This is a genomic window from Kineococcus sp. AC630 (genome assembly GCF_979255925.1).
Genome location: NZ_CEEDMJ010000019.1, coordinates 1 through 57,341, shown reverse-complemented (window position 1 = coordinate 57,341; position 57,341 = coordinate 1). Strand labels below are relative to the sequence as shown.

The following is a 57,341-nucleotide window of genomic DNA, read 5'->3' as shown; positions in this document are numbered from 1 at the left end:
TGCCGCTCGTCCCCAGGAGCAGGACGTCGGCGCGCACCTGGCGCAGGCTCTCCTCCGTGAGGTAGCCCACCAGGGAGCGGTGGGCCGGGCGCACCGCGCCGCCGAGCAGCACGAGGTCGACGGTGGGGTCGTCGACGAGTTCGGTGAAGACGGCCAGGTTCCGGGTGATGACGGTGAGGGGACGGCCGTGCAGGTAGCGGGCCACCCGGCCCACCGTCGTCCCGATGTCGAGCAGGACGGACTGGCCGTCCCCGATGCGCGCGGCCGCGGCGCGGGCTATGGACTCCTTGTGGTCGGCCTGCCGGTCGACGAGGTCGGCGTAGACGTCGTCGCGCAGGTCGACGGGTCGTGCCCCGCCGTGGACGCGCTTCAGCAGGCCGGCGTCGTCGAGCTTCACCAGGTCCCGGCGGATGGTGGCCTCCGACAGGCCGAGGCGGTCCACCAGTTCCGACACCGTGGCCGGTCCCTGGTTGCGGACGACCTCGACGATCGCTTCGCGTCGCTCCTTCGCTTGCACGTTCGACAGAATACCTTGCGCGTTCGCGCATGTGGCAAGTACCGTTCGCGCAATCTCGTCGATGAGAGTCGCGGCAGTTGCGCGATCGCTCACGATGATCAGACGTCGAGAAGGGTCTCGCCATGCTGCTTTCCCGTCGCAACCTCCTCCTCGGTTCGGGGCTGGCGGCCCTGGGGGCCGGGGCCCTCTCCGCCTGCTCCACCAGTGCCGGCAGCTCCGGCGGTGGAGGCTCCTCGAGCGGCCTCGGCCTCTGGTACTGGAACGGTGGCCTGAGCGACAAGGTCGTCGAGGCGGCCAAGACGCAGTTCCCCAAGGACGACATCAAGCCCAACAAGGTCGGCGGCGACTTCAAGCAGAAGCTGCAGACCACCCTCACGGGTGGTTCCTTCATCCCGCAGGTCACGGGCGTCAAGGGCGAGGACATGCCCTACTTCCGCTCCGTGGCGGACAAGTTCACCGACCTCAACCAGTTCGGCGTCAAGGACATCGCGTCGACGCAGCTGGCCTGGAAGTGGTCCGAGGCGCAGACCCAGGACGGCAAGCAGCTCGGGTTCCCGATCGACATCGGCCCCACCGCCATGTTCTACCGCAGCGACATCCTGGCCCAGGCCGGCCTGCCGACGGACCCCGCAGCGGTCGCCGCGGCCACCTCGACGTGGGACGACTTCTACGCCTTCGGCCAGGAGCTGCACGGCAAGGTCCCGGCCAGCTTCCCGGTCCCGCAGCTGGCGAACGTCTTCCAGATCGTCGTCGGTCAGCTCTCCCAGCGCTTCGTCAGCGAGGACAACACCTTCACGGGCGACAGCGACGAGATGAAGCAGGCCTGGGACACCACGGTCAAGGCGCAGACGCTGGGCCTCAACGCCAACGTCGCGCAGAGCCTGGAGGCCTCGACCGCCTCGGGTGTCGTGGCCATGGACCTCGGCGCCGCCTGGCACGCCCTGGACATCAAGCTCGCCGCCCCCGACACCAGCGGCAAGTGGATGGTGCGAACAACCCCGTCAAGCCCACCAACTTCGGTGGCTCGTTCCTCACGATCCCGTCGGCGACCAAGGACAAGCAGGCCGCCTTCGACGTCATCAAGTGGATCCTCAGCTCCGACAACCAGGGTCAGGCCTTCACCGACGCGAGCATCTTCCCCGCCGACCCGGCCGCCTGGGAGCTGGCCGCGCTCACCGGCGGCGACGAGTTCTTCAGCGGGCAGAAGACCATCGACATCTTCGGCCCGGCGGGCAAGGAGGTCCCCTCCCAGTACGTGTCGGCGTCCGACTCGGCCATCCAGGCCGCCTACCTGAACGAGCTGACCAACGTCGAGGCCAACGGCAAGGACCCCGCCCAGGCCTGGACCGACGCCGTCTCCTCGGCCAAGGACATCGCCCAGCGGCAGGGCGTGAAGTGAGTTCCACCAGCCTCGACCGAGGGTTCCGGCGCAGCCGCTCCCGACCTCCGGGTCAGACGCCGGCGAAGACCGGTGCCCGGCGGAACCCGTGGCGCTTCTGGCCGCAGTACGTCGCGGTGAGCCCGTTCTTCCTGATCTTCGCGGCGTTCGGGCTCTTCCCGCTGGGGTTCTCGGCGTGGCTGGCGTTCCACCGCTGGGACGGGGTCAACCCGGTCACGTTCGCCGGTCTGGACCAGTTCCGGTTCCTGCTCGAGGACGCGACGTTCCGCAAGGCCGTCGTCAACACCATCATCATCTGGATCATGGCCACCGTGCCCATGCTCGTGATGAGCCTGGCCCTCGCGGCCATGCTCAACGCGGTGAAGCGGTTCCGGACCTTCTACCAGGTCGTCCTGTTCCTGCCCTCCGTCACCTCGATCGTCGCCATCGCCATCTTCTTCAAGGCGATCTTCAACAACCAGGTCGGTGTCGTGAACCAGGTGCTCGAGGGCATCGGGCTCCCGGGGGTCGAGTGGCTCAACGGCTACTGGACGATCAAGATCGTGCTGGCGACCCTCATGACCTGGCAGTGGGTCGGGTACAACGCGATCATCTACTTCGCCGGTCTGCAGGCGATCTCCACCGAGGTCTACGAGGCCGCGAAGATCGACGGTGCCGGGGCGTTGCGCACCTTCTGGTCCATCACCGTCCCGCTGCTGCGCCCGATCATCCTGTTCACGGTCGTCGTCTCGACGATCGGGGGGATGCAGACGTTCGCCGAACCGCAGGTCATGTTCGGGTCCAACGCCTCCATCAACCCCAACAGCGGCGGACCGGGCCAGGCCGGTCTGACCATGGTCCTGTACTTCTACCAACAGGCCTTCAACAACAACAACTACGGCTACGGCGCCGCCATCGCCTACGGGGTGTTCGCCGTCATCGCCGTGTTCGCCGTGCTCAACTGGCGCCTGACCGCCCGTTCGGAGAAGTGATCGAGATGGTTGCGCAGAACACGCTCACGGCCCGTGGCCGGGACACCGGCGGCGCCCCCGCCCGCAGGAACAAGGGCGTCAGGAACTCGGCGAAGTGGGCTCACCTCCCACTGGTGCTCGCCACCCTGCTCCTCCTGTTCCCGTTCTACTGGACCGTGGTCATGGCCACGAACACCAACGCCGACTACTACCTCACCCCGCCCAAGGTGGTCCCCGGCACGCACCTGCTGGAGAACATCGGCTCCGTGCTGACGAGCATCAACTTCTTCGGGTCGATGGCCAACACCGCCATCGTCGCCGTGTCAGTCACGGCGCTCGTGCTGTTCCTGGACTCGATGGCGGCGTTCGCCTTCGCCAAGTACGACTTCCCGGCCAAGAAGTTCCTCTTCGGCCTGATGCTGGCGTTCTTCATGGTGCCCGCCCAGCTCTCGACGGTGCCGCAGTACATCACCATGACCCACATCGGCTGGGTCGGGACCCTGCAGGCGCTCATCGTCCCCGCGGCCGCCAACGCCTTCGGGATCTTCTGGATGCGGCAGTACATCTCCACGGCCATCCCGGACGAGATCCTGGACGCCGCCGTCGTCGACGGGTGCGGGTTCTTCCGCCAGTACGTCCTCATCGTCCTGCCGGTCATCCGGCCCGGCCTGGCGTTCCTCGGCATCTACACCTTCGTCGCGGCGTGGAACGACTACGTGTGGCCGCTGATCGTCCTCATCAACCCGGACATGCTGACGTTGCAGGTGGCGCTGTCGCAGCTGAACGCCACCCGGAACACCGACTACGCCGTGGTCATGGCCGGGGCCCTGCTCGCGATCGTGCCGCTCATCGTCGTGTTCCTCGCCTTCTCCCGGCAGTTCGTCGCCGACTCCGTCAAGGGCGCGGTGCGCTGATGGCAGGAACCGTCCTGCGGGCCGCCCGGCCCGAGGACCGGGACGAGGCCGAGGCGCTGGCGGGCGCGGCGTTCTCCGCCGACCCACCCCGACCCGGGTCCGAGGTGGCGGGAACGTCGGAGGTGCTCCGTCGCGTCGCCGAGGACCCGGCCGACGGCCGGTTGCTCGCCACCTCGACGGCCCGGCTCTGCGGGCAGTGGTGGGGAGGGCGCCGGGTTCCCGCCATCGCCCTGGGCGGGGTCGCGGTGGACCTCACCGCACGGGGCCGAGGTGTCGGTCGCGCCCTGCTGACCGACACCTTCGACGCGGCCCGGGCCGCGGGGGCGTCGCTGGTGGCACTCATCCCCTCCACCCACGGGTTCTACCGGAAGGCCGGCTGCGGGATCGCCGGTCGCCGGTCGGTCTACGCCATCGACACCCACGAACTGCGCACCCTGCCCCGTCCGGCCGACGCACCGGCCTACCGCCGGGCGACGTCCGACGACGTTCCCGCCGTCGCCGCGCTCGTGGCGGCGCACGCGGCCCGGACCAACGGTGTGCTCGAGCACGACGCGTCCACCGGGTCCGCCGTGCAGTACGTCGCCGTCCGCGACGGCGTGGTGGTCGGCTGGTGCGCGCTGGGGCGGCGAGCCTCCGAACGCGGGAACTACACCGTCACCGTGCTCGACCTGGTGGGCGCGGACCCCGCCACGGAACTCGCCCTCTGGCGCGACCTGGTCGCCGACGAACCCAGCGCCCGCCAGGTCCACGCCCTGCTCCCGCCGGGCAGCCTGCTGGAGCACCACCTGCCCCGCCAGACCGAACCCGTCGAGGACGCGACCTGGATGCTGGGTCTGCTCGACGTCCCCGCCGCGCTGGCCGGTCGCGGCTACCCGCGCGGGGTGCGGACCCGGCTGACGCTGGACGTCGGTTCCGACGTCTGGACCCTCGACGTCGCCGACGGTTCCGCCCGGGTGGCGGCGGGCGCGCAGCCGGGCCCCCGGATCCGGTTCGACCTCGCCGACCTCGCCTCCGTCTACGCCGGCCACCTCGACCCGCTGAGTGCCCACCACGCGGGTCTCCTCGAGGGGGACGAGGCCGCCGCGGAGTCGCTGCGCACGCTGTTCGCCGGTCCGCCGGCCGTCCTCGCCCGACCCTTCTGAACCGCTGGAGAGACCCGTGACACTGCGCTGGGGAGTCCTCGGACTCGGCACCATCGCCCGGGCGGTCCACCTGCCGCTCATCGCCCGCCTGCCCGGGCACGAACTCGTCGCGCTCGCCGACCTCGACCCGGACCGCAGCGCGGAACTCGCCGTCCGGTACGGGGCCCGCGCGCTCGACGCCGCCGGGTTGTTCGCGGCCGACGACGTCGACGCGGTCCTCGTCGCCACCCCCGGGCGGCACGCCGCGCACGCGGTGACGGCGCTGCGCGCCGGGAAGCACGTGCTCGCCGAGAAACCCTTCGCCCTCTCCACCGACGAGGCCGAGGCGGCCGCGGACCTCGCGGCGTCCACGGGCCTGACGTTGCAGGTCGGGTACATGAAGGTGCACGACCGCGCCGTGACGACGGCGGTGGAGGCCCTGCCGGAGATCGGGGACGTGCGCCTCGTCCAGATCAGCGTGCGCCACCCCGTCGACGGCCCCCAGGTCGACCACCTCCGACTCAGCGCACCCGGCCCGCTGCCCGCGGGTGCCGCGGAACTCATCGCGGCCGACGACGCCGCCGAGAACCGCGCGCTGGACGTCTCCGTCGGGGCGGACGCCTCGCCCGCCGTGCGTCGGTTGTTCCGCTCGGTGCTGTGCGGTTCCGTGGTCCACGAGTTCTCGCTGCTGCGCTCCCTGGGTTTCGGTCTGCCGACGTTCGACCACGCCGACCTGCTGGCCTGGGAGGGCGGTGCCCCGCCCACGGTGTTCGCGACCGGCAGGTTGGAGAGCGGTGCCCGGTTCGTCCTGGACTGGGCGTGGACCCCCGACCGCCCGGACTACCGCGAGACCGTCCGCATCACCGGTTCCGCCGGCGACGTCGAGATCGGGGTGGCGCCGCCGTACCGCCTCGACGCGACCTCCATCGTCACCGTGGTCTCCCCGCACGGTGAACGTCGCCCGGTGCTGCCGGCCGACGGGGCGTTCCAGCGCCAGCTCGAGTCCTTCGCCGACGCTGTCGGGGGCGGAACCCCGCACCCCCACGCGGGGGTCGAGGGCGCGCTCGCCGACCTGCGGTCGATGCAGCAGCTCCTGGCGGTCCTCCCGTGACCCCGTGGATCGCCAGTGCCCCGGTGAGCTTCGGGGTCTGGGGGCCGCACGTCGGCCCGGCCGACGGGGACGGGAACGACCTGCTGGCCGCCATGGCCGCGGCCGGGTACCGGGGGAGCGAACTCGGCCCGACGGGCTACCTCGGCGACCCCGACCGGACCGCCGACCTCTTCGCCGCGCACGGACTCGTCCCGGCCGGCGTCTACGTCGGCCTGGAACTCGCCGCGGGACGGTGGAACGAGGAGGCGCGGGCGGGTTTCCACCTCGCCTGCGCCACCCTGCGGGCGACGGTGGACCGGAGTTCCGTCCCCGGTGCGCCCCCGGCGCCGATCGTCCTCGCCGACGACGGCGCCCCCGGCCTCGACGCGCCGCGGAACCCCGCCGACCGGTCCTCCGGACTGGACGACACCGCCTGGGCGGCAGCGGTCCGGGTGCTCACCGAGGCCGCCGCGATCTGCGCCGACCACGGCCTGCCGACGACGTTCCACCCGCACCTGGGGACCTTCGTGGAATCGGAGTGGGAGGTCGAGCGCCTGCTCGCGACCACGGACCTCACCGTCGTCCTCGACACCGGTCACGCCCTGCTGGCCGGCACCGACCCGGTGGCGGCGGTGACGGCGTGGGGTTCCCGCGTCGACCACGTCCACCTCAAGGACGTCCGCCTCGAGCCCCTGCGCCGGGCGCGGGCCGCAGGGCCCGTCCCGTTGCGGTCGTGGTGGTCGGAGGCGAACGTGGTGTTCGGTCAGGGCGACGTGGACCTGCCCGGCGTCGTGACGGCCCTGCAGCGCAGGGACTACGCGGGATGGCTCGTGGTGGAACAGGACGTCGCCCCGCACGGCGGGCCGCAGCTCGAGGAGTTCTGCGACGACCAGCAGCACAACCTCGACACCCTGACGGCGATGGTGTCGCAGGACGCTCGCTGACCCGGACGGCGTCCTTCCGGATCGCCTGACGGGCAGCGTCCACCGGGGAGGTCAGCGGCCCCGGAACGGACGGCCGCCCCGTGGAGTCGTCGCGCCACCGCGCACTGCGGCAGGCGGTGGACCGTCTCGCCCTCGGCGGCAGACCTCTCTCCCGCTGAGCGTCACCCGGCGGTGAGGGTGCCGTCGGCGCCGGCCACCACGTCCGCCCGGTAGACGATCGGGCCGCACCCGTTCCCGTTGACGTCGACGCGGTGCAACGTCGCCTCACCAGTGGCGTCGAACACGACGGAACCGACGGTGTCCGCGACCCGGAGGCTGACGTCGACCGTCCCCTCCCTCGTCAGCGTCTCGTCGTCGACGCCGACGAAGCCGCTCCCGACCCCGACCTGCTCCTCGGTGCAGACCTCTCCCACGCAGGCGCGCACCGACGTCGGGTCGGTGAGGGTCAGTCCGCTCAGGTCGAAACCCGCTCCGGAGGAACCACCCATCACGGTGCAGGCGCGCGACTCGGTGGGGGAGCACGCGCCGAGGAGCGCCACCGCCAGGAGCGGGACCGGCGACCACCGGGTCACGGGAGGACCTCGACGACGTCCCCGCCGCACCGCGCGGCGGCCGCCGCCCCCGCCTCACCGAGGACCGCCACCGGGTCGGGTACCGGGTCGGCCCGGGTGCGCACCTCGTCCCCGATCCCGATCCGCGTCCCGTCGGCCAGGACGACCTGCTGGGCGTCCCCGTCCCAGCCGGAACCCTGCGGCCAGACCAGCACCGCCGCGTCCGAGACCAGGCACCCGTCGTGCAGTTCGACGACGTCGCGGCGGGTCGACGCGTCGCGCGGGCCGGGGGGTTCGGCGCCCGCCGGGAGGACGACGAGGACCGGGCCCGGGGCGGCCGCCGTCGCGACCGCGGGGGCTCCACCGGAGTTCTCCCACGGCCAGTCCACGTCGAGGACCGTGGCGGGGACGGCGAGCCCGCCCACGACGACGAGCGTGGCGGCGGCCTGCAGCACCCGACGGCGGAACCGCCGGTGGCGGCCGCGGGTCCGGATCCGCGTCAGGTCGATCCCGCTCGGGGGGCTGGGGTGGTCCTCCAGCGCTGCGCGCAGGCCGGCGGTGAGGGGGTCGGTGAGGGGGTCGGTCATCGTCGGGCTCCGTCCGGGGGTGGGACGAGGTGCTGGGCGAGGAAGCGCCGGGCGTGGTGGGCCTGGCTCTTCACCGTGCCCTCGCTGCAGGTGAGCAGGTGCGCGACCTCGCTGACGGGGAGGTCCTCCAGGAAGCGCAGCACGGCGACGGCGCGTTGGCGGACCGGTAGCCGTCGCAACAGGTCCACGGCATCGAGGCGCCCTCCGTCGGGTTCCTCCGCGGTGGCGGTCTCGGGAACCACGTCGACCGGCCACTCCCGCCGGCGGAAGGCCTTGCGGTGCTCCGAGACGAGCCGGTTGACCAGGGTCGTCCGGGCGTAGGCGTACTCGCGTCCGTCGCGGTGGACCCGCGGCCAGGCGGCGTAGATCCGTTCCATGGCGTCCTGCACGACGTCGTCGCTGTGGTGCCAGTCGTGGCACCAGGCGTACGCGAGTCGACGCAGGCGCGGCATGGCGTCGACGGCGAACGCCTCGAACGCGGACTCCTCGGCTTCCTGCACCCGCCACCCCCTCTCCTCACCACCACCTACGCAGCAGCCCCTCCCGGGGGTTGCACCCGTGAGGTGACCGTCAGCGGTTCAGGTGGTCACCCTCGGAGGACAGGTCGTCGTCCGCGTCGACGCGCCAGACCTCCAGCCCCGGGGCGGACGCCAGGGCGTCGACGAGGTCCGCCGGGCCGCCGACCAGGGTGGAGTCCAGGTCGATCTCGGTGGCCAGGAACCAGCTGCGGTCCAGCGGCCACAGCAGGTTCGGCGACTGCGGCAGGAACCTCGGGGGTGACCTGCTCCCCGAGGTTCGCCGCGGCCCGCGGAAGAGCAGGTGCTCCCGCATCGGCAGGCTCAGTCGCGGTGCGGCGTGGGCCTCCTCCAGCACCGCGGGCCACGGGAGGCGGGGGACCGGCGGGATGGTGGAGGAGGCTCCGGTGAGCCAGCCGAAACCCTCCCAGAGGGCGTGGTGGCAGTCCTGGGTCCCGGTGAACGGGGCCAGCACCTCCAGGAGCCGGGCCAGCGCGTCCGGGGCGAGGGTCCCGACGAGGACCTGCAGGTCGGGGTCGGCTCCCGCGATCCGTTCCCACTGCACCGAGGCGTAGGGAACCCGCCCGGTGCGTGCGCAGACCCCCGCCCACGTGGTGGGTCCGTCGCGGGGACCGGGGTCGACGGGGTGCAGCACCCGGGCGTAGGCGGCGAACCCGCCCGGGACCAACCGGCGCACGGCGCCGGGGTCCCCGCCCAGCCGCGGGGCGATCCAGTCCGCGACGCGCGGGTCGTGCACCGCGACGAGGTCCTCCATGCTCACGCTGCGGTGATCTCCCGCAGCGCGGCGCAGCTCGCGCGGTAGATCTCCACCAGGTCGGCGTCCTCGCCGTTCTCGCGCCGCGCGGCCCAGTCGTCCAGGGCGGCGCGCAGCCCGGCGCCGAGGGTCTCGGAGATGATCCGGGTCCGCAGGTCCACGGTGGCCGAGCCGGTCGCGTCCGCGATCCGCCGGAAGAAGGCCCGTGACTGCTCGGCGTCCAGGCGCAGCAGGGCACCGCGCAGCCCGGCGTCCTCCATCACCAGGCAGCGCACCCGCAGCATCCGTTCGACGGATCCGGCCTCGGCGACCATCTCGGCGAGGACGGCGGCGATGGCCCGCTCGAAGTCGGCGAGGGAGGACTGCCCGTCGACCCGGGCCTCGAGGCGTTCGGCCAGGGCGTCGTCGAAGGCGCGGTTGGCACCGAGGGCCGCGTCCTCCTTGGTGGGGAAGTAGCGGAAGAAGGTGCGCGGTGAGACCCCCGCGGCGGCGGCGATGTTGTCGACGGTGGTGCCCTCGGAGCCGTTGCGGGCGAAGAGGTCGAGGGCGACGTGCTCGATCTCCGCCTGGGTGGCCAGTCGACGGCGTTCGCGCAGGTCCGGGACGACGGTCCCCAGGTCGGTCACGGGAATGAGGATAACGACTGTCGAGTTGGCAGACACTGCCATTAGGGTTGTGACTGTCACCACCACGAGGAGTCCCCACCCATGTCCACGAACGAGGACGTGACCCTGCCCGGGGTCGCGACCGACGCGTCCGCCCCGCCCATCGAGAAGGACCGGCTCGCGCCGGGCGACGCCACCGTCATCGCCCTGCTGCTGGTCTCCGCCTTCGTCGTGATCCTCAACGAGACGATCATGGGTGTGGCACTGCCGCGGCTCATGGCCGACCTCGACATCACCGCCGCCACCGGTCAGTGGCTCACCACCGGGTTCATGCTGACCATGGCCGTGGTCATCCCGGCCACCGGTTTCATCATGGACCGGTTCCGGTTGCGCCAGGTCTTCATCGCCGCGATGAGCCTGTTCAGCCTCGGCACGGCGATCGCGGCGGTCGCGCCCGGTTTCGAGGTGCTGCTGCTGGGCCGGATCGTCCAGGCCAGCGGGACGGCGGTCATGATGCCGCTGCTCATGACCACGGTGATGACCCTCGTGCCCGCCGCCAGCCGCGGCAAGACGATGGGCATGGTCTCGGTCGTCATCTCCGTCGCCCCGGCCATCGGGCCGACGATCTCCGGCGTCATCCTCTCCGCGCTGTCCTGGCGGTGGATGTTCATCATCGTGCTGCCCATCGCGTTGATCGCCCTCGGGCTCGGTGCCTGGAAGGTCCGCAACGTCACCGCTCCGCGCGACGCCCGCCTCGACGTGCTGTCGCTGGTGCTGTCCGCGATCGGGTTCGGTGGCCTCATCTACGGCCTCGCCAGCATCGGGGAGTCCGCCACCGGCCACGTGCCGGTCGCGCCCTGGATCCCGGTCGTGGTCGGGGTCCTCGCGCTGGCGACGTTCGTCGCGCGGCAGTTCCGCCTGCAGCGCACCTCGAACGCGCTGATGGACCTGCGGGTGTTCGCGAACCGGTCGTTCACCGTCTCCACCGTCGTTCTCGCGACGAGCTTCATGGCCCTGTTCGGCACCCTCATCGTGCTGCCGATCTTCCTGCAGTCCGTCCTGCAGCTGGGATCGCTGGAGACCGGTCTGCTGCTGCTGCCCGGTGGCGCCGTGATGGCCGTCCTCTCGACCGTCGTCGGGCGGTTGTTCGACCGCTTCGGTCCGCGGCCGCTGGTCATCCCGGGGGCGGTCCTGGTCAGCGGGGCCCTGTGGCTGCTCACGACGCTGCACCCGGGGACCCCGGCGGGCATGGTCGTCCTGGTCCACACGGTGCTGAGCGCCGGGCTGGCGTTCATGTTCACGCCGCTGTTCACCTCGGCGCTGGGCTCGCTGCGCGCGGAGCTCTACGGCCACGGCAGCGCGATCGTCGGGACCGTGCAGCAGCTGGCCGGCGCCGCCGGGACCGCGTTGTTCGTCACGGTCCTCTCGACGAGGTCGGCCGCCAGCCTGGCGGACGGTTCCTCGGTGCTGAACGCCACGGCCGACGGGGTGCGGGGGGCGTTCCTCTGGGGCGGGATCATCTCCCTCGTCGCGCTCGTGCTGGCGCTGCTGATCCGGCGCCCGCCGGTCGTCCCCGGCCCCCGCGTGCCGGTGCACTGAGTCCCTACCGCAGTTCCCGTCGCGAACGGCCGACCTCCCCTCGGGAGGTCGGCCGTTCGTCGTCGCGCCCTAGGCTCGTGACGTGCTGATCGCCGACCGGGCCGCCCTGCTCCTGCTGGACCCCGACGGTCGCCGCCGGGTGAGCGCCCGCCCGGCGGCTGCCGTGCTGGCCGGGGCCCTGCTCTCCGACCTCGTCCTCGCCGGTCGCGTCGTGGCCGACCCCGACGTCACGGCGCTGCGGGTCCTCCCCGGCCGGGATCCGGTGCCCCGCCTGGTCGCCGCGCTGGGGGCGGTCACGCTCACCTCGGGCGCGGTCCGCGCCACCCTCCGCAGGCTCGTCGAGCGCCCGCTGTGGGCGGAGTCGGTGGCCGAGCTGGAGAAGGCCGGCGCGCTGGTGACCGAACGTCGTCGTCGGCTCCTGGTCTTCCCGGTGGTGCGCTGGTGGCCCGAGCAGGCGGTCCTCGGACCGCAGCAGGAGTCCGTCGCGGCCGCGTTGACGGCGGCCGGGGTCCGACGCGCAGCCGCCGCCGTCGACCCGTCGACCGTCAGCCTGGTGGCGCTGCTCGCGGGCGTGGGTGGCCTCGGTGCCCTCCCCGGACTGCCGGACGGGGTGGACCCCGGCGAGGCGGCCGCGGTCCTGGCCGCCGCCCGGACGTTGCCGGCTGACGTGCTGCAGGCCCTGGCGGACATCGAGACGGCCGTCCCCGTGCTCCTGCAGTCCGCCGCCGGGGGCGACTCCGGGATGGACGGCGGCGGTGGCTACTCCGGTGACGGTGGCCACCACGGCCACGGCCACCACGGCGGTCACTCCGACGGCGGTCACTCCGGCGGGGGTTCTTCCGACGGTGGTGGGGGAGACGGTGGTGGCGGTGGTGGGGGTGACTGATCCCCTCACGACCCCCGACGGTCGCTACGTCGTCGTCCGGGGCCGGCTGTGGCGCTGCTCCGACCCGTCGCTGGCGCCGGAACGTCGCCAGGAGCTCGTCGAGGAGTTGATGTCGGCGCGCCGGGCGAAGGGGGCGGCGATGCGGTCCGGCGACGACTCCGCCCGGGAGGCGGCGCGCGAGCGCGTGGAGGCGGCGAAGCAGGGACTCGGCGAGCGCGGCCCCGTCTGGTGGGACGACGACGCCCCCGACCTGACACGGCACCTGGCGAAGAACACGGTCTACGCGGAGTGGTTCGCCGAACAGGCCGACTGAGGTCGGGATGTGGCATCGTCGGTACGTGGTGCTGATCGCGCAGCGTGTCCTGCTCGACGACGTGATCGCCGGGTTGCAGCGGACGCGAGCTGTCTTCCACTCGGAAGCGGACGTGCAGCACGCTTTCGCCGTCGAGGTCGGACGCTCGGCGGTCGACCTGCGCGTGCGCCTCGAGGTTCCCTTCCGGGGAACCAGATCGACCTACCTGGACGTCCTCGTGTCGGACCCGGAAACGGGTGAGAGCACCGCCGTCGAGGTGAAGTACTTCACCGCTGGCCTGGACGTCACCGACCCGCTGACGCAGGAGCAGTTCTCGCTCAGATCCCACGCGGCCGACGATCTCCTCCGACTGCACTTCGCACGCGATCTCGCTCGCCTGGAGGGGTGGGCCGGACCGCAGCGCAGCGGCATCGCGCTGCTGCTGAGCAACGCATCCGGACTCTGGTCCGAGCCCCGAGGCGCCTCGCCCACGCGGGACCGGGCCTTCCGCATCCACGAGGGACGAACCCTGGGCGGCTCGCTGGTGTGGGGAGACGGTGACGCTGCGAAGAACGACCTCCAGTTGAACGGTCAGTACGCGATCTCCCGGCGTGACTACAGCGACCTCACGGTGCCACGGGGGGTCTTTCGATGGTTGGCCGTCGACGTGCCGCGAACGACCTCCGAAGACTGAACCGAAGCAGCGAGATCATCTACTGCACGAAGTGAAGCTTCTGCACTTGACGCACTCCTTGCACTGAGTGCAAGATAGAGACGTGACCGCAGCCCAACCCTCCCTCCGCGAACGCCGCCGTACCGAGACGACCACGTCGATCGCGGAAGCCGCGCTCGACCTCGCGATCGCCAACGGCTGGGACGCGGTCACCGTCGACGAGATCGCCGCCCGCGCGGGGATCTCCCGGCGCACCTTCTTCAACTACTTCGCCACCAAGGACGAGGCGCTCTTCAGCAACGCCGTCCCCTGGAGCGAGCAGAACCTCACGACCTTCGCCTCCTCCGAGGGGCCGCTCGTCGACGCGCTGGAGGGCTTGTTCCTCGCCCGCACCAGCGCCGAGAAGCACGACCGGGAACGCAGCCTCCAGGTCATGCGGCTCGTCGAGAGTTCCCCGGAACTCCTGCCGGGCCTCCTCGGCCGGGTCGCAGCCGGGGAGAAGGCGCTCGCCGACGCGATCGTCACCCGGGACGGGGTCGACGAGTTCACGGCCCAGGCCCTCGCCGCGATCGCGGGCACGATGGCCCGGGTCAGTGGCATGGGCTGGCTCGCCGGTCTGCAGCCCGACCCCGTCACCGCCACCCGCGCGGCCTGGTCCGCACTGCGGTCCCTCACGTCCTGATCCCACCCCGCACCCGCAGGAGAAACCCCGTGTCCACCACCGTGCCCTCGAGCGCGCCCCCGGCCGCCGACCGGGCGAAACCCCGCATCGGCTGGATCTTCACCAGCCTCGTGCTCGTCATGCTGCTCGCCTCCCTGGACCAGACCATCGTCGGGACGGCGCTGCCCACGATCGTCGGTGAACTCGACGGTCTCCAGCACATGAGCTGGGCCATCACCGCCTACACGCTCGCCATCACGATCGCGATGCCGATCTACGGCAAGGTCGGCGACCTCGTCGGACGCAAGCGCCTGTTCATCGTGGCGATCGCGCTGTTCCTGCTCGGGTCGGCGCTCGCCGGGTTCTCACAGAGCATGACGGAGTTCATCGCGTTCCGCTTCCTCCAGGGCCTCGGTGGCTCCGGGCTGATGATCATGTCCCAGACGATCATCGCCGACGTCGTCCCCGCCAAGGACCGCGCGAAGTTCATGGCCCCCATCGGCGCGGTGTTCGGGGTCTCCGCCGTCGCCGGCCCGCTGCTGGGCGGGTGGCTCACCGACGCCGCCGACTGGCGCTGGGTGTTCTGGATCAACCTGCCGCTGGGGATCGTCGCGCTCGTCGTCGCGGCCCTCACCATCAAGCTGCCGAAACGGCACAACTCCGCCCCGATCGACTGCGTCGGGATGACGTTGCTGGCGCTCGCCACCACCGGTCTCGTGCTCACGATGAGCTGGGGTGGGACGCAGTACGCGTGGGGCTCGGTCACCATCGTCGCTCTGGCGCTCGCCACCGTCCTCGCAGCGGTCGCGTTCGTGGTCGTCGAGAACAAGGTCTCCGAGCCGGTCATCCCGATGCGGTTCTTCAGGAACCGAACGTTCGTCGTCACCACGCTCCTCGGCCTCGTCGTCGGTGCCGGGATGATGGGCGCCCTGGCCTACCTGCCCACCTACCTGCAGATGGCCTACGGCGTGAACGCCACCGAATCGGGTCTGCTGCTGCTGCCCATGGTCGGCGCGCTGCTGGTGACGAGCATCGGTTCCGGTGCGGTGGTGACGAAGACGGGTCGCTACAAGGTGCTCCCGATCGCCGGGACGTTCATCGCCGCCGTCGCGATGTTCCTCATGTCGACGATGTCCGTCGCCACCCCGCTCTGGCAGGTCTGCGTCTACGTCGGGATCCTCGGCGCGGGACTCGGGTTGTTCATGCAGATCATCGTCCTGGCCGTGCAGAACGCCGTCAGCCCGAAGGAGATCGGCACCGCCACCAGTTCCAACAACCTGTTCCGCGAACTCGGGGTCACCGTCGGCACCGCCGTCCTGGGCACGGTGTTCTCCAGCCGGCTCACCGAGCGTCTCGGTGGCGTGCTGAGCGGTTCCGCGGACAGCGCCTCGAGCCTCACCCCGGCGGTGGTCCGGTCGTTGCCGGCCGAGGTGGCCGACGGGATCGTCACCGCCTACGCCGACTCCCTCGTCCCGATCTTCCTCTGGCTGGTCCCGATGTTCCTCCTCGGCACCGTCATCGCGTTCTTCCTCCCCGAGGTGCCGCTGTCCAGCACCGCCCCGATGAGCGAGGGGGAGGCCGAGGCGGCCGCCGGGGAGCACGCCGAGGTTCCCGCCCAGAGCACCGGCTCGACCCCCTCCGTGCTCAAGGAGTAGCCGCCGCCGGTGGGATCGTTGCCTCCCCGGTGTCGCTGGACGACACCGGGGAGGCAACGATCCCACCGGGAACGCGCGTCAGGACAGGTCGACGGAGACCGTCCGGCCCTCGCGGGCCGACACCTCGCAGGCGTCGGCCAGCACGAGCGCCGCGCGGCCGTCCTCGAACCCGGGGGAACCCGCGACGGTCTCGCCGCGGACCGTGGCGATGAACGCGGCGAGTTCCCGTTCGTAGGCCTCCCGGTAGCGTTCCAGGAAGAACCGGCGGTACGGCTCGCCCGTCGAACTGGAGGCGCCGGTCGAGGAACGCACGATCGTCGGCGTCACGTTCCCGACCTCGAGCAGCCCGTCCGGACCGAACGCCTCGAGGCGCTGGTCGTAGCCGTAGGCGCTGTGCCGGGAGTTCGTGATGACGATCGACTCGCCCCCGGAACCCACGAGGGTCGTCACGGCCGCGTCGAAGTCGTCGTGACCGGCGATCCCGGTGTCGAACTGCCGCAACCCGACCGCGGTCACCGAGACGATGTCCGGCACGAACGAACGCGCCATGTCCAGGTCGTGGATGGCCATGTCGCGGAAGATCCCGCCGGACAGGGGCACGTAGTCGGCGGGCGGCGGTTCCGGGTCGCGGCTGGTGATGGCCAGGTGTTCGAGACGGCCGATCTCACCGGCCTGGACGCGACGGCGCAGTTCCGCGAAGTGCGGGTCGAAACGGCGGTTGAACCCGAGGACCACGGGGGCCTTCGCCCCGCGGGCACGCGAGCGGATCGCGTCGACGCGCGCGAGGTCGAGGTCGATGGGCTTCTCGCACAGGGCGGGCAGCCCCGCGTCGAGGCAGGCCTCGAGCAGGTCGACGTGGGTCGGGGTGGGGGAGGCGATGATCACGGCGTCGACGTCGTCGGCGCGGATCGCCGCCAGCGGGTCCGAGATGGCCCGGCCGCCGAACGCCGCCGCGGTCCGCTCGGCCCCTGCGATGAGGGCGTCGCAGGCGACCTGCAGGACGGCGTCCTCGCTGCGGTGGATGCTCGCGGCGTGGACCTGGCCGATGCGGCCGGTGCCGATCAGCGCGAAGCGCAGGGGCTGGGACATCGGTGTCCTTCCGAGAGGGCGTGAGTCCGTTGGTGGACCGGTCCAATGCTAGGGAAGCCCCGGCGGCGGGTCAACGCGGCGGTCTGTCGGTCGAGGAGGGGAAGGGTCAGAGGAGGCGGCGGGCGGCGGCCCAGCGGGTCAGCTCGTTGCGGTTGGACAGCTGCAGCTTGCGCAGCACCGCGGACACGTGGGTCTCGACGGTCTTCACCGAGATGAAGAGCTCCTTCGCGACCTCCTTGTAGGCGTAGCCGCGGGCGATGAGCCGCATCACCTCACGCTCGCGCGCCGACAACCGGTCGAGCTCGTCGTCGGCCGCGGCGACCTCGCCGGCGCCGGAACCGAACGCGTCGAGGACGAAACCCGCCAGTCGCGGCGAGAACACGGCGTCCCCGTCGGCGACCCGGCGCACCGCCGCGGCGAGTTCCTCGCCGCTGATGGCCTTGGTGACGTAACCCCGTGCGCCGCGGCGGATCACGGCGATGACGTCGTCGGCGGCGTCGGAGACCGACAGGGCCAGGAACCGCACCGGAGGGTCGGCCGTGAGCAGCGCCGCGCACTGCGCGAGCACCTGCGCCCCACCGGATCCCGCTCCGGGCGCGGGATTCTCGTCCGGCCCCGACGGCAGGTGCACGTCGAGCAGCACGACGTCGGGCCGCAGGCGCTGCACCGCCGCCACCGCCCCGCTCACGTCGGCCGCCTCGCCGACGACCTCGAGGTCGTCGGCGGAGGAGAGCTCCGCGCGGACGCCCGAGCGGACCATGCGGTGGTCGTCGACGACGAGGACCCGGATCACGACGTGCCTCCCGGCAGTACGAGCGCCACCTCGGTGCCGCCGTCGGCGGGCCGCCGCACGGTCGCCCGACCGCCGGCCCGGCGCATCCGGCCGATGATGGACTCGCGCACCCCCAGCCGGTCGTCGGGGACGTCGTCCACCTCGAAACCGGGACCTCGGTCGCGCACGAACACCTCCACACCTGCACCCACGGCTTCCGCGTACACCGACACGGTCCCACCCGCGTGCCGGCCGGCGTTCAGCAGTGCCTCCCGGGCCGCCTGGGCCAGCGACGTCAGCGGTTTGTCCAGGACCCGGTTGTCGAGGTCGCCCACGACGACGACCTCGACGACGGCCCCCGACACGTCCTCGACCTCCGTCGCCGCGGCCCGCAGCGCAGCCCCGAGCGTGCCGGCGCTCTGCCCGTGGTCGCCGTACAACCACTGCCGCAGTTCACGTTCCTGCCGTCGCGCCAGCCGGGCGACCTCGCCGGCGTCCGACGACCGCTTCTGGATGAGGGTGAGGGTCTGCAGCACCGAGTCGTGCACGTGGGCGGCCAACTCGGCCCGTTCCTGCTCACGCGCCAGGGCCGCCCGTTCCTCCCCGAGGTCCTGCCACAGCCGCACCACCCAGGGCGCCAGCACGACGGTCACCCCCGCGAGGATCCCCAACCCGGCGACCGTGGAGCGCCAGAACTGGGTCGGGTCGCCCACGACGAACAGGAACATCAGGGCGAGGACGACGAGCGCGGCGCCCACCGCCACCCGCAGCGCGGCCCGCCTCCCGTCCGTGGAGTCCGCCACCAGCCGACGTCGACGGGTCGTGTCGAGCTGGCCCCACGCCAGCACCACGCCCGCGCCGGCCACGAGCAGCGGGGCCGCGAACCGCGAGGACCCCTTGAGCAGGTTCATCGCCGGCAGCAACCCGAAGCAGACGACCAGGGCGATCCCGGCCAGGGCGTTGCGGTGCGCCACGACCCACGCGGCGGCGTCGGAACGCTGCTCCGGAGGCAGCGCGAGCTGGTTCTCGTCGGGTAGCAGCAACCACAGCGCCGCGTAGAGCGCGACGCCGAAACCCCCGAGGAACGCCCCCGCGACGAACACCGTCCGCACCCGTGACGACGGGATCCCGGTGTGGGCGGCGACGCCCGCGGCCACGCCGGCGACCCGGCGGTGCTCGACCGCGCGGACCAGGGCCGGTCGCGGTGCGGGCCCCGTCGCGGGGGGTGCCGTCGTCTGCGTGCTCACCCGCCGATCGTGGCACGCGACCCCCACCCCGGGGATCCCCCGAGCGCCGGAACCAGGGTCGACTCAGGGAAACCCCGGATGTGCCGGGGGTGTCCCGGCGAGCAGTCTCGAACCATGACCACGAGCGAGAACACCCAGCAGACCGACCCCCGCCCCGAGACCCTGCAGGTCCCGGCCGCGCAGAACTCCGCCGACCGCTTCTTCGCGGCGATCCGCCGCTCCGGCCTCGTCCGCAGCCAGGACCGCTGGGTCGCCGGGGTCGCCGGCGGCATCGCCGGCCGCCTCGGCATCGACCCCCTCGTCGTGCGGATCGCCTTCATCGTGCTGAGCCTCTTCGGGGGACTCGGGTTCGGCCTCTACGGCCTCGCCTGGGCCCTGCTGCCCGACGCCTCGGCAGCGGCCGGGCGCATCGAGGCGCAGGCGGCCCAGCGCGGCGACGTCTCCGGCGCCCTGGCCCTCGCGGTCGGGCTCGTCGTGCTCGACCTGATCCTCGGCCAGGGCCTGCTCGGCCTCGGCTGGATCTTCTGAGACCCCCCTTCCCCCGTCCCGCTGCCTACCGGGAGAGTCGACCCGTGACCAGCACCACCGCCCCGCCGGAAGGACCCGCCCCCACCGGGCCGGTCCGGGACTGCCGGGCGACGTTCTTCCGTTCCGTGCGCGAGCTCGGGGTCGTCCGTGGCGAGGACCGCTGGTTCGCCGGGGTCTGCGGCGCCGTCGCGGCCCGCACCGGGTACGACCCCCTGCTGGTGCGGGGGACCGTCGCCGCCCTCACCGCCGTCGGCGGTCTCGGTCTGGCCTGCTACGGACTCGCCTGGTTGCTGCTGCCCGACGCGCGGAAGGCCGGGCGCATCGAGGCCGAGGCGGTGACCCGGGGCGACGTCTCGGGGGCGGCCTGGCTGGCCGGTGCCCTCGTCGTCCTCGACCTGTTCGTGCCGCGGGCCCTGGTGGGGATCCTCACCACCGGTCGGGCCGGGCCCGGCTGGGGTTTCCTCATCACCACCCTCGTCGCGCTGCTCGGCTGGTGGGTGCTGCGCGACCAGCGCTTCACGCAGTTCGCGCCTCCGCGACCCCGCCTCTCGCTGGTGAAGATCCCGAAGGCCCCGCCGTCGTCGGCCCACCGGGACCAGCCCGAGCCCCCGCCCGCCGCCGAACCGGGACCCGTCCGTGAACCCGTCGCCGGGTTCGGGTCCGCGACGGAACGCAGCGCCGCCGCCCGGGCGGAGAAGCACCGCCTCGCCCAGGAGCGCGCGCAGGAGCGGGCGGCCGCGGCCAAGGCCCGCCGTCGCCCCGGATCGCCCCTGCTCACCACCGCCGTCCTCGGTCTCGCGCTGCTCGCCGCCGGGGCCGTGGTCGTCCTCGGCCTGCTGGTTGACCTCCCCGGCCGGACCGTGCCGCTGGCCTGCTGCGCCGCCGTCGCCGTGATGGGGTTCGGGGCCGTCCTCGCCGGGGTCCGGGGCCGGCGCACGGCCCTGGTCGGGCTGGCCTGGCCCGCGGCGTTCTGCGCCGTCGCCACCTCCCTCCTCCCGCCCGCGACGGGCTGGACCTGGCAGGTGCAGAAGACCTGGAGCCCCACCGGCGCGACTGCGCTGAGTTCCGCGGTGGGGCAGCTCAGCGTCGACCCGTCCCGCCTCGACGGGGGACCGGCCCGGGCCACCATCGCCGCGGGGCGCCTCGACGTCCTCGTCCCCGACGACGCGACGGTGCTCGTCGAGGTGCGCGTCCTCGTCGGTTCGGTCCGGTGGCAGGACGACGCCGACGTCGTGGCGCTGGACGGCACGGCCACGCAGCACTCCGTCGACGGCGCCGACCTCAGGCAGGTCTTCGCCGTCGGTCCCGACGCGGCCGCCCTCGCCGACACCCTCGTCGTCCGCGGTGACGATCCCGCCGGCTGGACCGTCCCCGCGGGCACCCCGGAACTGCAGGCCGTCGCCTGGACCGGTGAGGTCCGCCTCGCCGCCGCCGGTTCGACCCTCCTGGAGGACCGGTGAACCCGCGGGGTCCCGACGTCGGGGCCGTCCTCGGTGGTCTCGTCCTCGTGGCCCTCGCGGCGGCCGTCGCGGCGCACGAGGTCCTCGACCGCAGCTGGGACTGGAAGTGGTACGCCGCCGGAGTTCTCCTGCTCACCGGTGTCGTGGTCGTCACGACCGCGGTGGTGGGGGCCCTGGGTGCCGCGCGGGCGGCTCCCCGGGCCGAGGACGACCGGCCCCGGTAACCTCGGGCGCGTGGAGAACCCGGTGGGAACCGTGACCGTCGAGCAGGCCTGGGGAACGTTCGAGGACGGAACCCCGATCGCGCGCTGGGTCCTGGACGACGGGAGGGTGCGGGTCGGTCTCGTCGAGCACGGTGCGAGGATCCAGTCGGTGCTCGTTCCCGACCGGGACGGGAACCTCGTCGACGTCGTCCTCGGGTTCTCCGACCTGGCGCCATACACCGCCAAGGGACGGTCCTTCGGAGCGACGATCGGGCGGTTCGCCAACCGCATCCGGGGCGGGACGTTCACCCTCGACGGGATCACCTTCGCCGTCCCGCCGACCGACCGCGGCAACGCGATCCACGGCGGACCGCACCCGTTCTCGGAACGGCGCTGGAGCGCCCACCCCGTCGAGGGGGCCTGCGGGGTCCGGTTCTCGCTGCTCAGCCCCGACGGCGACAACGGGTTCCCCGGCAACCTGTCGGTGCACGTCAGCTACGTCCTGCGCGGTGGTGTCCTCACCGTCCTCGCGAGCGCGACCACCGATTCGACGACCGTCGTGAACCTCACGAACCACGCCTACTGGAACCTCGCGGGCGACGGGGCGGGGACGGTCGACGCGCAGCTCGTGCAGGTCGCCGCCGACCGGTTCCTCCCCGTCGACGACGGCGGACTGCCGACGGGTGAGTTCCGTCCCGTCGAGGGCACCCCGTTCGACCTCCGCGAACCCGTTCCGGTCGGCTACCGCGTCGACCTCGAGGACGAGCAGCTGGCCCGTGGGAAGGGTTTCGACCACTGCTTCGTCCTGGCCGACGTCCCCGGCGGGCGCCGTGACGTGACGTTCGCGGCCAAGGTCGAGGAACCCGTCTCCGGGCGGACCCTCGAGGTGTGGACCGACCAGCCCGGGGTGCAGTTCTTCACCGGGGGCTCACTGGCCGGGACGCTCGTGGGCAAGGCGGGACAGACCTACGGGCCGCGGGCCGGGTTCGCCCTGGAGGCCCAGGGTCTCCCCGACGCTCCGAACCACCCCGAGTTCCCGACGACCGTCCTGCAGCCCGGCGAGGAGTTCCGCACGGTCACCGAGTTCCGCTTCGGCCTGGCCTGAGCGCTCCCGGACCCCGGCGGTCAACCCCGGGTCCGGCGGTAGGTCCGCGTCTTGTGGCGGTTGCCGCAGACCTCCATCGAGCACCACCGTCCGCCACCGTTGCGGGAGGTGTCGTAGAACGCCCAGCGGCAGTCCTCGGACGCGCAGAGCTTCAGCCGGCTCCAGCGGCCCGAGGCGACGCTGACGGCCACCGTCTCGACGAGGGTGTCGAGACCGTCGACGCCGGTCCGCGCAGCCACCCGCAAACCTTCCGACGGGTCCGCGACGAGGCGCAGCGGGAAGCGGTCCAACGCGGGTTCGCCGCCCAGCAGGGCCTCGCGCAACGCTGAGCGAAGCGCCCTCGCCGTGCTCACGTCGGCCGGGCGGACCGGGTCTCCGGCGAGGTCGCGGTCGGCCAGCCAGGTCGACAGGTCCCCGGGCGAGGTGAGTGCGTCCCGGCGGACGTGCTGTTCGCCGTGCCGGCTGAACGTCCGTTCGTCGAGGGTGTTGAGGAACTGCTCCACGACCTCGAGGTCCACGACCGCTGCGTTCACGACACCAGCTTACGACTTCAGGGGTGTTGCCACAGAGCGACACCAGTTCTAGTCTTCACTGGTGTCGACTTCGCGGAAGACCCCGGACGCCCGCCCCCTGCTCGCCGTCCCCGACGCCGAGCTGGAGGACCTCCGATCGCGCCTGCGCGCGACGCGCTGGGCCACGGCCTGGCCGCTCCCCGCCTGGCAGGCCGGCACCGACGGCGGCGAACTGCGCCGCCTCGTCGCCCACTGGGCCGACGGGTACGACTGGCGCGCCCAGGAGGCGGCGCTGAACGCCCTCCCGTCCCGGTTCGTGGAGATCGACGGGACGCTCGTGCACCACCTGCTCTTCGAGGGCGAGCGCGCCGACGCGTTGCCCGTCGTCCTCACCAACGGCTGGCCGAGTTCCTTCCTCGAGCACACGGAGTTCGCCCGGCGCCTGACGCACCCGTCGGAGTTCGGCGGGGACGCCCGTGACGCCCTCACCGTGGTCGTCCCGTCCCTGCCGGGGTTCGCGTTCTCCGGACAGCGTCCGGACCTCGAGAACTCGCTGCCCACGCACGAGCTCTGGCACCGCCTCATGCACGACGAACTCGGCTTCGAGCGCTACGGCGCCCACGGCAGCGACCTGGGGGCCGGCGTCACCGGCCGGCTCGGTCAGGCGCACCCCGAGGCCGTCGTCGGCATCCACCTCCTCGACGTGGACTCCCGCCACGACGAAGCCGACGGGGAACTCGACGAGGACGAGCGGGCCTACCTCGACGGTCTCGCCGCGTGGCGGGAGGCGGAGGGGGCCTACGGCCACCAGCACAGCACCCGTCCGCTCACCCTGGCCCAGGGGTTGAGCGATTCCCCGTCCGGCCTGCTGGCCTGGATCCTCGAGAAGTACCGCGCCTGGAGCGACTGTGACGGCGATCCCGCCGCGAAGTTCGGTGACGAGTTCCTGCTCACCCAGGCCTCGTTGTACTGGTTCACGAACTCGATCTCCACCTCGTTCCGGCCCTACTACGAGAGCGGCAACGGATTCCTGCCCCCGCTGGAACGAGTCACCGTCCCGACCGCGGTCGCCCTGTTCCCCGCCGACCTCGGAGCCCCGCCGCCGCGGAGCTGGGTGGAACGCCGCTACCACCTCACGCGGTACACGCAGATGCCCCGCGGCGGCCACTTCGCGGCCCGCGAGGAACCCGGACTGCTCGCCGAGGACGTGCTCGCCTTCTTCCGCGACACGGTGGGGTGACGGCGGTTCAGGAGGACCGGACGGGGAGGGTGACGTCGAGGTCGTAGAACCGGGTGGTCTGGGTGGGGCGCTGGTTGTCGTCGCTGACCAGCAGCAGGTGCAGGCGGCGGTCGCCCTGGTGCGACACCAGGGCCATGCCCTCGACGTTGTCCAGCAGCGGGTTCAGCTGCGGCTGTTCGGCGACCGCCCCGAGCGTCGGGCAGGTCACGAGGTCGGCCAGCAGGGTCTTGGCCAGCACGGGGCTGTCCGGGGTCAGGTCCTGCACCGAGCTCACGTCGGTCCCGGTCGCCGGGTCCGCGACGTAGAGGCGGACCGTGTTCCCGACCTGGGCGATGAACTCGCGTTCGACCAGGACCAGCCGGCCGTCGGGGGTCGCGGTCAGCTCGGGAACGCCGAGGCCGGGGTCGGCCTGGTAGGCGTACTGCGCAGCGAGGGCGAACGGAGCGGTCAGGTCGGCGCGGTGCCAGGTCTGGATGCGCAGCACACCGTCGGCGTCACCCAGCAGTTCCTGCTCGTCGTCGGCGAAGAGGGTGAGCCCGTCGGCCGACAGCGTCAGTCCTTCGAGGGACAGGTTCTCCTGGGCCCGCCCGGCGGGGGCGACCTGCAGTTCCGGGGGGAGCGGCAACGTACCCAGGAGCGTCCCGTCGGTGCTGTAGTGCCGGATCGAGGGACCGGTCTCCGAGGACACCCAGAGGGTTCCGTCCCGGTCGGCGACCAGGCCTTCGCTGTCCAGTTCGGCGCCCTCCTCGTCGCGGAGCGCCACGACACCGGTGGGGTTCCGGTCACCGTCGAGGGTGAACAGCTCCGAGCGGTCCGAGAGGGCCAGCAGCGCGCCGTCCGGCCTCGGGGCGAGGCCCGACAGGTTCGCGACCGGCGTCCCGGCGAACGTGGTCTCGTCGAGGTGGTCGTCGAAACCCGTCAACGCGACGGCGGTGCTGCAGCGGGCGGTGGTAGCGGCGGCCTTCCCGGTGGTGCCCGCGTTCGCGGCGCCGGACGCGGCGAGGGTGCAGACGGTGGCGAGGACGACGACGGACGCGAGGGTTCTCTTCACAGGCGAGCACGCTAGGAGCTCCGGGGCGGGGTCCTCGGCGACCTCCCGGGGAACGTCGGACGAAACCTCGCCGACGCTCAGTCGATCGAGGAGTCGGTGGACCAGGCGGGGACGGCGACGAGCGAACCCACCGCCGCCGCCCGCCGCTGCAGACCGGCCACCGAGAACGACGACAGCACGGCCCCGGCGACGACGAACCCGATCCGCAGTCCCAGCGGCCACGGCCCGCGGTCGACGTCGCCGCCCGCGACGAGCTGCGCCCGCGGCAGCAGGGCCGTCGCCAACGTCACGTCCCGCACCGCGTAGCGCGCACCCGCCGTGGGCACCGACGCCCACACCGACGTGTCCCCCTCGACGAGGTCCGCGCGCAGCAGCCGCTGGTCGCCGTCGCCGACGGACGTCAGGGGAGCCGGGACGAGCAGTTCGGTCGGTGACAGCCAGCCCAGGACCCGACCGCCGGAGGGCACCGGCGCGGGGACCACGGCCGTCGCCGCGACCGGGACGAACCCGACGTGGTCGCGCACGTCGTCGAAGACGGCGAGCAGGGACCCGTCGGGGGACCAGGCGGCGCCCCCGGCGATCCGGGCGCGGTCCGGGGCGAGGAGCTGGTCCACCGTCCGCCCCGAGCGGTCCAGCACCCGGATCCGCGGCGACCCGGGGGACTGCACGGCGACCCGCGACCCGTCGGGGGAGAACGCGGCCGCGCTGACGTCCCCGGTGAGCAGTTCCGAGCGTCCGCTCCGGGTGTCCAGGACGAAGAGCGGACCTGCGACGGCGGACTCGACGACGTTCGTGGCGTCCGCCCCGACGTAGGCGAGGTAGCGGCTGTCCTGGCTCCACGCCACGGGCACGACGCCCCGCGCCGCCGGCAGCCGGACCACGCGCTCGGCCCCGGTGGCGGTGGTGATCTCCACGAGGTCCGTCGCGGCGGGGGTGGCGCGCCGCTCGCCGACGACGACGAGCGACCCGTCGGGGGACAGCGTCGCCGGTGCCGGGTCGCCGAGGGCGTCTCCCCGGCTGCGTTCGAGGGCCACGTCCACCGTGCGGGTGCCACGGCCGTCACTGCCCTGGACCAGGACCTGCGGGGTCCCGGCGATCCCGACGCCCGCGCCCTGCCGGTAGAGGGCGACCGCCCGTCCGAGCGGGGACCGGGTGGAGTCCGCGGTGAGGTGGCTGGAGCCGGGGAAGACCCGGGGGACCGAGACCCGGGCGGGGACGTTGCGCCGGCCGGCACCGGCGCCGACCGCCAGCACGACCGCGATCCCGAGGACGAGGACCAGGAACCCCACGAGAGCGGGCAGCCGGCGCGAGGTCATGCCCCAGCTTCTCCCCGTGAGGCGGCCGTGGCCATCCGGTCGGCGTGCGGATCCGTCGCCGGACCCCCACCGTGGTCGGGTGCCCGAAGGAGACACCGTGTACCGGCTGGCCCGTCGCCTCGACGCGCAGCTGTCCGGGCACCGGCTGACCTCGGCCGACCTCCGCGTCCCCCGCTTCGCGACGCTGGACCTGACGGGGGCCGTCGTCCTCGGGACCGTCTCCCGGGGAAAGCACCTGCTCACCCGCTTCGACGTCGGCGGGAGTTCGCTCACCGGACCGATGACGTTGCACACCCACCTCCGGATGGACGGCGAGTGGTCGGTGCTCGGCCCCGGGAAGCGACTGCCGCAGCGGTTGCTGCCCGACGTCCGCGTCCGGCTGAGCACGGACGGTCCGACCGCGCTGGCGTTGCGGATGCCGGTCGTCGAGGTCCTGCCCACCGACCAGGAGGCGAGCGTCGTCGGCCACCTCGGACCGGACCTGCTCGACGCCGCGACCCCGGTCGAGGACCGGGTCCGGGTCGCGGTCGACAACCTCCGCCGGCGTCCGGAGCGCAGCCTCAAGGCGGCCCTGCTCGACCAGCGCAACCTGGCGGGGATCGGCAACCTCTGGGCCGACGAACTCTGCTACCTGCGCGGTCACGACCCTTGGACCCCGGCCGGGACCGTCGACCTCGAGCGCATCGTCCGCCTCGCCGTGAAACTGCTGACGTTCTCCGTCAGCCCGACCGGCGCGATGCAGGTCACGACGGGGGACACCCGACCCGGCCGCCAGCACTGGGTCTCGGGACGGGCGGGAGCGCCCTGCCGTCGCTGCGGCACCCCGATCGCGGTCCGCGCCGAGGTCCCGGGGGACCCCGAGCAGCGCCGCACCTGGTGGTGCCCCAGCTGCCAGCGCTGACGCCCCGGTGAACCGCCGGTGACGTGCGGGCACCCCGGGACGGGGTCAGGTGAACAGTCGGTGTCCGTTGCCCGGAGGCCCTCCGGAATCGTGGGACGGGCTCCCGGCGCGAACTAGTGTTCCCAACGTCCAGCTCACTCCTTCCTGGGAGGAGGTCGCCTTGACGACCCTCCACCAGGTTCCCGCCCAGCGCCAGCGCTCCATCCCCTGGCGCTCGTGGGGAACCTTCCTGCTCCTCGCTGGGCCCAACGTCGCGCTCCTGGTCCTGTTCGTCTACAAGCCGCTGATCCAGAACGTGCAGTACTCGCTGCTGCACTGGAACCTGGGTTCGGACACGGCGACGTTCATCGGCCTGCAGAACTACCTGAACTACTTCCACGACCCGAAGACGCCGGCGGTCCTGCTAACGACGGCGATCTTCGCGGTCGTCACCGTCGGCGGGTGCATGTCCATCGGTCTCGCGCTCGCCCGCCTCCTCGACCGGAAGCTGCACGGACGGACGTTCGTCCGCGCCGCGGTGTTCGCGCCCTACGTCCTGTCGGGTGTCGCCGTCGGCATGTGCTGGCTGTTCGTGTTCGATCCCCAGTACGGCCTCGTCTCGGGGTTGCTGCGGGGGCTCGGGATCACCTCGCCGAACTGGTACAACGACCCGCAGTGGTCGCTGGCCATGGTCTGCATCGTCTACCTGTGGAAGTACGTCGGGTACGTCGCCATCATCTACCTGGCCGCCCTGCAGTCGGTCCCGGACGACATCCTGGAAGCCGCCCAGATCGACGGGGCCTCCCCGCTGCGGACGTTCTGGTCGATCATCTTCCCGCTGCTCTCGCCCACCACGTTGTTCCTCACCGTCACCGTGTTCATCGAGTCGAACTCCGGGGGCTCGTTCGACATCATCCGGGCGATGACCAAGGGCGGGCCCCTGGAGGGGACGACCACCATGGTCTACCAGGTCTACCAGGAGGCGTTCGTCGACGGTTCCGCCGGGTACGCCTCCGCGATCGCGACCCTGCTGTTCGTCGGGTTGCTGCTCGTCACCCTGGTCCAGATGGTCTTCGTCGAGCGGAAGGTGCACTACCGGTGAGCGTCGACGTCCCCCGCAAGACCTCCGCGGGCGCACCGCGGATCCCCACCCAGCGCGGCGCCCGGCCGGCCGCCGGTGAACCCCGGCGCCGCGTCGACGTCGTCGGCTACGCCTGCCTCGCGGTGGCGGCGCTCATCATGGTCGTGCCGTTGCTGTGGATGGTGTTCGCGTCCTTCAAGCAGCGCAACGAGATCTACACGATCCCGACCCGGTGGCTGCCGGAGTCCCTGGACCTCGCGAACTACCTGGACGTCTTCGCGACCGTGCCCTTCGGGCACTTCCTGCTGAACAGCGTCATCACCACCGTCCTCGGCGCAGGGCTCAAGGTCGTCCTCGGACTGATGTGCGCCTACGCCCTGGTGTTCGTGGAGTTCCCCGGGAAGCGCCTCGTCTTCCTGCTGGTCCTCGCGGCCCTGATGGTGCCGCCGCAGGTCACGCTCATCCCGAACTACACCCTCACCGCCCAGCTCGGCTGGTTGAACACCTACCAGGGGATCATCCTGCCGGGACTGGCCAGTTCGCTGGGGACCTTCCTCTTCCGCCAGCACTTCCAGACGTTCCCGGTCTCCGTCCTGGAGGCCGCGACCCTGGACGGTGCGGGCCACTGGCGCCGGCTGTGGGGGTTCGTCGTACCGCTGTCCGCGCCGACCGTCTCGGCGGTCGCGCTCGTCTCCGTCGTCAGCGAGTGGAACCAGTACCTCTGGCCGCTGCTGGTGACCGACAGCGGGAGCATGATGACCCTGCCCGTGGGTCTGACCCTGCTGCAGAACAACGACGGCATCACCAACTGGGGCGTGCTGATGGCGGGCACGGTGCTCGTGATGCTCCCCATCCTGCTCGTCTTCGTCTTCTTCCAGCGTCGACTCGTGGCCGGTCTGGCCACGGGCGCGCTCGCGAACTGACCACCCGTAGAACTCAGGAGACCCCGTGAACCCCTCGTCCCACGTGCTGCCCCGACGCGGCGTCCTCGCCCTGGCCGGAGCCGGTGCGGCCGCTCTCGGCCTCGCCGCCTGCTCCGGCCCCTCGACCGCCTCCACCGGCGACTCCGCCGCGTCCGTCGCGGCGAAGACCGACTGGAGCAAGGTGACCCCGGCCGACACCGTGACGGTGTGGACGAACCACCCCGGTTCCTCGCAGGCCGTCGAAGCGGAGTTCCTCAAGCGCTTCGCCACCTCGAACCCCGACATCACGGTGAACTTCGTGACCGCGGGCGCGAACTACGACGAGATCTCCCAGAAGTTCCAGGCCGCCCTCACCGGCGACGACCTGCCCGACCTCGTCCTCCTCAGCGACGTCTGGTGGTTCCGCTACGCCCTCAACGGCCAGCTCACCCCGCTCGGCGACGTCCTGTCCGGCGCCGGGGTGGACGTCGCGAACTACAACCCGGGCCTCCTCGGGGACTACCAGTACGCCGACGCGCAGTGGGCGGTCCCCTACTGCCGTTCGACGCCGGTCTTCTACTACAACAAGGCGCACTGGAGCGCCGCCGGTCTGCCCGACCGCGGCCCCGACACCTGGGACGAGTTCCAGCAGTGGTTGCCGAAGCTGGCCGCTGCCGGTACCGGGGCGCAGGCGCCCTACGGTCTCGGCAAGGGCACCGGGAACGCGAGCTGGATCCACCAGAGCATGATCTGGGGCATGGGTGGCGCGCTCAGCGACGACTGGAAGATGACCGTCGACAGCGACCCGGTCCTCAAGGCCAGCGACTACCTGCGCAACTACGTCACGCAGGGCTGGGCGGCCGTCTCCTCCTCCGACCAGGCCTCCGACTTCGGTGCGGGGCTGTACTCCTCCGTCATCGGTTCCACGGGTTCGCTGTCCGGCATCCTCAAGGCCGCGAACTTCGAGGTCGGCAACGCCTTCCTGCCCGGCGGCGCCGCGGGCCGGTTCACCCCCACGGGTGGTGCCGGCTTCGCCATCCCGGCCAAGCGGTCCCCCGAGCAGCAGCTCGCGGCGGCCACGTTGCTGAAGTTCCTCGCCGAGGACGACAACACCGCCTACTTCTCCCAGAACACCGGGTACATGCCCGTCACCACGGGCGCCGTGAACTCCTCCACCATGCAGGAGGTCTACGCGCAGACCCCGCTGTTCAAGACCGCCGTCGACCAGCTCGAGAACGTGCGCAAGCAGGACAACGCCCGGGTCTTCGTCCCCGGCGGCGACCAGTCCACGGTCACCGCGTGGGAGAAGGTCATGCTGCAGGGCACGGCGTCGAAGGACGCCTGGGGCACCGCCCAGGACGAGATCGAGCGCTCCTACGAGTCCGACGTCAAGCCCCTCGTGAAGGCCTGACCCGATGGCCCGCCCGCTCGTGATCGCGCACCGCGGGTACTCCGCGGTGGCACCGGAGAACACGCTCGCCGCCTTCGAAGCGGCACTGCGGGCCGGCGCCGACCTGCTGGAGCTCGACGTCCACCTCGACGCCGACGGAGTGCCGGTGGTCGTGCACGACGGCACCCTGGACCGCACCACGGACACCCGCGGTTCCGTGGAGGAACTCGGCAGCGCGCGCGTGCGGGCGGCCGACGCCGGGGCGTGGTTCGCCCCGGCGTTCGCCGGCCAGCGGGTGCCGACCCTGCGGGAGGTCGTCGACGTGGTCGCCTGCTACCCGCAGGCCGGTCTCCTCGTGGAGTTCAAGGGGGCCTGGGGCCCGGCCGCGGCGTCCGGTGCCGTGGGGTCGTTGCGCCTCGCCGGGGTGGCCGGGCGCAGCATCGTCCAGAGCTTCGACCGGTCGAGCGTCGCCGCGTTGCGCGACGTGGCCCCGGACGTGCGGCGGGCCCTGCTCGTGCTGCAGCCCGGTCCGCCGATGGGTTGGGCCGAGCTGGAACAGTCCCTCCGCGACATCGCCCAGAACCCGTTCACCGCGTTGTCCACCCCCACCGGGGTGGCCTTCGAACAGGCCAGGCGGGCGGTCGCGGAACTGGGGGTGGTGGCGGTCAACCCCTACGTCGCGAGCATCGTCGCCAGCCCCCACGTCGTCGCCGAGTACCACGCGGCAGGCGTCGCGACCTACCCCTACACCGTCGACGAACCCCGGTTGTGGAGCGACCTGCTGCACCACCGCGTCGACGGCATCATCACCAACGACCCCGGCCGCCTCCGCGGTTTCGTCGACGCCCGCGAGGTGCGCCTCGTCCAGGACAGCGCGACGGAGGAGCGGCAGGAGCTGACCGTCGCCGCGACCCGGCAGGGCCACGCCGCCCGCCGCCTCACCTCCGCCTGACGGTTCCCCGGACCCGCCTCAGGAGGTCGTGAGTTCGCTGGGGTCGCCGAACTCCAGGGTCCCGTCCTCGGCCACCCGGGCCCGCACGACCCGGGAGTACCCCTCGGCGACGAGCGCGTCGAAGAGGGGCTGCATCCGCTTGGCCTGCTTCACCAGGGCGACCCGGGCGCCTGCGGCGATGAGTTCCTGCTGCTTGCGCAGCAGTTCCCCGGGGTTCGCGCCGGTCGGGTGGACCAGGGCGATCGCGGGGATCTCCTCGTCTCCGAACGACAGCTCGTCCACGATGCGCTCGAAACCGATCGAGAACCCCGCGGCCGGCAGGTCGCGGCCGGAGAACCGGCCGACCATGTTGTCGTAGCGGCCGCCACCGGCGATCGAGGACGAGCTGCCCGGCATCGACATCTCGAAGATCGGGCCCGTGTAGTACCCCATCCCGCGCACCAGGGTGACGTCGAACTGCACGTCGAGGCCGGGGGCGGAGCGGGCGAGGGCGTCGGCGATCTCGCGGAGCCGGACGACGACCTCGGTGGGGACGGCCTCGGGCAGCGCGGACTCGAGGACGCCCGGGGTGCGGACGTCGCGCAGCGGCAGCAGTTCGGTCAGCGACTTCTCCAGCGCGGAGACCGACCCCTCGTCGAACCCCTTGGACCGCAGTTCCGCGAGGACCCCGTCGAGCCCGACCTTGTCGGCCTTGTCGACGGTGATGAGCACACTGCCGTGGGCGTCCTCGGCGAAACCGCACCCGGTGAGCAGCCCCGTCAGGACACCCCGGTCGTTGAGGCGCAGCGTCGTGCCCGTGAGGCCGAGGCGCGTCAGCGCGGTGTGCGTCGCGGTCACGAGCTCGACCTCGGCGAGGCTGCCGGGTTCGCCGACGATGTCGATGTCGCACTGCACGAACTGGCGGTAGCGACCCTTCTGCGGACGCTCCGCCCGCCAGACCGGCCCGATCTGCAGCGCCTTGAACGGCATCCGAAGCGCCGCCGCGTTCGAGGCGACGTAGCGGGTGAGGGGCACGGTGAGGTCGAAGCGCAGACCCAGGTCCGCGGCGTCGCCGGGCAGCAGGGCCTCGTCGGCCGCGAGCCCCCGGCGCATGACCTTGAACAGCATCTTCTCGTTCTCGCCACCCTGCCCCGACTCCAGCCGGGACAGTTCCTCCAGCGCCGGCGTCTCGACCTCGTCGAAGCCGAAGGAGCGGTACACCTCGCGGATCACGTGCAGCGCGTGCTCCCGGCGGGCCTTGTCGACGGGGAGGATGTCACGCATGCCCCGCGCGGGGACGACCTTCGCTGCCATGCCCCCATCGTAGGAGAGGCGACCGGAGGCTCCGTCCGCGTGCGGGGCGGGGTCAGGGCTGGGCCAGGACGGCGCGCGCCAGGGAGGTGTGGGTGATCAGGGTCGAGACGATGCCGCTGCGCAGCGCGGTCGCGGTGGCCTCGCCGCGCTGGTCGCCGCAGGCCATCGCGATGACGTCCGGGGTCGCCCGCAGCTGCGGACCGGTCACCCCGATGACGCGGTCGGCGAGGGCGTCCACCTCCTTGCCGTCGATCCCCAGCAGGACCCCGGTGATCTCGGCGACGACCCCGGCCTGGGAGAGCGCGTCGCGGTCGGCGTCCCCGAGGGAGTCCAGCGCCGTGGACTCACCCGGGCGCCAGGCCCCCACGGACACGACGGCCTTCGTCAGCCGGTCGAGTTCGGCCAGCGCCTCGCTGATGCCGGACTGCGAGCGCAGACCGTCGGCGGTGGCGGCGTCGGGGACGGCGAGGGGTGCGTAGAAGGTCGTCGAGGAGGATCCCGTCGCCTCCGCCATCCGCCGGACGAGCTCGACGGCGCTCTCCTCCACGTCCGGGCGCGGCAGGGCACCGGAGAGCTGGACGAAGCGGCAGCCGATGTTCGCCCCGACGGAGGCGGCCAGCAGGGAGATCGTGCGGCCCCAGGCGAGTCCGACGACGTCCTCGGCCGTGACGCTCTCCTCCAGCAGGCCCGCGGTGAAGTTCGCGACGGCCCGGCGCTGACCCACCACGGTGTCCTCGTCGGGCTTCACGACGTAGACCGCCCGCACGCCGAAGCGCTCGCGCAGCGCGTCGGCGAGCTCTCCGTCCAGGGAACTCGGGACGACGACCTCGATCTGCACGAGGCCGGCCTCCTGGGCGTCCGCCAGCAGCCGGGCGACCTTGAACCGGCTCACCCCGAGCTGCTTGGCGATCTCGACCTTGGTCAGGCCCTCGACGTAGAAGCGCCGGGCGGCGGCCGCCGCGAGTGCGAGCGCACTCGTGGACATCCGTCGCGAGGCGGTACCGCGGGCCGGCGTCTTCGCCATGGCACCTCCTTCGCCGACCGTGGTGTCCGGTCGGGCTGACGTCGGGTGGAGAACGGGCACTGCGAGTTGACAGCTGCGTGCGACGCGGGTCACGATCAGCACAGCTGAGAGTAGCCCGCTCATTTGAGCGGTTGCAACGGCCGCGAGCCGGAGCACCTTGTCGACGAAGACACTGGAGGGGACACGATGGCTGGACGTCAGGGCCTGTCGAAGAAGGACGCCGCACCGGGCGCGGTCGCGTCGGCGGCGAACTCGCCGCTGAGCCGCCGGGCAGCCACCACACTGAGCCGCCGGGCAGCTCTGGGTGGCGCGGCCGGTGTCGGTACCGCCGCCGCGCTGAGCGCCTGCTCGGGCGCCGGCGGCGGGACCACGAGTGGCGGCGGTGGTGGCGGTGACAGCAAGACGATCAACGTCATCATGGTCAACAACCCGCAGATGGTGGACCTGCAGAAGCTCACCGCGGACAACTTCACCAAGGACACCGGCATCACCGTGAAGTACACGGTCCTGCCCGAGAACGACGTCCGCGACAAGATCAGCCAGGAGTTCTCCAGCCAGGCCGGTCAGTACGACGTCGCGTCGATCTCGAACTACGAGGTCCCGTTCTACTCCAAGAACGACTGGCTCGCCCCGATGGACGACTTCATCAAGGCGGACTCCGCGTTCGGCCAGGACGACATCCTCAAGCCGCTGGCCACCGCCCTGACCGGCGACGACGGCAAGGTCTACGGCGAGCCGTTCTACGGCGAGTCCTCGTTCCTGATGTACCGCAAGGACGTCTTCGAGGCCAACGGCATCACGATGCCGGACAAGCCGACCTGGGACGAGGTCGCGGGTTTCGCGGCCCAGCTCGACGGCAAGACGCCCGGCATGAAGGGCATCGCGCTGCGCGGCCAGCCCGGCTGGGGCCAGGTCTTCGCCCCGCTCACGACGGTGGTCAACACCTTCGGGGGCACCTGGTTCGACGAGGACTGGACCGCCCAGGTCAACGCCCCGGAGTTCGTGGCCGCGACGAAGTTCTACGTCGACCTCGTCACGGCGCACGGCGAGTCCGGCGCCCCGCAGGCCGGCTTCACCGAGTGCCTCAACGGCATGACCCAGTCCCAGGTCGCCATGTGGTACGACGCGACCTCCGCCGCCGGTTCGCTGGACGCCAGCGGTTCCCCGGTGGCCGGCAAGATGGGCTACGTCGCCGCCCCCGTGAGCCAGACCGACTCCTCCGGCTGGCTGTACACCTGGGCGTGGGGCATCCAGAAGGCCTCCAAGAACCAGGAGAACGCCTGGAAGTTCGTCTCCTGGGCCTCCAGCAAGGAGTACGAGGAACTCGTCGGCAAGCAGGTCGGCTGGGCCAGCGTGCCCGCGGGCAAGCGCAACTCGACCTACGAGAACGCCGACTACCAGAAGTCGGCCGCCCCGTTCTACAAGGCGACCCAGGACGCCATCAACGCCGCGAACCCGGAGGACCCGGGTGTGCAGAAGCGTCCGGCCGCCGGCATCCAGTTCGTGGCCATCCCCGAGTTCGCCGACATGGCGACCCAGGTCTCGCAGCTCGTCTCCTCGGCCATCGCCGGTCAGATGAGCGTCGAGGACGCCCTCGACCAGGGCCAGGACCTCGCGACCAAGCTGGTCAGCGACAAGTACAAGAAGTGAGTCGTCGCCGCGACCCCCGGGTTCCCCGGGGGTCGCGGTCCCTCGTTCGGCCCCGTCAGTGGGTTCCCCTCCCCGGAAGCACAGAGGACGTCCTTCCATGAGCACATCGAGCACCACGGCTGACAACCTCTCCAAGGTGGGGCCGGACAGGCCCCAGCGCAACGCGGGTCAGGCGCGCAGAGCCGCCGACTGGGCCCGCCGGGCGCCCCTCCTCCCCGCGCTGCTGTTCACGATCGTCGTGACGCAGTTGCCGTTCCTGGCGACCATCGTCATCTCGTTCATGAACTGGAACTCCTACTACCCGCAGGACCGCGGGTTCGGTGGCATCTCCAACTACGTCTCGGTCTTCACGAACGCCCAGCTCCGCGGTGCGGTGTGGAACACCGTCCTGCTGACCGTCACCGTCGTCGCGGTCAGCCTCGTCCTGGGCATGCTCATCGCCCTGCTGCTGGACCGGAAGTTCATGGGCCGCGGGGCGGTCCGCACGATGATGATCGCGCCGTTCCTCGTCGTCCCGATCGCGGCCGCGCTGCTGTGGAAGCACGCCCTGTTCAACCCGAACTACGGCCTGCTCAACGGCACGCTCAACGCGATCTGGAAGCTCTTCGGCTCCGACGGCGCACCCCAGGTCGACTGGCTCTCGACCGCCCCGAAGATCGCCATCGAGGTCTCCCTCATCTGGCAGTGGACCCCGTTCATGATGCTGATCCTGCTCGCCGGCCTGCAGTCCAAGCCGGCCGACGCCGAGGAGGCCGCCCGCATGGACGGCGCCACCGGGTTCCAGATCTTCCGCTACCTGACCTTCCCGCACCTGCGCCAGTACCTCGAACTCGGCGGTCTGCTCGGGGCCATCTACATCGTGCAGAACTTCGACGCCGTCTTCACCATCACCGCCGGTGGTCTGGGCACCGCGAACCTGCCGTACACGATCTACCAGACCGTGTTCTCCGCCCACGACTACGGCCTCGCCTCGGCGATGGGTGTCGTCGTCGTCATCGCCACCATCATCGTCGCGAACTTCGCCCTCCGCGTCGTCGCGAGCATGTTCAAGCAGGAGGCCGGTCGATGAGCACCATCGCGAACAGTGGAACGCTCAAGGCGAACACCAACGCCCACGTCCCGACCTCCAAGCGGGAACAGCGTGCCCGCGAGATGAACCGCAGCAAGCCGATCTGGGGGCTCATCGCCTGGATCGTCGGCATCCTCTTCGTGCTGCCGGTCCTGTGGATGGTCCTCACCTCGCTGCACTCCGAGACCGACGCGGCGACCAACCCGCCGTCGATCGCCGCCGGGCTGACCCTCGACGGGTACCGGTCGTTCTTCTCCGCGCAGCCCGCCGCACCGCTCATCAACTCGGCGATGGCGTCGGTCATCTCGACCCTGATCGTCCTGGCCCTGGCGATCCCCGCGGCGTTCGCGCTCTCGATCCGTCCGGTCCAGAAGTGGACCGACGTCATGTTCTTCTTCCTGTCGACGAAGTTCATGCCGCTCGTCGCCGGGCTGCTGCCGCTGTACCTGTTCGCGACCAAGACGGGCACGCTGGACAACATCTGGCTGCTGATCGTCCTCTACACCTCGATGAACCTGCCCATCGCGGTCTGGATGATGCAGTCGTTCCTGGCCGAGGTCCCCGGCGAGATGCTCGAGGCGGCCTCCATCGACGGCGCCGGGCTGATCCGGATGCTCTGGTCGATCGTCCGTCCCGTCGCCATGCCGGGGGTGGCCGCCACGGCGCTCATCTGCTTCATCTTCAGCTGGAACGAACTGCTGCTGGCGCGGACCCTGACCGGGACGATCGCCGGCACCGCTCCGGTGTTCCTCACCGGTTTCGTCACCAGCCAGGGCCTGTTCCTGGCGCAGCTGTGCGCCGCGGCGACCGTCATCTCGCTGCCGGTCCTCGTGGCCGGGTTCGCCGCCCAGGACAAGCTCGTGCAGGGTCTGTCCATGGGTGCCGTGAAGTGACCCACCCGTCCACCGCAACCCCTGGAGCGCTTCCGTGACCTCCACCACCACCGCACTGCCGCTGACCCCGGAGAACCTCGCCGCCATCGGCGAGCGCGTACCCGTCCCCGGCTACGACCGGTCGCAGGTGACGCCCGGGATCGTCCACCTGGGAGTCGGTGGTTTCCACCGCGCGCACCAGGCGATGTACCTGGACCGCCTGATGAACGAGGGCAAGGCGCTGGACTGGGGCATCCGCGGCATCGGCGTGCTGCCGCACGACCGGCGGATGAAGGAGGTCATGGACGCCCAGGGAGGCCTGTACACCCTGGTGCTGAAGGACCCCGACGGTTCCCGCGAACCCCGTGTCATCGGTTCCATCCTCGACTTCATCCTCGCCCCCGAGGACACCGAGGGGGCGGTGGAGGCGATGGCCGACCCGCGGATCCGCATCGTCTCCCTCACGGTCACCGAGGGCGGCTACAACATCGACGCGGTCAGCGGCGAGTTCGTCCTCACCGAGGAGAAGGTCGCGGCGGACCTCGCCGACGGCGCCGTCCCGCAGACGTCGTTCGGTCTGGTCACCGAGGCGCTGCGCCGTCGCCGCGACCGCGGGATCCCGCCCTTCACGGTGATGTCCTGCGACAACATCCAGGGCAACGGTCACGTCGCGCACCAGGTGTTCGTGGCGTTCGCGAAGGCCAAGGACGCCGAGCTCGGCACCTGGATCGACGAGCACGTGAAGTTCCCCAACTGCATGGTCGACCGGATCACCCCCGGCACCACCGACGACGACCGCGCCGAGGTGCGCGAGGCGTTCGGCGTCGAGGACGCCTGGCCCGTGGTCTGCGAACCGTTCGTGCAGTGGGTCCTGGAGGACGACTTCGGCCTCGGCCGGCCGCCCTACGAGGACGCGGGCGTCCAGGTCGTCGACGACGTCGAGCCCTACGAGCTGATGAAGCTCCGGCTGCTCAACGCCAGTCACCAGGCGCTGTGCTACTTCGGCTACCTCACCGGCTACCGACTGGTCCACGAGGTCGCGCAGGACCCGCTGTTCGCGACGTTCCTGCTGGGGTACATGGAACGCGAGGGGTCCCCGACCCTGGCCCCCGTCCCCGGGATCGACCTGGACGCCTACCGCCACGAACTCGTCAGCCGGTTCTCCAACGGCGAGGTCCGCGACACCGTGGCGCGGCTGTGCAACGAGAGCTCCGACCGCATCCCGAAGTGGTTGCTGCCGGTGGTCCGGCACCAGATCGCGCACGGCGGCGAGTTCTTCCGCGCCGCCGCCGTCGTGGCCAGCTGGGCCCGCTACGCCGAGGGGGTCGACGAGCAGGGCGAGCAGATCGAGGTGTCGGACCGCATCGCGGACCGCCTCGTGGCGACCGCGCAGCGCAACCGCACCGACCCGACGGCCTTCATCGCCGACCGGACCCTCTTCGGCGACCTCGTCGACGACGAGGCGTTCGTCGCGGAGTACACCGCGACGCTGGCCTCGTTGCACGCCCACGGCGCCCGCGCGACCCTCGAGGCGATCGTCGCCCGCTGACCCCGTCCCGACTCCTGGGGAGCTCTCCACCCTTCCGGCGCTGCCGAAGGGTGGAAAGCTCCCCAGAAGTCGTTGCGGGGGGCGGGTGGGGCCTCAGAAGCCGGCGACCTCGTGGGGTTCGTAGGGGGCCTCGAGCTCGGCGACCTCGTCGGCGGTGAGCTCCAGCTCGATCGCCGCGAGGGCGTCCTCGAGGTGCTGGGGCTTGGTGGCGCCGACGATGGGGGCGACCACGACCGGGTTCTGCGCGACCCAGGCCAGCGCGACCTGGGCGCGGGAGACCCCGCGGCGCTCGGCGACCCGCGCCACCGCCGCGACCACGTCGGCGTCGGAGTCGCGGTAGAGGGTCTTGCCGAACTCGTCCTTCTCGGAGCGGTTCGTCGTGGCGTCCCAGTCGCGCGTGAGCTTGCCGCGGGCCAGCGGGCTCCAGGGGATGACCCCGACGCCCTCGTCGGCGCACAGCGGCAGCATCTCCCGCTCCTCCTCGCGGTAGAGGAGGTTGTAGTGGTCCTGCATCGTCGAGAATCGGGTCCAGCCGTTGAGGTCCTGCAGGTGCAGGGCCTTCGAGAACTGCCACGCCCACATCGAGCTGGCGCCGAGGTAGCGGACCTTCCCGGCCGCGACGACGTCGTGCAGGGCCTGCAGCGTCTCCTCGAGCGGGACGGTGGGGTCGAAGCGGTGGATCTGGTAGAGGTCGACGTAGTCCGTCCCGAGGCGGCGCAGCGAGTTGTCGATCTCGGTGAGGATCGCGTTCCGGGAGAGCCCCGCACCGTTGGGTCCCGGGCGCATGCGGCCGTGGACCTTGGTGGCGATGACGAGGTCCTCGCGGCGCGCGGCCTTGAGCAGGACATCGCCCAGGATCTCCTCGCTGGAACCGTCGGAGTAGACGTTGGCCGTGTCGAAGAAGTTGACGCCGGCGTCGAGCGCGCGGTGCAGGAAGGGGGCGCTCTCCTCCGCGGGCAGCGTCCACCCGTGGTTGCCCCGGGCCGGGTCGCCGTAGCTCATGCACCCGAGGACGAGCCGGGAGACCTCGAGGCCGGTGTGACCGAGTTTCACGTAGTCCATGACGCGATCGTGCCCGATCACCCGTTCGGCTGCCTGCGCAGGCGGAGGAACGGACGATCGAACGATCCGTGGTGATCGATCGATCTTGACCCTCGTCGGGGCGCTCCGGCACGGTGACGCCACTCGACGAGGAGTCCAAGCATGCCCCTTCCGCAGCACAGCAGAACCCGTTTCGCCGTCATCGGCGCGGGCGTGATCGCCCGTCAGCACGGCGCCGTCCTCGGCCAGCTGGCCGAGGAGGCCGAACTCGTCGCGGTGGTGGACCCGGTCGTGGAACGCGCCCAGGCCTTCGCCGCGGAGCACGGAGGTCAGGTCCACGCCACGTTGACGCAGGCCCTGGCGGGCGTGCCCTTCGACGTCGCGGTCGTCTGCACCCCGACCGGCACCCACGGCGAGCTGACCGTGCAGGCGCTGGAGGCCGGCAAGCACGTCGTGGTCGAGAAGCCGGCGGAGATCTCGCCCGAGCGGATCGACGAGATGGTCCGGGCCCGCGACCGCGCCGGCACCCTGGTCTCGGTCATCTCCCAGCACCGCTTCGACCCGGCGACGGAGATCGTCGTGGCCGCGGTGGCCCGCGGGGAGTTCGGCCGGCTGACCTCCGCGACCGCCTCGATCGACTGGTGGCGCGGGCAGAGCTACTACGACTCCGGCGACTGGCGCGGCACGTGGGCGCTGGACGGCGGCGGGGCCCTCATGAACCAGGGCGTGCACACCGTCGACCTCCTGATCGCCACGATGGGCCGGCCGGTGGAGGTGTTCGGCTGGACCGCCGTCCGGGCCCACGAGCGCATCGAGGTCGAGGACGTCGCGACGGGCGTCGTGCGCTTCGCGTCGGGGGCCATCGCGACCCTGCACGGTTCCACCGCCGTCCACCCCGGCCTCAGCACCCGGTTGCAGGTCCACGGCGACCGCGGCTCGGCGGTGATCGAGGACGACCGTCTCGTGTACTTCCACGCGACGCCGCCCGGTGGAGCGCCGCAGGAGACGCTCATGGGCGCCCGCGGCGCGGGCACCAACCAGGTCGAGCGCTTCGGTGGACCGGAGGCGACCGCGCCGGTGACCAGCCTCCCGGGCCGGATGTCCGACGCGCACCTGGCCCAGTACCGCAACGTCCTGGCCGCCCTGCGGGGTGAGGCGGAACTGCGGGTCGGCCTGGAGGAGAACCGCCTCGCGGTCGCCGTGATCACCGGCCTCTACGAGTCCGCCCGGACGTCGCGTCCGGTGGCGCTGGCCCCGTCCCTGCAGAGAACCCCCTGACCGTCAGATCGAACGAGGAGACGACGATGACGTCTGGACGACCCGGCCGCAGGGTCGCGGCGAACCCCATCCCGTACTGGTCGCAGGCCGGGAAGACCCGGGAGGTCTTCGAGCAGGCCTTCCGCGACTTCCAGCAGATCGGCTTCACCGCGGTGAAGGCCGACCTCCCGGCCGGGATGACGACGGGGGAGTACGCGGACTGGATCGCGGGTTTCGGGCTCAGCCCCTCGATCGGGCTCTTCAGCAGCGCGCTGGACGAGACCGTCGAGATGGCCGACGTGCTCGAGCAGGCCCGGCGCTTCGGCGCCGAACAGGCGGAACTCGGTCTCGACCGCACGATGCTCTCGTCCATGTCCCTGCCCGAACGCCTCGAGCGCCCGGCCGTCGGGGCCGGGTTCGACCAGGGCCGTCTCGACCGGGCGATCGAGAACGCCGGCCGGGTCTGCGCGGTGCTGATCGCCGAGGGGGTCCGGCCGCTGCACCACTCCCACGTCGGGGGTGTGTTCGAGACCGAACACGAGATCACCTCCCTGCTGGACGACCTCGGACCCGACCTCATCGGTTTCGGGCCGGACACCGGGCACCTGCGGTGGGCGGGGATCGACCCCGTCGCCCTCGTCCGGCGCTACGCCGACCGCACCGGCGGGATCCACCTCAAGGACCTCCACCCCGACCACCTCGACGGGGCCGGTGGCGGCGGGACGTACCGCGAGAAGGCGAGCAGCGGGCGGTTGTGGGCGGAACCCGGACGGGGCGTCCTCGACCTCGCCGCGGTGCTCGACGCCCTCCCCGACGACTACGACGGGGACTACATGATCGAGGTCGACCACCCGAGCGTGGGTTCCCTCCACGAGTCCCACCGGATCTCGTGGGAGTGGGCGCGGGACCACCTCTCCGCGGTGACCGTTCCGTGACCTGAACAGCCCCGGATGCGTTGCGGCAGAGCACGACGCGTCTCAGGAAACCTTCCGCTGCGACCCCCGCCGTGCTAGCGTCGGAACAGCGGTCGAGGTAAGCGTTTACCGCGTCGGCAGGTCCACCAGCGTCGGGGACCGGCCCCGCAGGAACCCGGTGCTCGAACTCGGACTGTCCGGCCAACCCCCGTGCAGGTGACGTGGCAGGAGCTCAAAGGTGAGACAGAACTCTTCCGGTGAGAAGTCGTCGGTCGCGGCTGCGGTCGGGAACCTCTCCGTCGGCAGCGCCCCGGCGAAACCCCCGCGGCGCGGATCCCGTGCGCCGCGCGCCCCCCGGCGCCGCTGGTCGCGCGACAGGCTGCTCCTCGTCGCACTGGGTCTCCCCGGTGCGATCGCCCTGGTGGCGTTCCAGTACCTTCCCCTCCTGGGCAACGTCATCGCCTGGAAGGACTACCAGCCCTACCTGAGCATCTCCGAGTCGGACTGGGTCGGTTGGCAGAACTTCTCGTTCCTGTGGGACGGGAACCCGGCGTTCCGCAACGCCCTGTGGAACACGATCGTCCTCACGATCATCCAGACGGTGCTGGTCTTCCCGGTCCCCCTGGTGATCGCCCTGGTGCTGAACAGCCTCTCCGGGGAGCGTCTGAAGCGGATCCTGCAGTCGATCCTCTACCTGCCGCACTTCCTGTCCTGGGTGATCGTCGTCGCGCTGTTCCAGCAGATGCTGGGCAACGCGGGCATGCTGAACACCTTCCTCGTGCAGAACGACTTCCCGATCATCAACATCATCGGGGTTCCGGAGTTGTTCAAGGCGCTGGTCACCAGCCAGGTGATCTGGAAGGACGCCGGCTGGGGAACCATCATCTTCCTCGCCGCGATCTCCCGCGTCGACCAGGAGCAGTACGAGGCGGCCGCGGTGGACGGTGCGAACGCACGGCAACGCCTCTGGTACATCACGTTGCCGGCCCTCAAGGGGCTCATCATCCTGTTGCTCATCCTCCGCCTGGGCAGCAGCCTCTCGGTGGGGTTCGAGCAGATCATCCTGCAGCAGGGACCGGTCGGCCTGCAGGCCAGTGAGGTCCTGGACACCTGGGTCTACAACAACGGCATCCTCGGCGGTGAGTGGGGAACCTCGGCGGCCGCAGGCCTGATCAAGGGCCTGGTCGGAGTCCTCCTCGTCGTCGGCGCGAACAAGTTGGCTCACCTCTTCGGTGAGAGAGGGGTGTACGAGAAGTGACCACCGTCGAGAACGCGACCATCGGTGACGACACCGTCCCGTCGTTCCGCAAGGACGGCAAGCGGCCTCCGTGGATGGAGAAGCCGAGCGTCGCCACCCAGGCCCTGAAGTTCGTCTTCCTGGCCATCTCGGTGGCGCTGGTCGTCATCCCCTTCTGGACGGTGATCGCCACGTCCCTGGCCGACCAGAAGACCATCAACGACTCCGGCGGCGGGATGGTCCTGTGGCCCGGGAGCGGGATCAGCTTCGACGCCTACACCACCGTGCTCCAAGGGGGCGTGGTCACCCGCGCGGTCCTGATCTCCATCGGGGTCACCGTGGTCGGGACGTTCCTGTCGCTGGCCGCGACCGCGGGTCTCGCCTACTGGCTGTCCCGGCCGGGTGCCCTGGGCGCCAAACCGGTGCTCATGCTGGTGCTGGGCGCGATCCTCTTCGCCCCGGGACTCATCCCGAGCTACCTGGTGGTCAAGGAGTTCCACCTGCTGGACTCCCTGTGGTCGCTGGTCCTCCCGGTGCTCGTCAACGCCTTCAACGTCATCGTCATGCGCGCGTTCTTCCAGGAACTGCCCAAGGAGCTCTTCGAGTCGGCCGCCATCGACGGGGTCGGAGCCGCGACGGTCCTGCTGCGCATCGTGCTGCCCTTGTCCAAGGCGGTGCTGGCCGTCATCGGGCTCTTCTACGCGGTCGCCTACTGGAACGCGTTCTTCAACGCCCTGCTCTACATCCAGTCCAGCGAGAAGTGGCCGATGGCCCTGGTGCTGCGGACCTACGTGGTCAACCAGACGACGATCGGCGGCGACGCCGCCGGTGAGGCCCTGCCCCCGCAGCTGCCGCTGCAGATGGCCATCCTGGTGATGGCCATCGTGCCGATCCTGCTGGTCTACCCCTTCATCCAGAGGCACTTCGCCAAGGGCGTCCTGATCGGCGCAGTCAAGGGCTGAACCGCCCGCCGCACGACTCACGAGCAACCCACCGGGTCGAGGAGGATCCATGTCAGAGAGCGCTTTCAGTCGACGCAGTCTGCTCGCAGGGGCAGGAGGTGGTGCGGGCCTGCTCGCGACGGGCGGCCTGTCCGCCTGCTCCAGCGGGAACGACAGCGGTGGTTCGGGAGGAGACAGCGGGAAGAACACCGCCGTCCTGCCGACCTACGTGCCCTACACCGGGGTGACCCCGGACCTCCCGGGTACCGAGCAGGGCGTGGACCCCGCCTTCCGGAACTTCCCCGCCGAGAACCCCACCTCGGTCGACGAAGTCCCCGGTCACGGGGAGACGTTGACCGGGATGGCCAACATCTACTTCGCCGTTCCGCCGGGCGTCGGGGACAACACCTACTGGCAGGGCCTGAACGACCGGCTCGGCGTCGACCTCCAGCTGCAGATGGTCAGCAACGCCGACTACCTGCAGAAGTTCCCCACCGTCATCGCCGGCAACGAGCTCCCGGACATGCTGCAGATCCCCGGCCCCGTCACCGGCAGCACCTTCCCGGTGCCCAACCTGCCCCAGCTGCTCGAGAAGCGCTTCACCGACCTGAGTGAGCACCTCTCCGGTGACGCGGTCAAGGAGTACCCCAACCTCGCCAACATCCCCACCCGCACCTGGAAGGCGACGGTCTACAACAACGGCATCTACGGCATCCCCATCGCCCGCGGGGCCATCGGGAACTACCACTTCATCCGTCAGGACCTGTTCGAGGCCGCCGGGGTCTCGCCCGAACCGAAGAGCTACGACGAACTCGTCGAGACGACCAAGGCGCTGACCGACCCCAAGCAGCGACGGTGGGCCTTCAGCCTCTTCAACCAGCCCCGCCAGCTGCTCGGGCGGATGAACGGCGAGCCGAACGTCTGGGCGGAGGAGGGGGGCAAGCTCACCCACGTCTACGAGACCGACCAGTACGCCCAGACCGTCACCGACCTGATCGCCATGTGGAAGTCGGGCGTGATGCACCCGGACTCCTTCGACACGGCCCAGCCGTTCAAGCAGTTGTTCAACGCCGGGACCTGCGCCATCAACGCCGCCGACGGCTACCCGGGGTGGATCCAGTACCAGCTCGACAACGCCTCGAACCCGAACTTCAAGCTCGGGTTGATGCCCGTCCACCTGCGTGACGGGAGTGGACTGGCGCACTGGGCCTACGGCAACGGGTACTTCTCGATGACCATGCTCAAGCAGCAGGACGACCCGGAGAAGATCAAGACGGTCCTGCGGGTGCTGAACTGGCTGGCCGCACCGTTCGGCACGGAGGAGTACAAGTACCGCCTCTTCGGCCAGGAGGGTGTCGACCACACGCTGGACCCGGGGGGAAACCCGGTGCTCACCCCGACCGGGACCAAGGACACGGTCCTGCCCATCCGCTACCTGGCCGACAGCCCGTACAACATCTACGTCCCCGGTCGTCCCCAGGACGCCGACACCCAGCACGAGTACCAGTCGCTGGAGATCCCCACCGGCATCGCCAACCCGGTGATCGGGCTGTACTCCAACGCCGCCTCGACCGACAACGCCACGGCCGACAAGACCTTCACCGACGGCGTCAACGACGTCGTCCAGGAACGTCGTCCGTTCGCCGACCTCAAGACCCTGGTCTCGACGTGGAAGAACTCGGTGGGGGACAAGATGCGCACCGAGTACCAGGACGCGCTGCAGAAGGCGGGGGCGATCGCCACGAGCTGATCCGGCACCCCGATCCGTGATCCCGCTGGGTTTCCCCGCACGATCACGGATCGGGGGTTAGGGGTGGGGTGGTGGGGGCCCTTCCACCGTCGGCGAACGGGGGAAGTGAGTCGAGGAGGCTCAGGTTGTGTCCCTCGAAGGCGCTCACCCCGAGCGCCGGGAACGTCCGAGGAGGACACTCATGAACACGCTGTCCGTGTGGCGCCGCAGCCCCTTCGAGACCCAGGCCCAGTTCGACGCGCTGGTCCGCAACAGCTTCGGGACCTCCACCGGTTTCGTCCCGGCCGTCGAGGTCGGCCGCGACGGGGACGACGCCGTCGTCAAGCTGGAACTCCCTGGTGTCGTCCTGGAGGACGTCACCGTCGAGGTCGAGAAGGGCGAGCTCGTCGTCCGCGGTGAACGCAAGGACCCCCGCGAGGAGTCCGCGCGCCGACGACCACCGGTCGTCAGCGCGCCCGCCGGAGGGAACTCGAGAGCAGTGCGGCGTGCACGAACGCCTGGGGGAAGTTCCCGCGCAACTGGCGTTCGCGCACGTCCCACTCCTCGCTCAGCAACGCCGCCGGACCGCACGCGGCCCGGTTGCGCTCGAAGAACCGGAACGCGTCGACCTCCTGGCCGTCGGCGTGCAGGGCCTCGGCGACGACGAAGCCGCAGAGCAGGAACGCCCCCTCGGTGGTGCCCAGCGGCATCGAGTCGGGGGAGTAGCGGTAGACGTAGTGGTCCTCGACGAGGTCGCGGCGCACCGCCGCGAGCGTCGCCCGCGACCGCGGGTCCTCCACCGGCAGGGCGCCGTGCAGGACGGGACGCAACAACGCCGCGTCGACCCCGGGCTGGGTCGGGCTGCGCTGCCACCGGCCCTCGTCGGGGTGCAGGCAGTCGCGCGAGGTCCGCGCGAGGATCGTGTCCGCGAGCGCCGCGTAGCGCGCCGCCTCGCCGGGCGAGGACACCGCCGCGATGCACTTCAACCCGGCGACGCACTCCAGGCGGGAGTGCGTCCACCAGTCGTCCTCGATCTCCCAGATCCCGGCGTCGGGTTCCTCCCAGCGCTTCTCGATCGCGGAGACCGCGACGCCCACGGCGCGCCGGCCGTCGGTGCCGAGGACGTCGAAGCGCGCGGCGGAGGCCAGCAGTTGCAGCACCTCACCGAACGCGTCGAGCTGGAACTGCCCGCGGACGTGGTTGCCCGCGATGTCCCACCCGCCGGGGTAGCCGGGGACCCCGGTGTGCCGTTCGTCGGGGACGGGGGCCCCCAGCACGGTGTAGGCGGGCACCAGGTCCGGCCCGTCGGCCAGGACCCGCTGGACCACGAAGTCCACGAGCGTCCGGTACAGCTCGGTCGGTTCCCCGCACTCGGCGAGGGCGAGCCCGGCGTAGCACTGGTCGCGGATCCAGGCGTAGCGGTAGTCGTAGCTGCGGCCCTTGTCGGCGTGCTCGGGCAGCGACATCGTCGCGGCGGCGACCATCCCGCCGGAGTCCGAGGTCAGCCCCCGGATCAACGCGAAGGAGTGCCGGGCCTCCTCGGGCGCGATGGAGTGCGGGATGTCGGGCACCGCCGACTTCCAGGTGTGCTCGGTGGAGGTCCAGGAGTGCACCGGGTCCGGGGGTTCTTCGCGCAGGCGGGTCCCGACCTCCAGCACGAAGTGGTGGGAGGTGCCGGCCGGGACGCGCAGGTGCGCCCGCAGCATCCCGTCCTCGACGTCGGCGGAGCCCAGCCCGGTCAGCCGCACGTGCAGGTCGCCGGACCGGGCGCTCCAGCGGCCGGAGTCGTCGCGGCGCAGGTTGCGCAGCGCCTTGGACCCGAACTCGGCCCGCAGGTCGAAGAGGACGTCGACCTCGCCGTCACCCTCGACGGCGACCACCTCGCGCAGCAGGACCGCGCAGTGGGGGTCGCTGGGCATCGCCATGGCGTCGCGGCAGTCGATCGTGCCGTCGCCGCGCGAGGTCCAGTGGTGGCGGAACACCAGCGTCGCCGGTTCGTAGTGACCGCCCCAGACGAAGGGGTGCGACGGGGTGACGGAGAACGCGCCCCGCCCCCCGAGCAGGGCGGCGAAGACGGCGTCGTCGTGCCAGTTCGGGGCGCACATCCACACGACGTCACCCCGTGGGCCGACGACCGCGCCGCGGGCGCCGTCGGCGACGACGGCGTAGTCGCGCAGGACGTGCGGTGGGAACTGCTTCGTGAACTCGTCGGGCGTCACCGGGGCGCCTGCGCCCCCGTCGTGAGCAGGAGCTTCCCGACGTGGGAGGAACCCTCCATGACCTCGTGGGCGCGCGCGGCCTCGGCCAGCGGGAACGTCTCGTGCACGACGGGGCGCACCCCGCCGTCGGCGATCAGCGGCCACACGTGGTCGCGGACGCTGGCCACGATCGTCGCCTTGTCGTCGGCGTCGCGGTAGCGCAGTCCGGTGGCGTGCAACGAGATCCGCTTGCGCATGAGGAGGCCGAGGTCGAGTTCGGCGTGGGTGCCGCCCTGGGTGGCGATCACCACGAGGCGGCCGCTGGTCGCCAGCACGTCGAGGTTGCGGGCCAGGTACGGCGCGCCGACGAGGTCGAGCACGACGTCGGCGCCGGCCGGTTCGAACGCGCGGACCGCCTCGACGAAGTCGTCGTCGTGGTAGTTCACCAGCACCTGCGCGCCGAGTTCCGCGCACTGCTGCAGCTTCTCCGCCGACCCCGCGGTGACGGCCACCCGGGCCCCGACCTGACGGGCCAGCTGGATGGCCATCGTCCCGATCCCGCTGGACCCGCCGTGGACGAGGAGGAGCTCGCCGGGACGCAGCCCGGCGAGGGTGAAGACGTTCGACCAGACCGTGCAGGTGACCTCGGGCAGCGCCGCGGCCTCGACCACGCCGACGCCCTGGGGGACGGGCAGCAACTGCCCGACCGGGACGAGGACGCGTTCGGCGTAGCCGCCGCCACCCAGCAGCGCGCAGACGGGTTCACCCACCGACCACCCGACGTCGGGCCCGGTCGACTCGATCCAGCCGGAGACCTCCAGGCCCGGGTTCTCGGGTGCACCGGGGGGCGAGGGGTAGTGGCCGAGGCGTTGCGCGACGTCGGCCCGGTTGACCCCCGCGGCGGCGACGCGGACCACGACCTCGCCGGGGCCCGCCACCGGGTCCGGCAGCTCGGTGGGGACGAGGACCTCGGGGCCCCCGGGACGTTCGACGATCACGGCTCGCACGTCGCGACACTACGTCGGGCCCGGCTCACCCGCCTCCGCATCCCCGTCCCCGTCCCCGTCCCCGTCTGCGAGCAGGCTCCGGGCCCGGTCGAGGTCCTGCGGCACGTCGACGTCCAGCGCCTCCCGCCCGCTGACCGCGACCTCCCCGACCCGGCCGCGGAACAGTTCCCGCAACGGCTGGCCCGCGATCGCCGGCAACCCGTCGAGGACCCGCTGGGCCGAGGTGCGCCGGTGCGCAGAGAGCAGCGGCTGACGTCGACCGTCCCCGTCGACCCCGACGACGGCGTCCAGGTCCGGGTCCGCGGCGAGGGCGGCGAGGAGGCGGGGCACGGCGCTCGCGGCGAAGGGCTGGTCCCCGCCCAGCAGCACCAGCACGGGCGCGGTGCTCGCGGCGAGGCCCGCGGCGAACCCGGCGAGCGGACCTCCCCCGGTCGGGCGCTCCAGAACCCCGCCCGGTCCGACGATGACCACGTCGTGACCGGACAACTCGCGCAGCAGGTGCTGCAGGACCGTCCCGGGACCCAGGGGTGCGGCGAGCTTGTCCGCCCCCGGTCCCGTGCGGGCGGCCCAGCGGGTGCTCCCACCGCCCGCGACGACCACGACGACGACACCCTGCACCGGACCTCCTGGTGGCACGTTCGAGCGGAAGGGTCAAGCAACCACGCCGAGCTGCCGATGAGCCGAACGAGGGTTGTCGGGCCCGTGGAGTTCACCTCGTGGGTCCACGTCCCGATCACCACTGAGTCTGCTCGGCCAACGGTGGGCAGTTTCGCCCGCCCACCATCGCGTACGGAAGGTTGACATGCTGCGGAACCTGAGCATCCGAGCCAAGCTCGCGGTCCTCCTGGTGGTACCTCTCGTGTTGCTGCTCGTCGCCGTCGTCGCGACGGCAGCCCAGAACGTGACGTCCACGACGGAACGCCGCCACCTGGCCGCCTACGCGAAGTCGGCGCAGACGATCAACGGCTTCTTCACCGCTCTGCAGACGGAGCGACGGAGCACGCTGGAGTACCTGGCCGCGCCGGCCGACGACCTCAAGGCGCAGGTCGCCACCGACCGCGCCGCCACCGACGCCGCCACCGCCGGGGTGGCCGGGGCCATCCAGACCAGCGGCCTGGACCTGACCGCCGGGTCCAGCGCAGTGGTCTACGCGAGCGTGCAGAAGGCCCTCGCGGAGACCCTCCCGCAGACCCGCGCCGCCGTCGACAACGGCACCACCACCCCGCTCGCCGCGCTGAACAGCTACAGCGCCGTCGCCTCCGCCGCCACCGACCTCACCGTCACCGTCGCCGAGCAGGCCCAGGACCGCGACCTGGCCGACGACATCGCCGCGTTCGGGTACCTCCTCAAGCGCGTCGACGCGCTGTCGGTCGAGCAGTCCGCCGGTGACCTCATCGTCCAGGGCAACACCAACGTCGCACTGGACGTCCTGCGCGGCAACGCCATCGAACAGGGCAACTACTTCGAGGCGCAGGCCCGCTACCGCCTGCACGCCGACGGTGCGGCGGCCCTCGACGCCACCCTGAACAGCAGCCAGGTCACCCAGTCGCTGGCGTTCCTGAACCAGGACCGCAACATCTTCGCCGCCGCCACCGGCACCCCCTCCCTGCCCGAGAAGGGCTGGGAGGAGACCTCCGGCGAGGTCATCACCGCCTACCGCGCCGCCACCAACGAGATCGCGACCACCGTCGCCGACCGCGCCGACGCCGCGTCGAGCCGCGCCACCCTCGGCACGCTGGTCCTGGTCCTCGGCGTCCTGCTGGTCTTCGTCGCCGTCGCGTTCTTCGGCCTGCGCGTCGCCCGCGACATCGGCCGCCGCCTGCGCGCCCTGTCCGACGCGGCCATCACGGTCCGCGACGAACTGCCCCGCATGGTCGAGCGCATGCAGACCCCGGGCGAGGGTCCCGGCGTGGAGTTCAGCCCGCTGGAGGTCACGAGCACCGACGAGATCGGTGACGTCGCCCACGTCATCAACGACCTCAACGAGACCACCTTCCGCATCGCCGGGGAGCAGGCCGCGCTGCGCGCCTCGATCGCGGAGATGTTCGTCAACGTCGCCCGTCGCGACCAGACGCTGCTCGCCCGCCAGCTGGCCTTCCTGGACCAGCTGGAGCGCACCGAGGAGAACCCCGACACCCTCGAGGACCTCTTCACCCTCGACCACCTCGCGACCCGGATGCGGCGCAACGCCGAGTCCCTGCTCGTCCTCGCCGGCATCAACACCGGGCGCCGCCTGCGCCGCCCGCTGCCGCTCTCGGACGTCGTCCGCACCGCGGCCGGTGAGATCGAGCACTACGACCGCGTGGACCTCGCCCTGCAGGTCGACCCGCCGGTCGTCGGTCACCTCGCGCTGTCGGCCTCGCACATGATCGCCGAGCTGCTCGAGAACGCGACGAACTTCTCCGACCCCGGCACCCGCGTCGTCGTCGGCACCGCCGAGACCGACCGCGGCGTCGAGATCACGATCAAGGACAGCGGCCTCGGCATGAACGCCGAGGAGGTCGAGACCGCCCACCAGCGCATCTCCGGTGGTCGCGCCTCGGAGTTCGTCGGGGCCCAGCGCCTCGGGTTCTACGTCGTCGGCCGCCTCGCCGGCCGCCTGGACGTCGAGGTCGAGTTCGTGACCTCCGAGAGCAACGGCACCACCGTCACCCTGGTCCTGCCCGCGGCGCTCTTCACCCCGGGCTCGGTCAAGGCCGGGGAGCCGGAGCTCGCGGCCCTCGACAGCGGCCTCCCCTCGCTCGAGGGTGGCGTCTCGGCCCTGCCCGACGGCGGTGTCTCGGCCCTGCCGGAGGCCCCGTCCGCGCTCCCCGCGGGACCGGGTGGCCTGCCCACCCGCACCCCGGCGGCGCCCACCGGTGGCCCGAACACGATCGTCAGCAACCCGCTGGCGGCCGAGGGCCTGGGCGACGCGCTGTCCGCGACGCTGCAGAAGTCCGCGGCCGAGGCGGCCGCGAGCTCCGAGGTCAACGCCTCCGCGCCCAAGTCGAAGGTCGAGGGCCGGCAGCTGCCGACCCGCCGCCGCACCGCTCAGGCGCAGGCCAAGGTGGAGGCGTCGCCCGCTCCCGTCGCTCCCACCACCCCCGTCGCCCCCACCGTCCCGGTCGTGGCGTCGGAGGAGGACTGGAAGCCGGTCACCGCGTCGGCCCCCACCACCTCGGCGATGCCGAAGCGCGAACGCAAGGCCGAGGCCCCCACGGCTCTGGCTGCGGCGCAGGACATCCTGCCCACCGCAGGCAAGAAGGCCCGCAAGGTCCGCGAGACCGTGGCCCCGCCGAAGACCGCCGCCGAGGCGTTCTGGACCTCCCGCAAGCGCAGCGAGGCGACGACCGCCGAGGCGTCCGCACTGGACGCCCTCGAGGCCGACCGCGCCGCGCAGCAGGCCGAGGAGGCCCCGCACGTCGAGGCCCCCGTGGTCGAGGCGCCGGTGGTCGTCGAGGCCCCCGTGGTCGAGGCGCCGGTGGTCGTCGAGGCCCCCGTGGTCGAGACCCCGGTGGTCGTCGAGGCCCCCGTGGTCGAGACCCCGGTGGTCGTCGAGACCCTCGTGGTCGAGACGCCCGTGGTCGAGGAACCCGTCGCCGCGGTCGTCGAGGCGCCGGTCGTCGAGGCCCCCGCGGCCCCGGTCGCGATCCCCGCGCAGACCCGCACGGTCGGCGAGGCCCTCCGCCAGCGCAGCGCGCTGGCCGCCGACGCCCTCACCGCCCTCACCGACGGGCAGAACTTCACCCCCTCCCGGGGCAGCGGTTCCGCCCCGCTGGTCCGCCGCCAGGCCGGGGCCACCGCGGCCGCGGCCAAGCCGGTCCCGGCCCGCACCTCCGCGGCCAACCGCCAGCGCCGTGCCCCCGCCGACGTCCGCTCGATGCTCTCCGGCTTCCAGGCCGGCGTGTCCCGCGGCCGCACCGAGGGCGACACCCCCACCACCGAGAGCGGTGGCGATGGTGACGCCTGACCCGCCCCCCCGGACCTCCCGGGCCCCACGCTCCCGGACCCCACGGTCCCGCGGAGAACACCTCCCGCCCCACCACGACCAGCAGTCGACCCGACAGAACTGCGAAAGAAGAGGAATCCCACTGTGACCGTGCTCAGCTCCGAGGCCGCCGACTTCAGCTGGCTCCTCGACAACTTCGTCAAGAGCGTCCCCGGTGTCGCCCACACCGTCGTCGTCTCCGCCGACGGCCTGCTGATGGCGATGTCGGACAAGCTCGACCGCGAGTCCGGCGACACCCTCGCCGCGATCGTCTCGGGCGTCTCGAGCCTGGCCCGCGGCGCCGCCCACCAGCTGCAGTCCGGGGAGGTCCGTCAGGCCATCATCGAGATGGACGACTCGTTCTTCTTCCTGGTCAACATCTCTGACGGTTCCGTCCTGGCCGTCTCCGCGGAGGCCGGCTGCGACGTCGGGCTCATCGGCTACGAGATGGCCATGCTGGTCCAGCGTGCCGAGACCGTCCTGACCCCGCAGCTGGTGTCGGAGATGCGGGCGAACCTGCCCACCTCCGCACCGGTCGCCTCCCGGTGGTGACGCGACGTGACAGCACCTGGTAGCGCGGACCTCTGGTCCGACGACGACGACCAGGACCTCGAAGAGTTCACCGTCCGCCCGTACACCGTCACCGGTGGCCGGACCCGACCGAGCAACGCCGACCTCCCGGTCGAGGCGCTCGTGGAGGCCCTCGCCGAACCGGAGGTCGGGATGACGCCGGAACGGCGCAAGATCCTCGAACTCACCAAGAAGTCCTACCTGTCGATCGCGGAACTGTCCGCACACGTCCACCTGCCGGTCGGAGTCGTCCGCGTCGTGGTGAGCGACCTGTCCCAAGCCGGGAAGGTCCGCATCCACGGCCTCACGATGACCTCCGCCCCCCAACCCGCGACAACCATCAGCGTCCTGGAGAGTGTTCTCAATGGCATTTCCTCGCTCTGACGTGAGCCCCGCCGGAGCCGGAGCGCCCGCGGGAACCGCACCTCAGGCCCCGCCCACCGTCGTCAAGATCGTCGTGGCCGGCGGGTTCGCCGTCGGCAAGACGACCTTCATCGGCTCGATCTCCGACATCGAGCCGCTGCGCACCGAAGCCGCCATGACCGAGCACTCGGTCGGCATCGACGACGCGGGTCTCAACTCCGACCGCAAGACCTCCACCACCGTCGCCATGGACTTCGGCCGCATCGCGCTGCCGGGGAACCTCTGGCTCTACCTGTTCGGCACCCCGGGCCAGGACCGCTTCCTCTTCATGTGGGACGACCTGGTCAAGGGCGCCATCGGCGCCGTCGTGCTCGTCGACACCGACCGTCTCGACCAGTGCTTCCCGGCCGTCGACTACTTCGAGTCCCGCGGGATCCCGTTCGTCGTCGCCGTCAACTGCTTCGACGGTGTCGCCCAGCACGACCTCGACTCGGTCCGGGAAGCGCTCGGCGTCCCCGAGCACGTCCCGCTCGTCTACACCGACGCCCGCTCCAAGGCCGCGACCAAGCACAGCCTCATCACGCTCGTGCAGACGGCGCTCGCGCGCCTCAACGCCGGGGCCTGACCCACCCGCCCGCGACGCCGGTCCCCCTCGGGGGGCCGGCGTTCTGCGTTCCCGGGTCCCCGACCCCGGACCCGCTCAAGGAACCCCGGCCCGGCTGCCGATGGCGGGAACGAGGGGTCCCCGCCACCGAGGACCCCGCCCCAGCTGAGGAGTCGTCCGTGACCCGCACCATCCGCAACCTCGGCGTCGGGACGCGCATCGCCGCGGGCTTCGCCGTGATGACCGTCCTGCTCGCGGTCCTCGCCGCCGTCGGCCTGGCCCAGCTCTCCGCCGCCCAGCACCGGCTCGAGGTCATGAGCGGGCAGAACGTCGCCGCGCAGCAGAAGCTCGCCGAGGTCCGCACCACCTACAACCGGATGTCGAAGGACCTCCTGGCCGTCGCGCTGACCCCCTCCGAGGACACCCAGTCGGCGGTCGTCACCGACGAGACCGACGTGAGCGACGCCTGGGACGCGTTCAAGGCCGCCGACCCCGGCGTCCCCGCCGACCAGCTCAGCGCTGTCGACGCGGCGCTGACCGACTACCTCTCCGGTGCTCGCGTCCTGCTGGGCATCGCCCTGACGGGTGACCAGGCCGCCTTCGTCGCGACCCGCGGCGACGACAGCATCGCGGTCGCCGCCGGCGGCATCGGCCACGGCAAGACCAACGACGCCCTGAAGGTCGTCCAGGCGACCATCACCGAGAACGCCGTCGTGAGCACCCGCGAGGGCACCGTCGCCTACGGCCACGCCCGGTGGGCGCTGCTCGGCACCGCGCTCGCCGCGATCGCGGCCGCCGTCGCCCTCACCGTCGTCACCACCCGCAGCATCTCGGTGCCGCTGAAGCGCACCCGTGAGGTCGCCACCGCGCTCAGCGAGGGACGGCTCGACGTCCGCGTCGGGACGTACAGCCGCGACGAGGTCGGCGCGACCGCGCAGGCCCTCGACTCGGCCCTCGACACCCTCGCGATCACGGTGCGTCGCATCCGGGGTGGGGTCGACGGGTTGCAGAACTCCTCCGGGCGCCTCGGTGAGGTGTCCCGGCAGCTGACGGCCGGCGCGCACGACTCCGCGAGCCAGGCCGACGTCGTCTCGCTGGCCGCCGCCGACATCTCCGCCAGCATCGGGACCGTCGCCGGCGCCAGCGAGGAGATGACCGCGGCCATCCGCGAGATCGCCTCCTCCACCGCCGACGCCTCCACCGTGGCCGCCGACGCCGTGCGTTCGGCGGGCGAGGCCAGCGAGACCATCGAGCGGCTGTCCTCCTCCAGCCAGGAGATCGGCGACGTCGTCAAGCTCATCACCTCCATCGCCGAGCAGACGAACCTGCTGGCCCTCAACGCGACCATCGAGGCCGCCCGGGCGGGAGAGATGGGCAAGGGTTTCGCCGTCGTCGCGGGCGAGGTCAAGGAGCTCGCGCAGCAGACGGCCCGCGCCACCGAGCAGATCACCCAGCGCGTCCTCGCCACCCAGGGCGACGCGGCCGCCGCGTCGGCGGCCATCGCCCAGATCGGCCTGGTCATCGGCAACATCGACAGCCTGCAGACGACCATCGCCGCGGCCGTCGAGGAGCAGTCCGCCACGACCGCGGAGATGGTCCGCAACGTCACCGAGGTCTCGACGGGATCGCAGGAGATCTCCACGAACATGCAGGGGATCGCCGCGTCGTCCTCGCGCACCCGCGACGCCGCCGAGAGCACCCGGGACTCCGCCGACGAGGTCTCGCGCGTCGCGAGCGACCTCCAGGACGCCGTGGCGGGCTTCCGGCTGTGACGTCCGTCCCGTGACGTCCGGGCGTGGGCGTCCGGGAGCCTTCCCGGACGCCCAGGGCCACCCCCGTCGCCGCGGGGTTTCAGCTCCGGCACTCGAATGCCGATGAGCAGACAGAGCAAGTGAACGAGCAAGTGACACACCGTGGTCCCGCCCGGGATCACACCGCCGCGAGAAGTGGGAGTCCACGTGGACGACATGGACGAGATCGTCCAGGAGTTCCTCGTCGAGAGCTACGAGAACCTGGACCAGCTGGACTCCGACCTCGTGGCGCTGGAGCAGCAGCCAGGCTCCCGCGAGCTGCTCGCGAGCGTCTTCCGCACCATCCACACGATCAAGGGCACCTCCGGGTTCCTGGCGTTCTCGCGCCTGGAGGCCGTGGCCCACGTCGGTGAGAACCTGCTGGCCCGTCTGCGTGACGGCCAGATCGTCATGACGCCGGTCACCACCGACGTCCTGCTGCGGATGGTCGACACCATCCGCGAACTGCTCTCGAAGATCGAGGCGAACCACACCGAGGACGGCGTCGAGGTCGCCGCCGTCGTCGCCGCCATCCGCGCGGTGCTCGACGGTGAGGAACCCGTCCTGCCGGCCGCCGACGGCGCCGGGGTCGAGGTCGTCTCCGCACCCCCCGCCGCACCGGTCGCCGCGCCCGCTCCCGAACCCGAGCCCGTCGTCGAGGCGCCCGTCGTCGAGGCGCCCGTCGCCGAGACCCCCGTCGTCGAGGCGCCCGTCGCCGAGACCCCCGTCGAGGTCGCGCCGGAACCCGAACCCACCCCGGAACCCGTCGCCGAGGTCCCCGCTCCCGCTCCCGCCGCCGCGGCC

At 71.7% G+C, this 57,341-nt stretch carries 56 protein-coding genes and 1 pseudogene (1 of these 57 running past the window's edge); 38 read left to right on the top strand and 19 right to left on the bottom strand.

The genetic code is table 11. From position 1 onward, the window contains the following. Together AC0I8G_RS19215 and AC0I8G_RS19210 are read right to left on the bottom strand one after the other, a co-directional pair. Positions 1-517 carry the 5' portion of a DeoR/GlpR family DNA-binding transcription regulator gene (locus AC0I8G_RS19215; protein WP_471731371.1) on the bottom strand. The gene continues 269 nt to the left of window position 1, outside the view, so only the first 517 of its 786 coding nucleotides appear in the window; it begins with the start codon at positions 515-517; its stop codon lies beyond the left edge, outside the window. A gap of 98 nt (positions 518-615) precedes the next feature. Next, positions 616-1,455 (bottom strand): hypothetical protein, encoded by an 840-nt coding sequence (locus AC0I8G_RS19210; RefSeq protein ID WP_471731370.1) that lies wholly within the window; start codon positions 1,453-1,455, stop codon positions 616-618. Positions 1,456-1,496: 41 nt separating this feature from the next. On the opposite strand from AC0I8G_RS19210, the gene AC0I8G_RS19205 reads away from it, so the two are divergent. Genes AC0I8G_RS19205 through AC0I8G_RS19180 form a run of 6 tightly spaced genes read left to right on the top strand, consistent with a single transcriptional unit; the run spans position 1,497 to position 6,935 of the window. After that, positions 1,497-1,916: a hypothetical protein gene (locus tag AC0I8G_RS19205; RefSeq protein WP_471731369.1), complete on the top strand. Its 420-nt coding sequence runs from the start codon at positions 1,497-1,499 to the stop codon at positions 1,914-1,916. After that, on the top strand, positions 1,913-2,887 hold the full coding sequence (locus AC0I8G_RS19200) for a carbohydrate ABC transporter permease (protein ID WP_471731368.1): 975 nt from the start codon (positions 1,913-1,915) through the stop codon (positions 2,885-2,887). The genes AC0I8G_RS19205 and AC0I8G_RS19200 overlap by 4 nt, the downstream gene beginning before the upstream one ends. A 5-nt stretch (positions 2,888-2,892) precedes the next feature. Further along, complete coding sequence (locus AC0I8G_RS19195; protein ID WP_471731367.1) at positions 2,893-3,780, top strand: carbohydrate ABC transporter permease; 888 nt, start codon at positions 2,893-2,895, stop codon at positions 3,778-3,780. After that, positions 3,780-4,922, top strand: coding sequence for a GNAT family N-acetyltransferase (locus AC0I8G_RS19190; protein WP_471731366.1), 1,143 nt, complete (start codon positions 3,780-3,782; stop codon positions 4,920-4,922). Before AC0I8G_RS19195 ends, AC0I8G_RS19190 begins: the two co-directional genes overlap by 1 nt. 16 nt (positions 4,923-4,938) lie before the next feature. Continuing rightward, positions 4,939-6,012, top strand: a complete 1,074-nt coding sequence (locus tag AC0I8G_RS19185) for a Gfo/Idh/MocA family protein (protein WP_471731365.1) — start codon at positions 4,939-4,941, stop codon at positions 6,010-6,012. Further along, on the top strand, positions 6,009-6,935 hold the full coding sequence (locus AC0I8G_RS19180) for a TIM barrel protein (protein ID WP_471731364.1): 927 nt from the start codon (positions 6,009-6,011) through the stop codon (positions 6,933-6,935). The genes AC0I8G_RS19185 and AC0I8G_RS19180 overlap by 4 nt, the downstream gene beginning before the upstream one ends. 161 nt (positions 6,936-7,096) lie before the next feature. On the opposite strand, the gene AC0I8G_RS19175 is transcribed toward AC0I8G_RS19180, so the two are convergent. The 5 genes from AC0I8G_RS19175 to AC0I8G_RS19155 all read right to left on the bottom strand — a co-directional run bounded on the left by AC0I8G_RS19175 (position 7,097) and on the right by AC0I8G_RS19155 (position 9,989). Beyond that, positions 7,097-7,507 (bottom strand): hypothetical protein, encoded by a 411-nt coding sequence (locus AC0I8G_RS19175; protein ID WP_471731363.1) that lies wholly within the window; start codon positions 7,505-7,507, stop codon positions 7,097-7,099. Then, positions 7,504-8,073, bottom strand: a complete 570-nt coding sequence (locus AC0I8G_RS19170) for a hypothetical protein (RefSeq protein WP_471731362.1) — start codon at positions 8,071-8,073, stop codon at positions 7,504-7,506. The genes AC0I8G_RS19175 and AC0I8G_RS19170 overlap by 4 nt, the downstream gene beginning before the upstream one ends. Beyond that, entirely contained in the window at positions 8,070-8,573 is a 504-nt protein-coding gene (locus AC0I8G_RS19165) for an RNA polymerase sigma factor (protein WP_471731361.1), read from the bottom strand. The genes AC0I8G_RS19170 and AC0I8G_RS19165 overlap by 4 nt, the downstream gene beginning before the upstream one ends. 70 nt (positions 8,574-8,643) lie before the next feature. After that, entirely contained in the window at positions 8,644-9,369 is a 726-nt protein-coding gene (locus AC0I8G_RS19160; protein WP_471731360.1) for a hypothetical protein, read from the bottom strand. After that, positions 9,366-9,989, bottom strand: coding sequence for a TetR family transcriptional regulator (locus tag AC0I8G_RS19155; RefSeq protein WP_471731359.1), 624 nt, complete (start codon positions 9,987-9,989; stop codon positions 9,366-9,368). Before AC0I8G_RS19155 ends, AC0I8G_RS19160 begins: the two co-directional genes overlap by 4 nt. A gap of 81 nt (positions 9,990-10,070) precedes the next feature. Here AC0I8G_RS19155 and AC0I8G_RS19150 point away from each other — a divergent pair, with 81 nt between their 5' ends. From AC0I8G_RS19150 to AC0I8G_RS19125, 6 genes are all read left to right on the top strand, one after another. Then, positions 10,071-11,567 carry an MDR family MFS transporter gene (locus tag AC0I8G_RS19150; RefSeq protein WP_471731358.1) on the top strand — a complete coding sequence of 499 codons (1,497 nt, stop codon included), beginning with the start codon at positions 10,071-10,073 and terminating at the stop codon, positions 11,565-11,567. Between the two features lie 82 nt (positions 11,568-11,649). Beyond that, positions 11,650-12,453 carry a GPP34 family phosphoprotein gene (locus AC0I8G_RS19145; RefSeq protein WP_471731357.1) on the top strand — a complete coding sequence of 268 codons (804 nt, stop codon included), beginning with the start codon at positions 11,650-11,652 and terminating at the stop codon, positions 12,451-12,453. Then, positions 12,446-12,766 carry a hypothetical protein gene (locus tag AC0I8G_RS19140; RefSeq protein WP_471731356.1) on the top strand — a complete coding sequence of 107 codons (321 nt, stop codon included), beginning with the start codon at positions 12,446-12,448 and terminating at the stop codon, positions 12,764-12,766. Before AC0I8G_RS19145 ends, AC0I8G_RS19140 begins: the two co-directional genes overlap by 8 nt. Before the next feature lie 25 nt (positions 12,767-12,791). Beyond that, on the top strand, positions 12,792-13,439 hold the full coding sequence (locus AC0I8G_RS19135; RefSeq protein ID WP_471731355.1) for a hypothetical protein: 648 nt from the start codon (positions 12,792-12,794) through the stop codon (positions 13,437-13,439). Positions 13,440-13,521: 82 nt separating this feature from the next. Continuing rightward, complete coding sequence (locus AC0I8G_RS19130) at positions 13,522-14,100, top strand: TetR/AcrR family transcriptional regulator (RefSeq protein ID WP_471731354.1); 579 nt, start codon at positions 13,522-13,524, stop codon at positions 14,098-14,100. A gap of 29 nt (positions 14,101-14,129) precedes the next feature. Beyond that, positions 14,130-15,734 carry an MDR family MFS transporter gene (locus tag AC0I8G_RS19125; protein ID WP_471731353.1) on the top strand — a complete coding sequence of 535 codons (1,605 nt, stop codon included), beginning with the start codon at positions 14,130-14,132 and terminating at the stop codon, positions 15,732-15,734. Positions 15,735-15,812: 78 nt separating this feature from the next. On the opposite strand, the gene AC0I8G_RS19120 is transcribed toward AC0I8G_RS19125, so the two are convergent. The 3 genes from AC0I8G_RS19120 to AC0I8G_RS19110 form a co-directional block, all read right to left on the bottom strand. Further along, positions 15,813-16,823 carry a Gfo/Idh/MocA family protein gene (locus tag AC0I8G_RS19120; RefSeq protein WP_471731352.1) on the bottom strand — a complete coding sequence of 337 codons (1,011 nt, stop codon included), beginning with the start codon at positions 16,821-16,823 and terminating at the stop codon, positions 15,813-15,815. Positions 16,824-16,929: 106 nt separating this feature from the next. Then, positions 16,930-17,583 (bottom strand): LuxR C-terminal-related transcriptional regulator, encoded by a 654-nt coding sequence (locus AC0I8G_RS19115; protein WP_471731414.1) that lies wholly within the window; start codon positions 17,581-17,583, stop codon positions 16,930-16,932. Between the two features lie 29 nt (positions 17,584-17,612). Beyond that, complete coding sequence (locus AC0I8G_RS19110; protein WP_328294222.1) at positions 17,613-18,842, bottom strand: sensor histidine kinase; 1,230 nt, start codon at positions 18,840-18,842, stop codon at positions 17,613-17,615. A 114-nt stretch (positions 18,843-18,956) separates the two neighbouring features. Between AC0I8G_RS19110 and AC0I8G_RS19105 the strand changes: the two genes are divergently transcribed. The 4 genes from AC0I8G_RS19105 to AC0I8G_RS19090 are packed head-to-tail and all read left to right on the top strand — an operon-like array spanning position 18,957 to position 22,138. Next, positions 18,957-19,370, top strand: a complete 414-nt coding sequence (locus tag AC0I8G_RS19105; RefSeq protein WP_328294223.1) for a PspC domain-containing protein — start codon at positions 18,957-18,959, stop codon at positions 19,368-19,370. 44 nt (positions 19,371-19,414) lie between these two features. Continuing rightward, on the top strand, positions 19,415-20,830 hold the full coding sequence (locus AC0I8G_RS19100) for a PspC domain-containing protein (protein ID WP_471731351.1): 1,416 nt from the start codon (positions 19,415-19,417) through the stop codon (positions 20,828-20,830). After that, entirely contained in the window at positions 20,827-21,054 is a 228-nt protein-coding gene (locus AC0I8G_RS19095; RefSeq protein ID WP_471731350.1) for a hypothetical protein, read from the top strand. The genes AC0I8G_RS19100 and AC0I8G_RS19095 overlap by 4 nt, the downstream gene beginning before the upstream one ends. Positions 21,055-21,064: 10 nt before the next feature. Continuing rightward, entirely contained in the window at positions 21,065-22,138 is a 1,074-nt protein-coding gene (locus tag AC0I8G_RS19090; RefSeq protein ID WP_471731349.1) for an aldose epimerase family protein, read from the top strand. 20 nt (positions 22,139-22,158) lie between these two features. Here AC0I8G_RS19090 and AC0I8G_RS19085 read toward each other — a convergent pair whose 3' ends face one another. Next, positions 22,159-22,671, bottom strand: a complete 513-nt coding sequence (locus AC0I8G_RS19085; RefSeq protein WP_471731348.1) for a CGNR zinc finger domain-containing protein — start codon at positions 22,669-22,671, stop codon at positions 22,159-22,161. A 61-nt stretch (positions 22,672-22,732) separates the two neighbouring features. Here AC0I8G_RS19085 and AC0I8G_RS19080 point away from each other — a divergent pair, with 61 nt between their 5' ends. Further along, the gene (locus AC0I8G_RS19080; RefSeq protein WP_471731347.1) at positions 22,733-23,890 is read left to right on the top strand and encodes an epoxide hydrolase family protein; all 1,158 of its coding nucleotides are present in this window, start codon (positions 22,733-22,735) and stop codon (positions 23,888-23,890) included. A gap of 7 nt (positions 23,891-23,897) precedes the next feature. Here the strand turns inward: AC0I8G_RS19080 and AC0I8G_RS19075 are convergent, their stop codons facing one another. After that, complete coding sequence (locus tag AC0I8G_RS19075; RefSeq protein WP_471731346.1) at positions 23,898-24,941, bottom strand: esterase-like activity of phytase family protein; 1,044 nt, start codon at positions 24,939-24,941, stop codon at positions 23,898-23,900. Positions 24,942-25,018: 77 nt separating this feature from the next. Continuing rightward, the gene (locus AC0I8G_RS19070) at positions 25,019-26,257 is read right to left on the bottom strand and encodes a TolB family protein (RefSeq protein ID WP_471731345.1); all 1,239 of its coding nucleotides are present in this window, start codon (positions 26,255-26,257) and stop codon (positions 25,019-25,021) included. 79 nt (positions 26,258-26,336) lie between these two features. Here AC0I8G_RS19070 and AC0I8G_RS19065 point away from each other — a divergent pair, with 79 nt between their 5' ends. From AC0I8G_RS19065 to AC0I8G_RS19045, 5 genes are all read left to right on the top strand, one after another. Further along, entirely contained in the window at positions 26,337-27,158 is an 822-nt protein-coding gene (locus AC0I8G_RS19065) for a DNA-formamidopyrimidine glycosylase family protein (protein WP_471731344.1), read from the top strand. Positions 27,159-27,318: 160 nt separating this feature from the next. Then, positions 27,319-28,239, top strand: a complete 921-nt coding sequence (locus tag AC0I8G_RS19060) for a carbohydrate ABC transporter permease (protein WP_328294232.1) — start codon at positions 27,319-27,321, stop codon at positions 28,237-28,239. Then, positions 28,236-29,141 (top strand): carbohydrate ABC transporter permease, encoded by a 906-nt coding sequence (locus tag AC0I8G_RS19055; protein WP_471731343.1) that lies wholly within the window; start codon positions 28,236-28,238, stop codon positions 29,139-29,141. Before AC0I8G_RS19060 ends, AC0I8G_RS19055 begins: the two co-directional genes overlap by 4 nt. A 25-nt stretch (positions 29,142-29,166) precedes the next feature. Beyond that, positions 29,167-30,531 carry an ABC transporter substrate-binding protein gene (locus AC0I8G_RS19050; protein ID WP_471731342.1) on the top strand — a complete coding sequence of 455 codons (1,365 nt, stop codon included), beginning with the start codon at positions 29,167-29,169 and terminating at the stop codon, positions 30,529-30,531. A gap of 4 nt (positions 30,532-30,535) precedes the next feature. Further along, on the top strand, positions 30,536-31,462 hold the full coding sequence (locus AC0I8G_RS19045) for a glycerophosphodiester phosphodiesterase (RefSeq protein WP_471731341.1): 927 nt from the start codon (positions 30,536-30,538) through the stop codon (positions 31,460-31,462). 18 nt (positions 31,463-31,480) lie between these two features. Here the strand turns inward: AC0I8G_RS19045 and hisS are convergent, their stop codons facing one another. Together hisS and AC0I8G_RS19035 are read right to left on the bottom strand one after the other, a co-directional pair. Then, the gene (hisS, locus tag AC0I8G_RS19040; protein ID WP_471731340.1) at positions 31,481-32,755 is read right to left on the bottom strand and encodes a histidine--tRNA ligase; all 1,275 of its coding nucleotides are present in this window, start codon (positions 32,753-32,755) and stop codon (positions 31,481-31,483) included. A gap of 52 nt (positions 32,756-32,807) precedes the next feature. Beyond that, complete coding sequence (locus AC0I8G_RS19035) at positions 32,808-33,779, bottom strand: sugar-binding transcriptional regulator (protein WP_471731339.1); 972 nt, start codon at positions 33,777-33,779, stop codon at positions 32,808-32,810. Between the two features lie 186 nt (positions 33,780-33,965). On the opposite strand from AC0I8G_RS19035, the gene AC0I8G_RS19030 reads away from it, so the two are divergent. The 4 genes from AC0I8G_RS19030 to AC0I8G_RS19015 all read left to right on the top strand — a co-directional run bounded on the left by AC0I8G_RS19030 (position 33,966) and on the right by AC0I8G_RS19015 (position 38,919). Further along, positions 33,966-35,429, top strand: coding sequence for an ABC transporter substrate-binding protein (locus AC0I8G_RS19030; protein ID WP_471731338.1), 1,464 nt, complete (start codon positions 33,966-33,968; stop codon positions 35,427-35,429). A gap of 97 nt (positions 35,430-35,526) precedes the next feature. Continuing rightward, positions 35,527-36,498 carry a carbohydrate ABC transporter permease gene (locus AC0I8G_RS19025; RefSeq protein WP_380159047.1) on the top strand — a complete coding sequence of 324 codons (972 nt, stop codon included), beginning with the start codon at positions 35,527-35,529 and terminating at the stop codon, positions 36,496-36,498. A gap of 83 nt (positions 36,499-36,581) precedes the next feature. Next, on the top strand, positions 36,582-37,391 hold the full coding sequence (locus AC0I8G_RS19020; protein WP_380162266.1) for a carbohydrate ABC transporter permease: 810 nt from the start codon (positions 36,582-36,584) through the stop codon (positions 37,389-37,391). A 34-nt stretch (positions 37,392-37,425) separates the two neighbouring features. Beyond that, positions 37,426-38,919: a mannitol dehydrogenase family protein gene (locus AC0I8G_RS19015; RefSeq protein ID WP_471731337.1), complete on the top strand. Its 1,494-nt coding sequence runs from the start codon at positions 37,426-37,428 to the stop codon at positions 38,917-38,919. A gap of 93 nt (positions 38,920-39,012) precedes the next feature. On the opposite strand, the gene AC0I8G_RS19010 is transcribed toward AC0I8G_RS19015, so the two are convergent. Further along, the gene (locus tag AC0I8G_RS19010; RefSeq protein ID WP_328294242.1) at positions 39,013-39,981 is read right to left on the bottom strand and encodes an aldo/keto reductase; all 969 of its coding nucleotides are present in this window, start codon (positions 39,979-39,981) and stop codon (positions 39,013-39,015) included. A 141-nt stretch (positions 39,982-40,122) separates the two neighbouring features. On the opposite strand from AC0I8G_RS19010, the gene AC0I8G_RS19005 reads away from it, so the two are divergent. From AC0I8G_RS19005 to AC0I8G_RS18980, 6 genes and pseudogenes are all read left to right on the top strand, one after another. After that, positions 40,123-41,238, top strand: coding sequence for a Gfo/Idh/MocA family protein (locus tag AC0I8G_RS19005; protein WP_471731336.1), 1,116 nt, complete (start codon positions 40,123-40,125; stop codon positions 41,236-41,238). Between the two features lie 26 nt (positions 41,239-41,264). Then, entirely contained in the window at positions 41,265-42,152 is an 888-nt protein-coding gene (locus tag AC0I8G_RS19000) for a sugar phosphate isomerase/epimerase family protein (protein ID WP_471731335.1), read from the top strand. Between the two features lie 217 nt (positions 42,153-42,369). Then, the gene (locus tag AC0I8G_RS18995) at positions 42,370-43,389 is read left to right on the top strand and encodes an ABC transporter permease subunit (protein WP_471731334.1); all 1,020 of its coding nucleotides are present in this window, start codon (positions 42,370-42,372) and stop codon (positions 43,387-43,389) included. 74 nt (positions 43,390-43,463) lie between these two features. Continuing rightward, positions 43,464-44,330, top strand: a complete 867-nt coding sequence (locus tag AC0I8G_RS18990; protein WP_380258431.1) for a carbohydrate ABC transporter permease — start codon at positions 43,464-43,466, stop codon at positions 44,328-44,330. Between the two features lie 49 nt (positions 44,331-44,379). Further along, positions 44,380-46,059: a type 2 periplasmic-binding domain-containing protein gene (locus AC0I8G_RS18985; RefSeq protein ID WP_471731333.1), complete on the top strand. Its 1,680-nt coding sequence runs from the start codon at positions 44,380-44,382 to the stop codon at positions 46,057-46,059. Between the two features lie 181 nt (positions 46,060-46,240). After that, positions 46,241-46,495, top strand: a pseudogene (locus AC0I8G_RS18980) (Hsp20/alpha crystallin family protein); the annotation flags it as partial. A gap of 10 nt (positions 46,496-46,505) precedes the next feature. Here the strand turns inward: AC0I8G_RS18980 and AC0I8G_RS18975 are convergent. From AC0I8G_RS18975 to mobA, 3 genes are read right to left on the bottom strand one after another with little or no spacing between them, the layout of a single operon-like run. Continuing rightward, positions 46,506-48,257, bottom strand: a complete 1,752-nt coding sequence (locus tag AC0I8G_RS18975; protein WP_471731332.1) for a glycoside hydrolase family 15 protein — start codon at positions 48,255-48,257, stop codon at positions 46,506-46,508. After that, entirely contained in the window at positions 48,254-49,243 is a 990-nt protein-coding gene (locus AC0I8G_RS18970; RefSeq protein WP_328294250.1) for an NAD(P)H-quinone oxidoreductase, read from the bottom strand. The genes AC0I8G_RS18975 and AC0I8G_RS18970 overlap by 4 nt, the downstream gene beginning before the upstream one ends. 9 nt (positions 49,244-49,252) lie before the next feature. Continuing rightward, positions 49,253-49,861 (bottom strand): molybdenum cofactor guanylyltransferase, encoded by a 609-nt coding sequence (mobA, locus tag AC0I8G_RS18965; protein ID WP_471731331.1) that lies wholly within the window; start codon positions 49,859-49,861, stop codon positions 49,253-49,255. Positions 49,862-50,045: 184 nt separating this feature from the next. Between mobA and AC0I8G_RS18960 the strand changes: the two genes are divergently transcribed. The 6 genes from AC0I8G_RS18960 to AC0I8G_RS18935 all read left to right on the top strand — a co-directional run. Then, positions 50,046-53,192 carry a sensor histidine kinase gene (locus AC0I8G_RS18960; protein WP_471731330.1) on the top strand — a complete coding sequence of 1,049 codons (3,147 nt, stop codon included), beginning with the start codon at positions 50,046-50,048 and terminating at the stop codon, positions 53,190-53,192. 123 nt (positions 53,193-53,315) lie between these two features. Next, complete coding sequence (locus tag AC0I8G_RS18955) at positions 53,316-53,762, top strand: roadblock/LC7 domain-containing protein (protein ID WP_328294253.1); 447 nt, start codon at positions 53,316-53,318, stop codon at positions 53,760-53,762. Between the two features lie 6 nt (positions 53,763-53,768). Further along, positions 53,769-54,164 (top strand): DUF742 domain-containing protein, encoded by a 396-nt coding sequence (locus AC0I8G_RS18950; protein ID WP_328294254.1) that lies wholly within the window; start codon positions 53,769-53,771, stop codon positions 54,162-54,164. After that, on the top strand, positions 54,145-54,768 hold the full coding sequence (locus AC0I8G_RS18945; protein WP_380159027.1) for a GTP-binding protein: 624 nt from the start codon (positions 54,145-54,147) through the stop codon (positions 54,766-54,768). The genes AC0I8G_RS18950 and AC0I8G_RS18945 overlap by 20 nt, the downstream gene beginning before the upstream one ends. A gap of 158 nt (positions 54,769-54,926) precedes the next feature. Then, positions 54,927-56,519, top strand: coding sequence for a methyl-accepting chemotaxis protein (locus AC0I8G_RS18940; protein ID WP_471731329.1), 1,593 nt, complete (start codon positions 54,927-54,929; stop codon positions 56,517-56,519). Between the two features lie 195 nt (positions 56,520-56,714). Further along, a partial coding sequence (locus AC0I8G_RS18935; protein WP_471731328.1) for an Hpt domain-containing protein occupies positions 56,715-57,341 on the top strand: 627 nt, incomplete at its 3' end.

Bases quoted from the DNA above. Each gene is read 5' to 3' on its own strand.
- AC0I8G_RS19195 (WP_471731367.1), top strand. From the start codon at position 2,893: ATGGTTGCGCAGAACACGCTCACGGCCCGTGGCCGGGACACCGGCGGC.
- AC0I8G_RS19190 (WP_471731366.1), top strand. From the start codon at position 3,780: ATGGCAGGAACCGTCCTGCGGGCCGCCCGGCCCGAGGACCGGGACGAG.
- AC0I8G_RS19170 (WP_471731362.1), bottom strand. From the start codon at position 8,073: ATGACCGACCCCCTCACCGACCCCCTCACCGCCGGCCTGCGCGCAGCG.
- AC0I8G_RS19150 (WP_471731358.1), top strand. From the start codon at position 10,071: ATGTCCACGAACGAGGACGTGACCCTGCCCGGGGTCGCGACCGACGCG.
- AC0I8G_RS19120 (WP_471731352.1), bottom strand. From the start codon at position 16,823: ATGTCCCAGCCCCTGCGCTTCGCGCTGATCGGCACCGGCCGCATCGGC.
- AC0I8G_RS19115 (WP_471731414.1), bottom strand. From the start codon at position 17,583: ATGGTCCGCTCGGGCGTCCGCGCGGAGCTCTCCTCCGCCGACGACCTC.
- AC0I8G_RS19105 (WP_328294223.1), top strand. From the start codon at position 18,957: ATGACCACGAGCGAGAACACCCAGCAGACCGACCCCCGCCCCGAGACC.
- AC0I8G_RS19070 (WP_471731345.1), bottom strand. From the start codon at position 26,257: ATGACCTCGCGCCGGCTGCCCGCTCTCGTGGGGTTCCTGGTCCTCGTC.
- AC0I8G_RS19045 (WP_471731341.1), top strand. From the start codon at position 30,536: ATGGCCCGCCCGCTCGTGATCGCGCACCGCGGGTACTCCGCGGTGGCA.
- hisS (WP_471731340.1), bottom strand. From the start codon at position 32,755: ATGGCAGCGAAGGTCGTCCCCGCGCGGGGCATGCGTGACATCCTCCCC.
- AC0I8G_RS19035 (WP_471731339.1), bottom strand. From the start codon at position 33,779: ATGGCGAAGACGCCGGCCCGCGGTACCGCCTCGCGACGGATGTCCACG.
- AC0I8G_RS19030 (WP_471731338.1), top strand. From the start codon at position 33,966: ATGGCTGGACGTCAGGGCCTGTCGAAGAAGGACGCCGCACCGGGCGCG.
- AC0I8G_RS19025 (WP_380159047.1), top strand. From the start codon at position 35,527: ATGAGCACATCGAGCACCACGGCTGACAACCTCTCCAAGGTGGGGCCG.
- AC0I8G_RS19020 (WP_380162266.1), top strand. From the start codon at position 36,582: ATGAACCGCAGCAAGCCGATCTGGGGGCTCATCGCCTGGATCGTCGGC.
- AC0I8G_RS19010 (WP_328294242.1), bottom strand. From the start codon at position 39,981: ATGGACTACGTGAAACTCGGTCACACCGGCCTCGAGGTCTCCCGGCTC.
- AC0I8G_RS19005 (WP_471731336.1), top strand. From the start codon at position 40,123: ATGCCCCTTCCGCAGCACAGCAGAACCCGTTTCGCCGTCATCGGCGCG.
- AC0I8G_RS19000 (WP_471731335.1), top strand. From the start codon at position 41,265: ATGACGTCTGGACGACCCGGCCGCAGGGTCGCGGCGAACCCCATCCCG.
- AC0I8G_RS18990 (WP_380258431.1), top strand. From the start codon at position 43,464: ATGGAGAAGCCGAGCGTCGCCACCCAGGCCCTGAAGTTCGTCTTCCTG.
- AC0I8G_RS18985 (WP_471731333.1), top strand. From the start codon at position 44,380: ATGTCAGAGAGCGCTTTCAGTCGACGCAGTCTGCTCGCAGGGGCAGGA.
- AC0I8G_RS18960 (WP_471731330.1), top strand. From the start codon at position 50,046: ATGCTGCGGAACCTGAGCATCCGAGCCAAGCTCGCGGTCCTCCTGGTG.
- AC0I8G_RS18945 (WP_380159027.1), top strand. From the start codon at position 54,145: ATGGCATTTCCTCGCTCTGACGTGAGCCCCGCCGGAGCCGGAGCGCCC.